We start from the raw sequence: 54,717 nt of genomic DNA on the forward strand, positions 1-54,717 counted from the left end.
TGCCGCCGCCACCACACCGCCAAACACCACACCGCCTGGCAGGTCCGACACCTCGGCCACGGAACCCTCCAATGGACATCACCCACCGGACGCCACTACGAAGACCACCCACCCAGCCTGGTGAGATTCGTCCCCGAACCCACCACGCCGGCCGACCCGCCACCCTTCTGAGGCGAGGGCCTTCCCGACGTGCACGACCGCGATCGACATCACGCACCCGGGCGCGCGGGCGGGCGGCGGCGTCACCGCGCATCCCGACTCTCCGTCCGGCGTCAGCGCGGACGCGAGACCGTGCGAAAGCCCGCGTTGCCCATCGACGAGTCCGGCGTGTTCTGCGAGCGCGCCGAGTTCCGGTAGCGGTTGCAGTACGAGACGTGGCACAGATAGCTCCCGCCGCGCAGGACGCGGGAGGTGCCGGTCGCAGGCCCCCGCGGGTCGACCCGCGGAGAGCGCGCGTAGTAGTCGGGGTCGAACCAGTCCGCGCACCACTCCCAGACGTTGCCCACGGGCTGCCACAGGCCGTAGCCGTTGGGGGCGAACGAGCGCACCGGGGCGGTCGTGAGATAGCCGTCGTCCATCGTGTTCACGCGGGGGAACTCGCCCTGCCAGATGTTCACGGGCCAACCGTCGGTCCCGGGTTCGCGCTCCCCCCAGGGGTACTTCTCGGACTCCCGCCCGCCGCGAGCGGCGTACTCCCACTGCGCCTCGGTGGGCAGCGCGCGTCCGGCCCAGTCGCAGTAGGCGATCGCGTCGTTGAAGCTCACGTGGACGACCGGGTGCTCGGGCAGGTCGTCGACGGTCGACGCGCGCCCTCCGGGATGCCGCCAGTCGGCCCCGCGCACGCCGATCCACCAGGGCGTTCCCGGCGCCCTGCCCAGCACGTCCTCCGCGGGGGCGGCGACCGCGAGGTGGAACACGGCGGAGAAGCCGAACGCCTCCGCGTCGGTGACGTAGCCGGTCGCCTCCACGAAGGCCGCGAAGGACGCATTGGTCACGGTGGTCGCGTCGATGTCGAACGCGGCGAGCTCGACGGCATGCACCGGAGTCTCGCCGTCGCCGACGTTCGCATCGCCCGACGAGTCGCCCATCAGGAACGCTCCCGCCGGCACGTGGATCTGTTCGATGTCGTGAGCGGCGCCCCTCGCCGAACCGTCGTCCGCACGGCGCACGGGGCCGAGCGCGACGAACGCGTCGCGTCGCGGTCCTCCGCACGAGCAGTTCGGGCCGCACGACCCGCCGTCCTGTCCCGTCGTCATGGTGCCCCCGGTGTGTGCTGTGCGGCCAGGACGAGGACGGCGACGATCGCGGTGACGCCACCGCCGGCGACGAGCCCGGCCAGGACGAGCGTCAGCATCCCGACCGTGGGCACGACGCGATTGGCGGTCAGCTCGCGATACGTGTGCCGGAACCGTCGTTCGCTCAGGAGGTGGAGGGCGACGGCGGTGGCGATGATCGCGAGCGGGACCGGCAGCGCCCAGGGGCCGAGCGCGGACGGCAGCAGCCGCAGCGCGATGAGCCCCCCTCCGCCGATCGTGAGGAGGGTGCGCCGCCACGCCAGCAGCGTCCGCTCCGGCTGGAGCCCAGGGTCGAAGATCTCGGTCATGGCGATTCAGGCGATGAGGAGCCCGAGCACGATCAGCACGGTCACCACGGCGAGGACCACCGCGAGGGGGAGGGCGACGACGGGTACGGGCAGGGGCGTCTGCTGCCGCATCGCCCTCTCGGCCCGGCCCCAGCCCACCCACGCCAGCAGCGGCAGCGCGGCTCCGGCGGTGAGGAGGATGAGGGAGGCCGTCAGGCGCAGAACGGGATGCAGCGGAAGCCCGAGCGCTTCCAGTGCCACCCCGCCCGCGATGAGAGCGAGCGACGTGCGGATCCAGGCGAGGAACGTCCGCTCGTTCGCGAGGGTGAACCGGGGGTCGGGCTCCGTACCGTGCCGGTAGATCCACCGGAGGGTCCGGCCTGCGCGCGGGTTCACCTGGTCTCGCCTTCTGCCGGATGCCGCGTGGTCTGTCTCTCCGAGAGGACGTAGGGCAGCGTCGCGTGCGGGGGATTGCGGCCCGCGATCAGCTGGGACAGGTGTTCGACCAGCGCCTCGCCGCTGGCTTCGGCCGTGACGCCGATGGTCGACACCGCGGGCGTGACGAGCTCGGCCAGTCCGACCTGCTCGCACGCGATGATGGCCAGGTCGTCGGGCACGAGGCGACCGCAGTGGTGCGCCGCGCGCACCGCACTGAGCGCGAGCGGTACGGTGCCCGCGATGATCCCGTCCGCCGGCGTGCTCGCTGACAGTTCGCGCAGCACGAGCTGGGTGGAGGTCGCGTCGGAGTACTGCGTCTGGAGGACGACGGCATCGAGGCCCGCTCGTTCGACCGCGGCGCGGTAGCCGGCTGCCCACCGCGCACCCACGTAGGTGTCGGCGTCGCCGATGAGCAGGATCGGCCGCCGCGACCCGTTCTCGATGAGCCGGGTCGTGGCCGCGTCGGCGATGGACGTGAAGTCCACCCCCACGCCGAACAGGTCGTCTTCGGGGAGGCGGCCGGAGATGACGATCGGCGTTCCGCCGGCGCGGGTCTCCGCGATGACAGCGCCCGCGCGGGAGCGCGACACGTCGTCGCCCGTGGAGATCACGATCCCGTCGACGCCCTGACGAGGAAGCTGACGCAGGAACGTGATGAGCCGCTCCTCGCTGTGATCGAGATCGCAGAGCAGCACGTTGAGGCCGCGTGCCTCCGCGGCGCGCGCGACCGCTTTCGCGACGGCGCTCTGGAACGGCTGCGACGCATCGCCGACCAGCAGTGCGATGGTGTCGAAACGTCCCGTGCGCAGGCCGCGGGCGCGGCTGCTCGGCCGGAAGCCGAGCTCGTCGATCGCGCCCTCGACGCGGGCGATCGTGTCGGCGGGGACGAGGTCGGGATGGTTGAGGACGCGTGAGACCGTGGTCCGCGAGACGCCCGCCAACGCGGCGACGTCCAGGATGGTGGCCGTCCCCGGGGAAGGGGCCGACGGAGAGGTGGCCGGTCGCGATGCAGCCATGCGAGTTCCTCCTCACGTCGTGGTCACACCACGGTATCCGGTGGACGTTCGCGTTCCCGACGGTGGGGCGGAATCGAACACCGCTTGCATGATGCCCTGTTGATCCCCTACCGTAGCGGAATCGATTCCCGGAATCGATTCCAGCGATATTTTTCCCGCCCCGCCTCACACTGGAGTGACCGATGAACCGACCGCACCACCCGCGAGTGCTCACGAAGCAGCAGATGTCGACCCGCGCCCTCGCCGGCGCCACGATCGGCTCCATCCTCGAGTACTACGACTTCTTCGTCTTCGGAACGCTGTCCGCCCTCGTCTTCGGGCGGGTGTTCTTCCCCCAGGACAACCCCGGCGTCGCGTCGCTCCTCGCGCTGGGGACCTTCGCCGTCGGCTTCATCGCCCGTCCGCTCGGCGGCATCATCCTCGGCAACTTCGGCGACCGCATCGGCCGCAAGCGGATCCTGCTCTTCAGCTTCATGCTCACCGGTGGCGTCACGCTCATCATCGGATTCCTGCCGACCTACGCCCAGGTCGGCGTCGTCGCCCCGATCCTCCTCGTCGTCCTGCGTGTCGCGCAGGGCGTCGGCATCGGAGCGGAGTGGAGCGGCGCCGCCCTCCTCGCCGTCGAGCACGCGCCCGACGGGAAGCGGGGCTTCTTCGGCAGTGTCGTGCAGGCCGGCGCGCCGATCGGCGTCATCCTGTCCAGCGGCTCCGTCGCGCTGCTGACGGCCACGATCGGCCTCGAACAGCTCGTCGAGTGGGGCTGGCGCGTGCCGTTCCTGGCGAGCGCGATCCTGCTGCTGGTCGGCATCTGGCTGCGCTTCAGCGTCGACGAGTCCCCCGAGTTCGAGAAGATCGAAGCCGCCGACGACAAGGTGAAGGTCCCCGTCTGGGAGGCCGTCCGTCGCTATCCCGCGCAGATCCTGGCCGCCGTCTTCATCCACGCCAGCGACGCCACCCTCGGACTCGTGGTCGGCGTGTTCGTGCTCGGCTACGGCTCCAACGTCCTCGGCATGGACCCGACGGTCGTCCTGCTCGCCAACATCCTCTCGTCGGTGACGAGCCTCATCATCACGCCCATCGCCGGTCGTCTCGGCGACCGTGTCGGCCAGCGTGCGGTCCTCGTCGTCGGACTGGTCGCCCTGGTGCTGTGGGCGTTCCCGATGTTCCTGCTGATCGGAACCGCCACCGTCGGGGGCCTGTTCCTCGCCACCGGCATCTCCGGTCTCATCATCGGCACGCTGTTCAGCCAGCAGGCCACCCTGTTCGCCCACTACTTCCCGCCGCGCGTGCGCTACTCGGGCATGTCCGTCGGCTTCCAGCTCGGAACGGTGCTCGGCGGCGGCTTCGGCCCGGTGATCGCTCAAGCGCTCACCGGCGCCGCGAACGGCGCGACCTGGACGGTGTCGATGTACATCGCCTTCATCGCGGTCATCGCCCTGGTGTTCACCATCACGGTGAAGCCGCGCCACACCGTCTCCATCGCCGCCGCGAGCGCGCCCGCGACGGCCCCGGCCACCCGGTGACCGTGCCGTCCCCCGCAGAAAGCAGTCACCGATGACGACCCTCGACCCTTCCTTCCGCGGATCCGTCGGCACCACCGTGGCGGATTCCGTCCCGTGGTGGCCCGAGCCGAACACGACGCCGCGACGGAACCTCGTCGTCGTGATCCTGGACGACACGGGGTGGTCCGATCTCGGATGCTTCGGCTCGGAGATCGCCACCCCCCACATCGACGCGCTCGCACACAACGGGGTGAGATACAGCAACTTCCACGTCACCCCCCTGTGCTCGCCGACGCGGGCCTCCTTCCTCACCGGGATGAACAACCACGCCGTCGGGATGCGGTTCCTCGCCGACACCGACACCGGCTTCCCGAACTCCCGCGGATCGGTGCGGGCGGGAACACCCGTGCTGCCGCAGGTGCTGCGCGAGCAGGGGTACGGCACCTATCTCGTCGGCAAGTGGCACCTCGCCCCGCTCCACGAGATCACTCCCGCGGGTCCGCACGGCAACTGGCCGCTGGCGCTCGGCTTCGACCGCTACTACGGCTTCCTCGACGGGTGCACCGACCAGTACGAGCCGGAGCTCTACGAGGACAACCACGCCGTCCCCACCCCCACGCGGGACGGGTACCACCTCAGCGAGGATCTCGTCGACAGGTCGATCTCGTACCTGCGCGACCACCTCTCGTTCCGGCCGAACGATCCGTTCTACCTGCAGGTGGCCTTCGGGGCGACCCACGCGCCGTTCCAGGCGCCGCGCGCGTTCATCGACAAGTACCTCGACGAGTTCGCGAAGGGGTGGGACCAGACGCGACGTGAGCGCCTCGCGCGGCAGATCCTCACCGGCGTCGTCCCGTCGGGCACGCCTCTGACCGAGCGCAACGAGGGAGTCAGCGCGTGGGAGGAGCTCACCGACGTCGAGCGCGAAGTGTTCACCCACCTGCAGTCCGCCTTCGCCGGGTTCCTCGAGCACACGGATGCGCAGATCGGACGGCTGCTGAACGCCCTGGAGGAGTTCGGTCAGACCGATGACACCGTGTTCGCGCTCTTCTCCGACAACGGCGCCTCGCGCGAGGGCGGCCCGACGGGCGACGTCGACACCAACGGACCGTACAGCGGCATCCGTCGCCCCGCGGCGGCGATGGTCGGCGAGCTCGACAGGGTCGGCTCGGTCACCGGCGGCGCGCACTATCCCGAGGGATGGGCGATGGCGGGGAACACGCCCTTCCGGCGCTACAAGCAGTTCGTCGACCTCGGCGGCGTGCGCTCGCCGCTCGTCATCTCCACGCCCGAGACGTCGCGGGCAGGGGTGCGGACCCAGTTCATGCACGTGGTCGACCTCGCACCGACGCTCTACGACCTCATCGGGGCGGCCGCTCCCGACGGGATGGACGGCGAGAGTCTCGCCGAGAGCATCGTGGATGCCACGGCCCCCGTCGGCCGCACCACGCAGTACTGGGAGACGCTCGGCCACCGCGCGATCTGGCACGACGGGTGGCGTGCGGTGACGGCGCACGAGGTCGGAGCGCCGTACGCCGACGACACCTGGCGCCTCTACGACACGCGCACCGACTTCGCCGAGGCGCGCGACGTCGCGGCGGAGCACCCCGACGTGCTCCGCCGGCTTCAGGACCTCTGGTGGCAGGAGGCGGGCCGTCACGACGTCCTGCCGCTCGATGACCGCCCGCTGCGCGTTCTCATCGAGCTCGCCGGACCGCATGGGCTGATCGCGCAGGACCGTCTCGAGCTGCGTCCGGGTCAGAGCCACGTCCCTGGCGCGACCGGGGTCACCGGCTCCCACCGCACCCTGACCGTCCGCGCCCGGCTCGCCGCCGATGTCAGCGCCCTCACGGGAACCATCCTGTCCTCCGGCAACGCGCAGGGCGGCTACTTCCTGTCGGTGCAGGGCGGCGTGCCGCGCTTCGAGCACAAGCTCCTCGACACGCACCTGGCGCTGGTCGGCGACCGGCCGATCCCGCCCGATGCGCAGACCGTCGGATTCACTCTGCACGCCGCGGAAGACCGTCGGGCCCGTGTCCGTCTGACGATCGACGACGTCCCGGCATCCGACGAGCTGGTGATACCGACGTCGTCCTCGCACCTCTCCTTCTGGGGCCTCGACGTCGGTGCCGGCGTCGTCTCCGGATTCAGCCCGCTGCAGACCATCGCCCTGCCGGCGCAGACGATCGCGCTCGTGACGATGGATGCCTCGCCGCAGGAGGACGACGCGCGCGAGCGCGCCGACGTCATCCTCGCCTCCGAATGACCGATCCGACCCAGAGAGGGCTCCCCGATGTCTGAACCGCCCCCCACCCACCAAGCCGCCGCCGCTGCCGCCGACATCGCACGTCTGACCGGCGTCGCCGAGCACGACATCGCCGTGACGCTCGGCAGCGGCTGGAAGACGGCCGTCGAGCACCTCGGCACCACCGTCGCCGACATCCCCGCCGCCGAGGTCACGGGCTTCCGTGCCTCCGCCGTCCAGGGGCACGCCGGAACGCTCCGCTCCCTCGTCACGGATGACGGGACCCGGGTGCTCGTGCTCGGCGCGCGCACCCACTTCTACGAAGGACACGGCGTCGCCGCGACCGTCCACGGCGTCCGCACGGCCGCCGCCGCGGGTGTGAAGACGATGATCCTCACCAACGGCGCGGGCGCCCTCGACCCCGACCGCATCCCCGGCACGGCGGCACTGATCACCGATCACATCAACCTCACCGCGCTGTCTCCCGTGACCGGCGCCCGCTTCATCGATCTGACCGACCTCTACTCGTCGCGGCTGCGCACCCTCGCGCACGCCGTCGCGCCGGAGCTCGGCGAGGCCGTGTACGTGCAGCTCACGGGTCCGCACTACGAGACCCCGGCCGAGGTCCGCATGCTCCGCGGCCTCGGCGGCGACCTCGTCGGGATGTCCACCGCGCTCGAAGCGATCGCCGCCCGCGAGGCGGGGCTCGAGGTCCTCGGGCTGTCGCTGATCACGAATCTCGGCGCCGGCCTCCAGTCCGGAGCGCTGAGCCACCAGGAGGTGCTGGAGGCCGGGAAGTCGGCCGAGGCGACCCTCGGTCCGCTGCTGGCGCGCGTCATCCGCGCGATCGCCGCCGGCTCCTGAGGGGGGTGGGCGCTCGTTCACACGGAGGACGACGCCCAGCCCGCCGTCCTGAGGGCGCTCGGAGCGCTGCTGCTCAGCGCGACCGAGGGTCGTCGACCGGGTCGGTCACGGGGTGGAAGTTGCCCGACAGGTTCGCGGGCTGCAGTACATCGCCGAGACCCCCGGTCTTGCCGGTCCACAGTGACGGACCGCGGACGCCGGGAAGCTGTGTGACGACGCTGCCGGTGAACCCGTGGGAAAGACCGCCGCAGCCGTCCCCGATGCTCAGGCGGTGAGGTGCTCGATGAGGATCTGCGTGCCGATGCCGATCAGCACGAGTCCGCCGAGGATCTCGGCGGGCCGGCGGAAGCGGGTGCCGATGCGGTAGCCGATGAACACCGCGATGAACGACAGGGCGAACGTCACGAGACCGATCGCGGTCACGGCGACCGCGACGTCGACGTTCAGGAAGGCGAACGACACCCCGACCGCGAGGGCGTCGATGCTGGTGGCGACCGACAGCAGCACGACCTCGCGGGTCGTGAACGCCTCGACGTCGTGGACGTGTTCGGCTTCCCCGGCCTCCGTCGGCGCGTCGGGGGTGAGCGCCTCCCACAGCATCTTTCCGCCGACCAGCGCGAGCAGGCCGAACGAGATCCAGTGGTCGAACGGGGCGATGGCGTCCGCGAAGGTCGAGCCGAGCAGCCAGCCCAGCAGCGGCATGACCGCCTGGGCGACACCGAAGGCGGTCGCGAAGACGAGGGCCGTGCGCAGCACGTGGGCCCGCAGCTGGAGGCCTTTGCCCAGGGCGACGGCGAAGGCATCCGCCGATACGCCGAGGGCGAGCAGCAGAAGAGTCCAGGGTGAGATGACGGCTCCTCGGAACGGAAAGGCGACGACCGGAGAGGTCACGGTCGGAAAGGGGTGATGGGCCGTCCGCGTGCGCCGTCGGCGCGGGGGCCGAACAACAGCCTGACGTCGCGCGGTGCGCTCGTTCAAGCCGAGAGCCCGGATTGACAGCATTTCGGGCCGCCCGGATTTGATAACGATTATCACTAGCCGTACTCTGGGGGACATGAAGCGTCCCGTCGCCCTCCTCGCCGCGCTGACCGCGGCATCCGCCCTCGCGCTCACCGGCTGCTCCAGCTCGACCGGTGCGTCCTCCACGCCCTCCGCCTCCGCCGACGGCACGATCGCCGTCGTCGCCTCCACCAACGTGTACGGCGACATCGCGAAGACGATCGGCGGCGAGCACGTCGAGGTCACCGCCCTGATCGCCGACGAGAGCAAGGACCCGCACGAGTTCGAGGCCACCGCGGCCGACCAGCTCGACATCCAGAACGCGCAGCTGCTCATCGAGAACGGCGGCGGCTACGACCCGTTCATGGCGACGCTGAAGGATGCCGCGAAGTCGGACGCGCCGCTCATCAGCGCCGTGACGTTCTCCCCCGAATGGACGGGCTCCGACCCGTCCGAGGCCGTCGACGGCTTCAACGAGCACGTCTTCTACGACCCGCAGACCATCGCGGCCGTCGCCGACGAGATCGCCGCCCAGCTGGGCGCCCTCGACCCCGCGGAGGCGAGCGTGTTCACCGCCAACGCGAAGGCGTTCCGGGCAGACATCGACGCGAAGGTCACGCCGATCCTCACCGAGGTGGCGGCGGCCCACACCGGCACCGAGATCTTCGTCACCGAGCCGGTGCCGCTGTACCTCGCCGAAGCCGCGGGTCTGACGAACGTCACGCCCGCCGCCTTCAGCGAGGCCGTCGAGGAGGGGCAGGACGCGCCTCCCGCGACCCTTCTGGACGCGCTCACCCTCGTCGGCGGCGGGTCGGTGAAGATCGTCTTCGTCAACGCGCAGGCGGCCGGCGCGGAGACCACGCAGGTCGAGACGAAGGCCGGCGAGGCGGGCGTTCCCGTCATCAAGGCGTCGGAACTGCTCCCCGAGGGCGAGAACTACGTATCGTGGATGACCGACATGGCCACGCAGATCAAGAGCGCCCTGGGTTCGTGACCCCGGCGACATCCTCACCCCTTCGCATCATGGCCGCCGCGCTCTCGCGCGGCGGCCATGAGCTGTGGCGCGGCCTCGACCTCGAGCTCCAGCCCGGCGAGCTCGTCGCCGTGCTCGGCCCGAGCGGGGCCGGCAAGACCACGCTCCTGCGTGCCGTGCTGGGCCTGGAGCGGCTGACCGGCGGCACCATCGAGGCCCTCGGCGAGCGCGTCCGTCGCGCCGGCAACCGCCGCATCGGCTACATCCCCCAGCAGCGCCCGCTGCCCCGGCACACGGCCATGCGCGGGCGCGACCTCGTGCGCCTCGGCGTCGACGGCCACCGCTTCGGTCCGCCCCTGCCGCGCCGCGGCGACCGTCGGCGCGTGCAGGAGCTCATCGACGCCGTCGGGGCGACCGCCTTCGCCGACCGCCCCGTGGGCCTGCTGTCCGGTGGCGAGCAGCAGCGGCTGCGCGTCGGGCAGGCGCTCGCCGACGAGCCGGGCCTGCTGCTGTGCGACGAGCCGCTGACGAGCCTCGACCTGGCCAACCAGCGCGACGTGATCGATCTGATCGATCGCTACCGCACCGCGAGCGGCGCCGGGGTGCTGCTGGTCACCCACGACATCAACCCCGTGCTCGAGAAGGTCGACCGCATCCTCTACCTGACGGGCGGCCGCTTCACGCTGGGCCGGCCCGACGAGGTGCTGACCTCGCAGACGCTGACCGCCCTCTACGACACGCCCGTGCACGTCGCGCGCGTCGGGGGACGACTGGTCGTCGTCGGCGCCCCCGACTCGGATGCCGACCACCATCACCACGGCGACGCCGCCGCACCGGGAGCTGTCGCGTGAACATGGACGACATCGCGAACGCGCTCTTCGGCGGGCTCTCGCGCTACGGCGACATCCTCGCGCTCGTGCAGAACTCGGTGTGGGCGGGAGCCGTGCTCGGCATCGTCGGCGGGCTCATCGGCGTGTTCGTCATGCAGCGCGACATGGCCTTCGCGGTGCACGGCATCAGCGAGCTCTCCTTCGCCGGAGCGGCCGCCGCGCTCCTGCTCGGCTTCGACGTCGTGACGGGCTCCATCTTCGGATCGCTCGTCGCGGCCGGCCTCATCGGATGGCTCGGAGCGCGGGCGCGCGATCGCAACTCGATCATCGGCGTGCTCATGCCCTTCGGGCTCGGCATCGGCATCCTGTGCATCTCGCTCTACAACGGGCGCAGCGCCAACCGCTTCAGCCTGCTCACCGGCCAGATCGTTTCGGTGCAGAGCGATCAGCTCACCGTGCTGATCGTGCTGAGCGCCATCGTGCTCGTCGCGCTCCTGCTGATCTGGCGCCCGCTGACCTTCGACTCCCTCGACCCGCAGTCGGCCGCCGCCCGCGGAGTGCCGACCACGGTCGTGTCGTTCGCCTTCATGCTCCTGCTCGGCATCGTCGTCGCCGTCGCCGTCCACATCATCGGCGCACTCCTCGTGCTCTCGCTGCTGGTCACCCCCGCCGCGGCGGCGATGCGCGTGTCCAACGGTCCCGTCGCGGTGCCGCTGCTCGCCGCCGGCTTCGGCGTCACGGCGGCCGTCGGCGGCATCCTCCTCGCGATCGCCGGCACGCTGCCGGTGAGCCCGTACATCACGACGCTGTCCTTCCTCATCTACCTCGTCTGTCGTGCGATCGACGGGGTCCGTCGGCGGGGCAGTGTCGAGGCGTGAGGGCGGGCTGCGCCGTGTCCAGCCCGCTCCAAGACCCCGTGGGTAGACTCGCCGCATGGCCCAGCGCAACACCTGGCAGCGCGATCGCGTGCGCGAGGCGCTGAGCGACGCCACCGGTTTCGTCAGCGCTCAGACGCTGCATGCCACCCTGCGCGACGAGAACACCGGCATCGGTCTCGCGACCGTCTACCGCGCCCTGGCGACGCTGGCCGCGAGCGGCGAGGCCGACCAGCTGCAGAGCCCGGACGGCGAGGCGATCTACCGCGCCTGCACCAGCACGGGCCACCACCATCACCTGATCTGCCGTTCGTGCGGGCTCGCCGTGGAGATCGAGGCCAGCGAGGTCGAGGCGTGGGCGCAGCGCACCGCCGCAGCGCACGGGTTCACCGAGGCCGAGCACGTGGTCGACATCTTCGGCGTGTGCGCGGCCTGCGCGGCGCAACGGGCGGCGGCGAGCCCCGGAGACCGTGTCGACTGAGGTGCGCGCCGCGCCGGTCCGCACCGCGGTGGCCGTCGGCATCGGCGTGCTGGTCGTCGCGACGCTCGTCGTCATCGCTCTCCTCTCGCCCGGGCCGTCGCTTCCGACGCGGGCGCAGGACGGACTGACCCTCGCGATCAGCGTGCTGATCGAGTCGTTGCCCTTCGTCGTGCTGGGCGTGCTGCTGTCGATCGTCGTGCAGGTCTGGGTCCCCGCCGGCGTCATCGAACGGTGGATGCCGCGCGCGCCGTGGGCGCGCCGCGCCGTGCTGTCGTTGCTCGGCATGCTCATCCCGGTCTGCGAGTGCGGCAACGTGCCGTTCGCCCGCGGCCTCATGATGCGCGGACTGGGCGTCGCCGAGACCCTCACCTTCCTGATCGCGGCGCCGATCGTCAACCCGATCGTCATCATCACGACCCATCAGGCGTTCGGCTTCGACGACGGCATCCTCATCGCCCGCCTGCTCGGCGGGTACGCCGTCGCCAACCTCATCGGATGGCTGTACAGCCGGCATCCCGACCCGGACGGCCTCATCACCGACCGCTTCCGCGCCAGCTGCGAGCTCTCGCTCGACAACGCCGCCCACGGCGGCGGCCCCGGCAAGGCGCAGCGCAGCCTCGCCCAGTTCGTCGTGGAACTGCGCGCCGTGATGCCGGCTCTCGTCATCGGCTCCGCCATCGCCGGCGCCGTGCAGGTGCTCGTGCCGCGCTCGGCACTGCTGGCGATCGGCTCCAACCCCGCACTGTCGATCATCGCGATGATCGCGCTCGCGATGATCGTCTCCATCTGCTCCAACGTCGACGCCTTCTTCGCGCTCTCGTTCGCCTCGACGTTCACGCCCGGCTCGATCGTCGCGTTCCTGCTGGTCGGACCGCTCGTCGACGTCAAGATGCTGGCGCTGCTGCGCACGACCTTCCGCACGAAGGTCCTCGGCGGTCTGGTGATCGTCGTCGTGCTGTTCGCCATCGCCGTCGGATCGGTGGTGAACCTCGTTGCGTGATCTCCTCGGATCCCGGCTCCTCGGTGTCGGCCTCGCCGCCGGCCTCTCCGCCGTCACGGTCGTGCTGTGGCTCACCGGTCAGCTCGCGCTCTACATCAACCCCTCGTCGAACTGGTTCGCGGTGCCGATGGCGATCCTCGCGCTGGTCGGCGCCGTGCTCAGCTTCGCGCTGCCGCGCGGCGCGGAGGCCGATCACGGGCACGACCACGGCGACGGGCACGAGCATGAGCACGGCGACGGACACGACCACGGCGACGACCACGGGCACGAGGCGCGCTCGGTGTGGGGCACCGCCGCGACGGTGACCGGCGGCATCCTGGCCACGGGCGTGGTCGCCGCCATCGTGCTCACACCCCCGGCGACGCTGTCGGCTGAGCTCGCCATGCAGCGCGACACCGGAGCGCCGCCGCTGTTCCAGGGCTCCGACACCGTGGCCCTCGCGTCGACCGGCGACACGTCGACGTTCGGCGTCGGCGAGTGGGCGAGCGTGTTCGCGACCGCGACCAACCCCGAGGCGTTCGACGGGGACACCATCACCCTCACCGGTTTCGTCACGCCCACCGACGGCGGCTTCGGGCTCACCCGGCTCGTGATCACCCACTGCGTGATCGACGCGCAGCCGGCCAGCGTGCCGGTCGCGCTCGCCGACGGCATCCCGTCGACCGGCACCTGGGTCACGGTGACCGGGACGATCCGCGACGCCGACGGGCGCCTGCAGATCCAGCCGGCGTCGGTGCAGACCGTCGACCAGCCCAAGGACCCGTATGAGTACTGATCGCGCGACGCGCCGCGAGCGCACGCGCCGGCGACGCTCCCGCGCCTTCCTCGCGGGCTTCGCGCTCGTCGTCGGCGCCCTCGCCGTCGTCGGGCTCGCCGGCTCCGCCGTGACGGTCGCGCAGGGGCCGCGCGTCACCAACGTGAGCGTCGACCCGGATGCCGCGGTGAGCGCCTCCGGCTCGCGCCTGATCATCACCACGACGCAGTCGCTGGCGACGGTCGAACCCGCACAGGTCACGGTCTCCCCCGCGGCGCCGTTCACGGTCGACACGTCGGGGCGTAGCGTCGGCATCCGCTTCACCCAGCCGCTGTGGGACGACACCTCCTACACCGTCACCATCGCGGGGCTCGTCGGCGTGGGCGGCGGGCCGACGGCCGCCGTCGAGCACAGCTTCACGACGCCGCCCCTTCACGCGTACGTGCTCCAGCGCGGCACCGGCGGCGACACGATCCTGCGCACCGACCTCGCCGGAGAAGACCCCGAGCCGGTCTACACGAACGCCCACATCGAGGACTTCCGTGCGACGTCCGGCCACCTGGTGATGTCGACCCTCAGCGACGACGACACCTCCCACCTCGTCGTCACCGACCTCGACGGCGGCAACGTCCGCGAGCTCGCACTGCCCGGCGACGGCACCGTGACCGATCTGCAGAGCGCCGATCGCGGCGATCTCATCGGCTACACGTTCACCGACGCCACGGTCGGCACTCCCGGCGCCCGCGAGGCCCGCCTCTTCACGGCGTCGCTGACCGCCGCGCAGTCCGATGCCGCACCCACGATGATCGAACGCACGGGGGGAGAGTCGCGGGTCGACGACTGGCGTTTCGTGCCCGGCACCGACAGCATCCTGATGCTCACCTACGACGGCGCCCTCACCCTCATCTCCCCGTCGGGCGGCGACCCGGTCACGCTGGGGACGGCCGTCTCCATCGACGGCATCGCCCGCGGCACGACGACCGCGATCATCGAGCGTGTGGAGGGACCGGCGGCCATCGATCTGGCGACCGCCACCCAGGTGCCGCTGCCGCCCACCGACAAGGCGCTGGGCCAGACGAACAAGATGACGCCGATGACCGACGGGAGCACCCTGCGCGTGCTCGCCGTGGTCGACGGGTTCACCGTGCGGTCGACGACCGTGAACGTCGTCGACGCGTCGGGGGCGGCGACCCCCGTGTTCTCGGTCGACCCGAAGGACATCCTCATCCAGTCGTGCGTCTCGCCCAGCGGGCGCTACGCCGCCTTCCTCGTGGCGCCGGACGCCGTGTCGAACCCGTACGACGGCTACCGCCTCCCCCTCCCGACCCACGTGCGGACGCACGTCGTCGCGCTGACGGGGGCCGACGCGGGCACCGAGGTCGGCGCGCTCGCCGGCTTCGACATCTCGTGGTGCCAGACCCCTCCGCGCGGATGACGCCATGACGACGACGGGTCTCGTCCCGGCCACGCGCGCGGCGCTCGCGGGGCTGCCGGTCGACGTCGCGCCGCGGCTGCTCGACGGCGTGCTGGAGGTCGCGAGCGACGGCGCGGTGGTCGCGGTGCGCCTCACCGAGGTCGAGGCCTACCACGGCGCCGGCACGGGCCCCGAGCCCGACCCCGGCTCGCATGCGCGCGGCGGACGGACCGCCCGCAACGCCACGATGTGGGGACCGCCCGGGCACCTCTACGTCTACCTGAGTCACGGCATCCACTCGTGCGTCAACGTCGTGTGCGGTCCCGAGGGTCAGGCGGGCGGCGTGCTGCTGCGGGCCGGTGAGATCGTCGCGGGAGAGGACGTCGCGTTCTCGCGGCGCCCCGCGGCCCGCGCCGGCCGCGACCTCGCGCGGGGTCCCGGCCGGCTCGGGGATGCCGTGGGGCTCCGGCATCCGCTGCACGACGGCATCGACGCGGTCACGGGAGCGCCGTGGGCCGGCGCGGTCGCCCGGCTGTGGCTGCCGACCCGTCCGTGCACCGACGTCGCCGCGGGTCCGCGGGTCGGGGTGGCCGGCGTCGGCGGCACCGCCGCGTTCCCGTGGCGGTTCTGGATCGAGGGAGATCCCACGGTGTCGCCGTTCCGGTGGGGACGGGGAGCCGGGCCGCTCGCGTGAGTCAAGGCGACACGCCCGGCCGTGCTAGACTGACTCTTTGTCTGCGCGCACTCCAGCACGCAGTTCGTATCCCTGTGTTCAGAGGGATGCAGACAAGGGATCTTGGGTGGCACCGTCCGGTGTCACGGTACTAAGGAGAATCACTATGGCAGCAGTGTGCCAGGTGACCGGAGCAGTTCCCGGCTTCGGTCACAACATCTCGCACTCGCACCGCCGGACGAAGCGTCGCTTCGACCCGAACGTGCAGAAGAAGACCTACTACGTTCCTTCGCTCGGTCGCAAGATCACGCTGAACGTCTCGGCCAAGGGCATCAAGGTCATTGACGCCCGCGGCATCGAGTCGGTCGTGAAGGACCTCCTCGCGAAGGGTGTGAAGCTCTAATGGCGAAGAAGGCTCAGGACGTCCGTCCGATCATCAAGCTCCGGTCGACTGCCGGCACGGGGTACACCTACGTGACGCGTAAGAACCGTCGCAACAACCCCGACCGCATCGTGCTGAAGAAGTACGACCCGGTGATCCGCAAGCACGTCGAATTCCGAGAGGAGCGCTGATCTCATGGCCAAGAAGAGCAAGATCGCGCGCAACAACCAGCGCGAGGAGGTCGTCGCCCGTTACGCCGAGAAGCGTGCCGAGCTGAAGAAGACCCTCGTCGACCCGAACGCGACCGACGAGGCCCGCGAGGCCGCCCGCGTCGGCCTGCAGAAGCTTCCCCGCAACGCGTCGCCCGTGCGCCTGCGTGGCCGCGACGCCATCGACGGTCGCCCCCGCGGCTACCTGTCGAAGTTCGGCATCTCGCGCGTCCGCTTCCGCGACATGGCGCACAAGGGCGAGCTGCCCGGCGTGACCAAGTCGAGCTGGTAAGCACCGCACCCGTCAGAAGGCCCGGTTCTCCTCGCGGAGGCCGGGCCTTCTGCTGTGCCCGCCGCGGTCACATCAGCCACATCCGTCACCGATCCGGGCCGACACGCCGGTGAAGATGACGTCTGAGGGCCGGAAATCCGCGGATTTCCGCGGATCGTAGGTATATTCGGGGACGGTCCAACCGACCAAACCGGTCGCCTCGCGTCCGGTCCGATCTCACTGAAGGCGGCATCTGCTGCCGTCTGGAGGACAACCCCAATGGCTATCACCAAGACTGAGCTCGTCGCGAGCATCGCCAGCGCCACCGGCGAGAGCCAGGCCACCGTCGGCCGCGTCGTCGACGGCCTGTTCTCGGCTGTCTCCGAGGCCGTCGCCAAGGGCGAGAAGGTCACGATCCCCGGCTTCCTCTCGTTCGAGCAGGTCGCCACGGCCGCCCGCACGGGCCGCAACCCGCAGACGGGTGAGGAGATCAAGATCGCCGCGGGCAAGCGCGTCAAGGTCACCGCGGGCTCGAAGCTCAAGGCCGCCGTCAAGTAAGCACGGTCCTGCGAAGGGGGGATGCCGCTCGGCATCCCCCCTTTCGTGTGTCCGGCGCCGCGTAGGCTGGACGGGTGATCTCGACCCGTGCGCTGCGCCTCGCGGGCCCCGCGATCCTCGTCGCGTCCGCCCTCGCCGCTCTGGTGCTCGGGCTGCTGTACGGGGGCGGGGCCGCGCCCCTGCTCATCGGCGACGCCGGTCCCGTCGTGCGCTGGGGGCTTCCCCTCGTGACGCTCGCCGTCAACCTGTCGGCGGCGGGGATGCTCGGTGCCCTGGTGCTCGCGCTCTTCGCGCTGCGGGCCGGGGAGAGCACGTTCGACGCGGCGCTGGACACGGCATCCATCTCGGCCGCCCTCTTCACCGTGGCCAGCGGGCTCACCGCGTTCTTCACCTTCCTCAGCATCTTCAACGCGACCCCCGACGTCGGTGCGGAGTTCGGCGGACAGCTCGGACGCTTCCTCGTCGAGACCGACGTGGGCCGCGCGTGGTCGCTCACGACGATCGCCGGGGCGGGCCTGACGGTGCTCACCTTCGCCGTCCGCGGGTGGACGTCGACGCTCGTCGTGGCGGTGCTGGCGGCGGCGAGCCTCGTGCCCATGGCGACGCAGGGGCACTCGGGCGACGAGGCCGGTCACAACATCGCCGTCTCGGCGCTCGTGCTGCACATCGTCGCCGCGGCCGTCTGGCTCGGCGGCCTGCTGCTTCTCATCGTGCTGCGGCCGCAGCTGCGCGTCGCGGAGCTCGGCGCGGTGCTGACCCGGTACTCGAGCCTCGCGCTCGTCGCCTTCGTGGTCGTGTCGCTGTCGGGCGTCGCCCGCGCGGCCGTCGGCGTCGTCGAGCCCCGCTATCTGCTGTCGCCGTACGGCGCCCTGCTGGGTGTGAAAGTGGTCGCGCTGCTGCTGCTGGGCGCGCTGGGCGCGCGGTACCGCACGGGAGTGATCGCCCGTATCGCCCGCGCCGATCGGGCGGGCCAGGATGCCGCGGCGCGCCGCTTCTGGGGCCTCGTGACGCTCGAGCTCGTCTTCATGGGCATCGCCAGCGGTGCGGCGGTGGCGCTCTCGCGCACCCCGCCGCCCGTGGACACGACCCTGCCCGAGGTGAAGACGCCGGCCGAGATCCTGACCGGAACGCCGCTGCCGCCCGAGTTGACCATCACGCAGTGGTTCACGCAGTGGGACATCGACATCCTGTGGGTCTTCGCCGTCGGCTTCGGGCTGTTCTTCTACCTCGCCGGGGTGTGGCGCCTGCACCGCCGCGGCGACCGCTGGCCGATCTACCGCACCGTGCTCTGGGTGCTCGGCCTGCTGTCGCTGTTCTGGGTCACGAGCGGACCGATCAACGCGTATCAGGACTACCTGTTCAGCATGCACATGATCGGGCACATGCTGCTGTCGATGGCGATCCCGATGATGCTCGTGTTCGGGGCTCCCGTGACCCTGGCCTCCCGGGCCATCGCCAAGCGCGACGACGGCACGCGGGGCGGTCGCGAGTGGATCCTGTGGGCGGTGCACACGCCGTTCTCCCGGGTGATCACGCATCCGCTATTCGCCGCGGCGATGTTCATCGGGTCGCTCTGGGCGTTCTACTACACCGACCTGTTCCGCTGGACCCTCTACGACCACATCGGCCACGAGTGGATGGTCGCGCACTTCCTGATCTCGGGGTACCTGTTCGTGCAGTCGCTCGTCGGCATCGATCCGGTGCCGCTGCGCTACCCCTATCCGTTCCGGCTGCTGACCCTCATCGGCGTCATGGCCATGCACGCGTTCTTCGGCATCGCGATCATGATGTCCACCGGCCTGTTCGTCGCGGAGTGGTTCGGCTCGATGGGACGCACCTGGGGCGAGGCGCCGCTGGTCGATCAGTACACGGGCGGCGGGGTCGCCTGGTCGATCGGCGAGATCCCGACCCTCATCCTCGCCATCACCGTCGCGATCCAGTGGAGCCGTTCCGACGAGCGGACGCAGCGGCGCAGCGACCGTCACGCCGACCGCACCGGCGACGCCGAGCTGGAGGCGTACAACGCCCGGCTCGCCGAGCTCGCCGAACGCGACGCCCGCGCGGCGCGCTGAGGCGACCGCGTCCTCAGCTCGCGGGTTCCACCTGGATGGAGGCGGTGCCGTCGGGAAGCATCGTGATCGTCCCGCCGACCCGGAACGGCACGTCCTCGTCGACGTGACGGACGGTGCCGTCGAAGATCGATCGGATGTCGACGACGACGTGCGCCACGGCATCCGCCGCAGCGATCGCCCACCCGGCGCCGTCGGGCTCGAGCGTGATCGTGGGCTGCGTGACCATCGACCACACCGGCGGCTCGACGATGCGGTTGCGCACCTGGAGTCCGAACGGGCACCCCGTCGGCTGCAGCACCTGCTGGGTCGTGCACGCCGTCAGGAACGACTCGACGCGGTCCTGCACGACCGCCACGAACTGCGTCGTCGGCTGCGTCTGGATGTCGACGGGCACCTGGGCCTGCGGCGTGTCGGACAGGACCGCGACCCCGGCACTGGTGGAGACGGGGGTGTCGACCGAGATGGAGTAGAGGCCGGGCGAGAAGACGAGGAGCGCGACCGGCGCGAGCGGATCGGCCTGCGCACCGGCCGGCGAGACCTGCCGCGTGTCGACCGCGAACCCGTTGACCGAGAACGCGGTGGCGCCGCGGAGCGTCAGGTCGATCACCGCGAGAGGACTCTGCGCGAACCGCCACGTGGGCGCCAGCCCGACCCAGCCGGAGCGCTCGACGCGGAAGGTCGACGTGCCGCGGTGCGGCCCCGCCTGGTACGACATCGTCACGACCTCGACGCCGTCGCTCTCCTGCTCGCTCACGACCTGGATGTCGCTGAGCGGGGCGAGCGCCGCGCGGCGCAGCAGCGCCTCGCTCGCGTCGGCGGGCAGGCCCGCGGAGGTCAGATCGGTGGAGTCGATCGTGACGCCCGGCAGCGCCAGCGCCTCCGGCGCGCGGCCCTGGCTCAGCATCTCCAGGTACCGGGTGACGAAAGCGCCGGGGCTGTAGAGATCGCGGTAGATCGTGACGGTCGCCGCGCCGACCGCCGCCAGCAGCAGCACGCCGACCACGGCGAGGGCGGTCAGGTCCAGAGCCAGCCGGCGGCTTCCGCGACGGGCGGAGGAGCGGCGCGACGCGGCATCGCCTCGCGTCTGCGCCGCGCGCGCATCGACACCCACCACCCCGTCCACAGGTCCAGTCTAGGAAACGGATGCTGATGGCTAGCATGGATCCGGTGAGCATCCCCGCCCTGTCCGCCGAGCAGGAGGAGCTGTTCCGCCTCATCGAGGACACTCGCGAGCACGTGTTCGTGACGGGACGGGCCGGTACCGGCAAGTCGACCCTCCTGCAGCATCTCGCGTGGAACACGCAGAAGCAGATCGCCGTGTGCGCGCCCACGGGCGTGGCGGCGCTGAACGTCGAGGGGCAGACGATCCATTCGCTCTTCCGGCTGCCGATCGGGCTCATCGCCGACAGCGAGCTCGACCAGTCCGAGCCGGCCCGCCGTGTGCTGAAGGCGATCGACACACTCGTGATCGACGAGGTCTCCATGGTCAACGCCGACCTCATGGATGCCATCGACCGCTCCCTCCGCCAGGCCCGGGGCCGCCGGTCGGAGCCGTTCGGCGGGGTGCAGGTGATCATGTTCGGCGATCCCTACCAGTTGTCACCGGTGCCCCCGCGCGGTGATGAGCTGCGCTACATCAACGACCACTACCGGTCGTTCTGGTTCTTCGACGCGCAGGTGTGGGCGGGGCCGTCGGCCGACGGCTCCGCGATCCGCTCGGACGGACTGCTCGACCTCGGCCGGGTGGGCGCGCCCCTGCACATCCGCGAGCTGCGCGAGATCCACCGGCAGGCCGACAACGGCTTCAAGGCCATGCTGAACGCGGTGCGCCACGGGGTCGTGACCGCGGAGATCGCCGGCATGCTCAACGCCGCCGGAGCTCGTCCCGTCCCGGAGCCGGTCGACGGCGAGCCTCCGATCATCACCCTCGCCACGCGCAACGGCATCGTCTCCCGCATCAACCAGCGTCACCTCGACGCGCTGCCCGGGCCGGTGCAGACGGCGCGCGCCGACATCAGCGGCGACTTCGGCCGGGGCGAGGCGTCGTATCCGGCCGACACGGAGCTGCAGCTCAAGGTCGGCGCCCAGGTGATGTTCCTGCGCAACGACGTGGGCACGCGGGGCGACGGACCGCGCTGGGTGAACGGGTCGATCGGCACCGTGACCCGGATCGCGGGTGGCACGGTGCGCGTCGAGATCGACGGCGAGGAGGTCGACGTCGAGCCGGCCGTGTGGGAGAGGTTCCGCTACGCGTACGACCCGGCGTCTCGAAAGCTCACGCGTGACATCGTCGCCGAGTTCACGCAGTTCCCGCTGCGCCTGGCCTGGGCCGTGACGATCCACAAGTCGCAGGGGAAGACCTACGACCGCGCCGTCATCGACCTCGGCTCGGGCGCCTTCGCCCCCGGACAGACGTACGTCGCGCTGTCGCGGCTCACCTCGCTCGACGGCCTGTACCTCTCACGGCCGCTGCGCCCGAGCGACATCCTCGTGGATGCCGACGTCCGCCGCTTCATGGCCGGGGTCCGCGCCGCCGGCTTCTGACCCTCGGGCGTTTCGACTCGCTGCGCTCGCTCAACGACCGGGGGTCGCACCCGGTCGTTGAGCGAGCGCAGCGAGGAGTCGAAACGCGCGGTCAGGCGGATGCCGCGGTCGCGGCCTTCGCGGCGGCGAGGTCGAGGAAGAGGTCGGTGTTGAACTGGTATGCCGTCAGGACCTCGTCGATGACGCGCTCGCGTTCGGCGGCATCCCAGGCGACCGCGTCGAGCTGCTCGCGGTAGACGTCCTTGAACGCGGCGGGATCGGCGATCTCGTCGAAGAGGTAGAAGCCGATGCCGTTGGTCTCGAAGCCGAACTGCCGCGCCATCAGCTTGCCGATGAACAGGCCGCCCGAGAGGTCGCCGAGATACCGGGTGTAGTGGTGGGCGACGAAGCCGCCGGGCCAGCTGGTGCCGACCTCCCGGATCCGCTCGACGTAGCGCCGCGTCGTGGGCAGGGGCTCGATGCGCGCGCGCCAGTCGTCGCCGATGAGGAACGCCAGGTCGGCCTCGATCGCGGGCAGCCGCGTCAGCTTGTCGCTGATGAACGGGGCGGCGACGGGGTCGTGCCGCATCGTCTCGGCGGCGGTCTCGAGGGCGTCGTAGATGAACCAGTGCTGTGCGACGAGGGCGACGTAGTCGTCGCGCGTGCCGCGACCGCGCATCAGGTCGTCCATGAAGCCGGCGTGCTCGCTGCCGGAGTGGGCGGAGCGCGAACGCTCGCGCAGGGCGGTGGAGAACGGGATCGGCTCGGTCACAGCCGTCAGTGTATCTGAAACTAAGGCTCACCTAAACTGAAGGTTGCCTCCGAGAATGCTCAGGAGTGCGGGCGCGGCGTGATCCCCAGTCGGGCGCAGGCCTCGTCGTACAGCGCGACGATCTCGCGGCGCACCTCACGGCGCTCCGTGATGGCACCTCCCGGCCACGGGACCACGATGACGTCCTCGGTGCCGTCGGCGAGGCGGACGCGCCACCGGCCCGCCTCCCCGTCGAATCCGATCATCTCGGAGCCGACGACCTCGGTGAGCGGAGCGAAGGCGCGGGCGATGAGGAGGTTGTCGTCGGAGTGGTCGTCGTTCATGTGACCGAGCACGCCGGCGAGGGCGTCGTCGTCGAAGGTGTGCGCCATGGCACCCACCTTAGAGCCGGCGCCGCCGCGCCCCGCGACCGGCCGCCGGCGAAATCCGTTCACAGAAACGTCACAGGAGTGTCACGGCGTCCGGTCCGGTGCGCATCGTGTTCTACGCTGAAAGAACTGATCAGGGGGTGAGGATGCGGGGTCTTCGTCGATCGCGACGTCTCGCGGCTGTAGCCGGCACGCTCGCGTTGGCGATCGCGCTGGCCGCGTGCTCGTCGGACGATTCCGTCTCGCTGCCGCTGCCCGATCAGGTGGATGCCGCCATCCCCGCGGACGTGCAGGGACAGCTGCAGACGGCCGTCGAGCGCGCCCTCGCCGCATCCGGTGCGTCGGGCGCCGTCGTGGGCGTCCGGGTGCCGTGGTCGGGCGTGTGGGAGGCGGGCGTCGGCACGACCGCGCCCGAGGGCGCCGCCGTCAGCGACACGATGACCTTCCACGCGGGAGCGACCACGCGGTCGATGACCTGCGATGTGCTCTACGGGCTGGTGCACGACGGCGTCGTCAGCCTCGACGACACGGCCGACGAGTACGTGGCGGGCCTCGGCGACCAGGGGGGCGTGACCCTCGGCCAGCTCTGCGACTCGACGGCGGGACTCGCGTCGTACGGGCCGTCGATCGAGACGCGCACCCGCGCGACGCCGGCCCGGCAGTGGAACCCCCGCGAGCTTCTCGGCTACGGCATGTCGCGAGGCTCGACGGCCCAGCCCGGCACGGTCTTCGCCGACTCCGACACCGGCTACGTGCTGCTCGGTCTCGCGCTCGAGCGCGCGTCGGGCAAGAGCTCCGCGCAGCTCTACCAGCACTACGTCTTCGGCCCGAACGGCATGTCGGACAGCTCTTTCCCGAGCACCGGCTCCGCGCAGCTGCCCGGGCTGTGGACGGGCAACGCCGAAGACGGCAGCGCGGCCTGCAGTGCTCCGACGCCGATCGAGGACCTCTCGCCGGCGGCGGGGTTCACGGCATCCGGTGTCATCACGGATCTCGCGGATCTGAGCCGCTACGTCCAGGCGCTGGCCCTCGGGCTGCGCCCCTACGATGCCGCCGGCCGCTTCGACAACGCACTGCCGGCGGTCGCCGACGGGCCGTCGTGGTTCACGGCGCGCGGCGGCGTCTACCAGGCGGGCAGTCTCGTCGGGCAGTACGGAGCGGTTCCCGGCGCGCTCACGGCGGCCTTCGCCGACCGCAACACCGGGATGAGCGTCGTCGTGACGCTGAACAACTCCCGCGCCTCCGCCGACCTCGTGCGGAGCCTCGCCTGGGAGCTCGCCGCGATCGCCTCCAAGGCGCCCGCCGCCTCGGGGCGCACGGCCCCGCAGGCGGGGCTCCCGTGGACCGCCGAGGACATGGCCGCCCAGGTCGCGGCGGTCGCCGTCTGCCCGATCCCGTGATCCGCCGCCGGTGACCAGCGGTCGCGCGGGGGCGTCCGCGGCTCCGGCGGCCGTCGCGCTCGTCGTCGCCGGGCTCGCCTTCCAGGAGGGCGGCGCGGCCATCGCGGTCACCCTCTTCCCGCACGTCGGCCCGCTCGGCATGGTGATGCTGCGGCTGGTCTTCTCGGCCCTGATCCTCCTGATCGTCGCCCGTCCCCGGCTGCGGGGTCGCGGCGGTGCCGCGTGGCGCGACGTGGTGGTGTTCGGCGTCGTGCTCGTGATGATGAACGGGCTGTTCTATCTCGCTCTCGAGCGGCTCCCCCTGGGGGTCACCGTGACGATCGAGGTGCTCGGCCCGCTCGCCCTCTCGATCATCGCCGGACGCGGGAGGGCGGCCTGGATCTGGGCGCTGCTCGCGTTCGCCGGCGTCGTCGCCCTCGCCGGCGGCGGATGGGATCGGTTCCGCCTCGATGGTGTGCTGTTCGCGCTCGGGGCGGCGGCGAGCTGGGCGCTCTACATCCTCGCGTCGTCGCGGGTGGGCGCCGCGTTCCCTCGTCTCGACGGGCTGGCGATCGCGATGACCGTCGGTGCCGTCCTCTCCCTCCCGTTCGGGCTCGTGGATGCCGGTGCTGCGCTCCTCCGGCCCGAGATCCTCGGGCTGGGCGCCGCCGTCGCGCTCTTGTCGTCGACGCTGCCCTACGCCTTCGAGCTCATCGCCCTGCGCCGTCTTCCGGCCGCGGCCTTCGCCGTGCTCATGAGTCTCGCCCCCGCCGTCGCCGCACTCGCCGGATGGGTGCTTCTCGGTCAGCATCTCGCGTGGTTGGAGGCCGTCGGCATCGCTCTGGTGATCGCCGCCTCGATCGGCGCGGTGCGCTCGGCCGGACGGCGCGCGGACGAGGCCGTCGAACCGGTCGGGTGACAGCGGTGACGGGGGGGCGATCTCAGCCCCCGCTCGGCTGGCGGATAGCCGGGCGTGGCAGGATGCCGCAGGTGAGCAGCCGCCCGTCGACGTCGCGCCGATCCGCGGGCCGCCGCCGCCCGGCGGTCAGCGCCCGACGCCGCCGTCAGCTGCGCCGCCGGCGCGCGATCGCGCTCGCCGTGGCCGCCGTGCTCGCCGTGGGTCTGGGGATCGCGGGCGTGGCGATCGGGCGGTCGATCCATCACGCGGCCGTCTGCGCCGAGGCGGACGGCTTCGGTCGGGAGCAGCTCGACAACGCGCGCACCATCGTGGCCGCCGGGCGCGATGCGGGCCTGTCCGCGCGGGATCAGACCATCGCCGTGATGACCGCGCTGGGGGAGTCGAGTCTGCAGAACATCGACTACGGCGACTGGGAGACGGACGGCGTCACCAATCCGGACGGCTCCCGGACGACCTCGATCGGACTGTTCCAGCAGCAGGACGGCTGGGGGAGCCGGGAGCAACGGCTGGACCCGTACACCGCCGCCACGCTCTTCTACCGGGCGATGGTCGAGGACGTGCCCGAGCCGGAGCGATCGGAGACCGCACCCACCGAGGTCGCGCATCGCGTGCAGATCAACCGCGATCCGCAGCACTACGCGCCCTACTGGCCGCTCGCGGAGCGCATCGTGGCGGTGCTGGACGATCAGACCGTCGTCGACACCTGCCTCTGAGTCGCGCCGCGAGGGGCCGGGCCGATCTCGACGGCGACGACCGCGGTGACCGTGCCGACGGCGGCGGTGAGCAGCATCCCGATCGTCGAGGGGACGAACGTCGCGGCGGCGACGGCGGCCGTCCCGAGCAGCAGGAGCGTGTTGCCGGCCGCTGTCAACCGGGTCCGCAGCGTGAGTGCCCAGATCCCGAGGATGAACAGCGCCACGGGCACGGTGAGGGTGGCGTGCGCGGCGATGTCGGACAGGTGGGCCTCGCCGCCGATGGCGTCGACCGCGATCTCGATGCCCGCCGAGAAAGCACCCGCCGCGGCGAAGATGACGTAGTGGAAGTACCCGTAGCGGAGGGAGGAGGCGAGGGTGCGGATGTGTCCGGTGTGCTCGCGGGAGAAGTACACCCACCACATGCCCGCCGCGATGACCAGCGCCGCCGCAGACACGACGATCAGCTCGGCGAGGTGGTCCTGCTTCTGCACGGCCTCGATGATCGCGCCCGCCGAAGCGAGGATCGACTCGCCGAGCAGGATCAGGGTGAACAGGCTGTAGCGCTCGGTGATGTGATGCGCGTTCCACGGGGCGTGGTCGCGGTGCTCGGCCCAGATGGGCACGAGCGCCTCGGCGAGCACGAGCGCGAAGAAAGCGATCGTGCCGGCGCCCGGGGGCAGCAGCAGGCGCAGCACCCACGCGACCTGCACGAGGGCGATTCCGCCCGCGTACCTCAGGCACACGCGGCGGTACGCGGGTACGGATGCCGCCGCGCGCAGCCACTGCCCGACCATCGCGAGGCGCATGATCACATAGCCGAGCGTCACGATCGTGAAGTCCTGGTGCTCCATCGCGGCGGCGCTGCCACTGGCCAGCACCAGGACGCCGGCCATCTGGACGATCGTCATCACGCGGTACAGCCAGTCGTCGACGGCGAACGACGTGCCGAACCAGGTGAAGTTCATCCACGCCCACCAGACGGTGAAGAACACCATGATGTAGCTCAGGACGGCGACGCCCAGCGCGCCCTCCGACTCCATGTGGTGCAGCTGCTGCGACGACAGTGACACGGCGACCACGAAGACGAGGTCGAAGAACAGCTCCAGGGGGCTCGCGGCGCGGTGCCGTTCACCGGGATCGCGGGCCGTCATCCGGCGGAGGCCGAAACGAAGGGATGGTGCGGCGTCCTGCGTCATGCTCCCGCGCTCCTCGCTCGCGCACGGTGCGCGACCCGCGGGAAAGATACCAAGAGGCGCTGCGCGCAAGAAAGTGGAGGGGCTGACGGGAATCGAACCCGCGCTGTCTGCTTGGGAAGCAGAAGTTCTGCCATTGAACTACAGCCCCATGCACCGGGAGGTGCGCGGCCAGCTTAGCAAACCGACCGGAGGCCGCCGCCCGCCCCGTCACTCCGACAGGTGCTGCACCGTGTTGGTGTAGGTGATGGAGTCCGCCGTCGACCCGACGAGACCGAGGGTCACGCCGAACATCGACTCGAGGCCCTCGGCGGGCGGCGGGGTGTCGGCGCCCAGGGTGAGCAGCCGGCCCCCGGGCAGCGTCGCGCTCAGCGAGTTGAGGTAGACGGCCACGTGGCCCTCGAGCGTCATCGTGTCGGCGGTCGTCGTCAGGATCGGGCCGGTCTCGTGGCGGACGGTCAGGCTGAAGCCCGAGATCGAGATGCGGTCGGCTTCGAGCTTGAGCGCGGTCGTCCGCGAACCGTCCGCAAGGGGGACCGTCACGACCGAGATCCCCCGCAGCCCGCTGAACGACAGCGACGTCGACCCGAGCTGTGCGGACGGCTGCGTGAACACCGGCCCGTCTTCGTCGGCGACGGGCGCGACCGCCGGGGGCGTGCTCCCCTCCGACGGAGCGGGAGACGGGGCGGGAGGCGGTGCGGGCGCAGGAGTCCCGGGATCCGGGACAGCGGGGGCTGTCTCCGTGGGCGACGACGACGGCGACGGACTCGGTGACGGCGAGGAGGCGCCGTGGCACGGCAGGATGATCGGGATGCACCACTCCGCCGGATGCGGGGTCGACGCCGCGACCGACGTCGCCGGCACGATCGCGGCCCCCATGACGGCGGGCGTGAGCGCGAGCAGCGCCGCCGCGACCGCCGCCGCGCGGGCGCGCGGACGACCGGTCATCGCGCGACCGCCTCGTCGGGGACGATCGCCCCCTCGGGCTCCCTGTCCGCGTCCGCGTCTGCCTCCGCGGCGGGGGCGGTGCCGGGGCGCGGCATCCACGAGACGGCCAGGATGCCGCCGACGGCCGACAGCAGGAAACCGACGAGGAAGCCGCCGAGGTTGACGCCGACGATCGAGTAGACGCTCGTCGCCAGCGCGATGACGCCGTAGAGGATGCGGTGCGCCGGTGTCGCGATGACCAGGGCGCCGAGCACGATCAGCAGCAGGGGGATCACGACGGCCTGCAACCCCTCGATGCCGAGGTGGATGTGCAGCCGGCCGAAGTCGAGCTGGCTCGATCCGAACATCACGAGGCCGCCGAGGATGAGCAGGATGCCGCCGACCAGCGGCCGTTCGCGCCGCCAGCTCCGACCGCGGCCGGGGGAGCGCGGCGCCCGGGCCGCCCGACGTGTCAGAAGCATCCGGTCGATCCGTCCGTCAGTGTCAGCGACATGCCGGTCAGCGTGAACACGGAGGCCTGCGTGCTCCAGGAGATCTGCTGGAGGTTGTCGATGGTGACGCTGTCGGCATCCTGAGCGAAGTCGCCGACGGAACCCTTCGCCGCCGTGTTGACGGTGGACGCGTCCACGCCGATGCGGATGTTCGAGAACGACGAGTCGCCCTTGAGGTCGGTCATGCCGATCTGCAGATCGGTCGCCGAGGCGGGATTCCCGCCGCCGCCCGCGGTGATCCGCACGCCGACCTTGCCGAGCGGGGTGTCGGAGATCACCGACTGACAGAGGTCGTAGAGCTGGGCCGACGCGATGTTCGCGATCGCGACGTTGTGCGAGCCGCCCGCGGTGTCCTGCGTGACCCCCGCGTACTGCGAGAAGCCGGTGCCCTCGAGCTTGGAGGCGCTGATCTGGAACTGGCTGCCGGAGACGGCGAACGAGACGGGGACGGCGCCCTGCGCGACCCCGCCCAGCAGGAACGTCGAGGCCAGGACGACGGGGACGGTGGCGAGGGTGATGCGCCCTGCGCGGGAGCGGGTCGGGTTCGAGAGTCTCATCGATCCTCCGGATGCCGTGGGCGCCGGCTCCGCTGCCGACGCGCTCGATCATCGACTGTGCGCCGGAATTGACAATCAGTCAATAAGGCCGACCGAGTGTGAGAGAACTCTCACCGACCCCTGCGACGTGGCCCGGCCCCTCGGTGTCGGGGAGCGGCTCGGTAGGGTCGGGACATGTCCTCCGACCAGCGTCGACGCCTGTCGCGGGAGGATCGTCGTGCCCAGCTGATCGCCTCGGGGGTCGCCTTCCTCGTCTCCCAGCCGCTCGACGACCTCACGATCGAGGCCCTCGCCGCGCGGGAGGACGTCTCCCGGGCGCTGGTGTTCCACTACTTCGGCTCGCGTCAGGGACTCCACACCGCGGTGGTGACGACGGCGCGGGACGCGCTGATCGCGGCATCCGCGCCGCGCGAGGAGCTGCCGCCGCGCGAGCGCCTCGACGACACCGTCGCACGCATCGTCGCGTTCGTGCGCGCCCACACCGGGACCTTCTACTCGCTCGTGCGGGGCGTCGCCAGCGGCGACCCCGTCGTGCGCGAGCTCGTCGACGAGGCACGCGACGAGAACGCCCGCCGCATCCTCGACGTCTTCCGGGAACTGGGCCACGCCGACTCGGCGACGCTGCGGGTGGCGGCCCGCGCCTGGGTCGCGTTCGCGGAGGACGTGCTCATCGAGCTCGCCATCGCCTCCGATCGCCCCGCGGAGGAGATCACCGGGCTTCTGACCCGGTCCGCTCTGGCCGTCGCGGCATCCGTCGACGGCTGACCCGGAGGCGGTCGCCGGACACGGCCAGTAGGCTGGCGGCGTGCTGCTCAGCGATCGTGACATCCGCACCGAGATCTCCACCGGACGGGTCGGGCTCGCGCCCTGGGACCCCGCGATGGTGCAGCCGTCGAGCGTCGACGTGCGGCTCGACCGGTACTTCCGGCTGTTCGACAACCACAAGTACCCGTTCATCGACCCGGCCGAGGACCAGCCCGATCTGACACACCTCATCGAGGTGCGGCCCGACGAGCCGTTCATCCTGCACCCCGGCGAGTTCGTGCTCGGGTCGACGTTCGAGCAGGTGACGCTGCCCGACGACATCGCCGCGCGGCTGGAGGGCAAGTCCTCGCTCGGCCGCCTCGGGCTGCTGACCCACTCGACGGCGGGGTTCATCGATCCCGGCTTCTCGGGCCACGTCACCCTGGAGCTGTCGAACGTCGCGACGCTGCCCATCAAGCTGTGGCCCGGCATGAAGATCGGCCAGCTCTGCTTCTTCCGCCTGTCGTCCGCGGCGGAGAACCCTTACGGCACCGGCCCGTACCTCAACCGCTACCACGGCCAGCGCGGTCCGACGGCGTCGCGGTCGTTCCAGAACTTCCACCGCACGGATGTCGGGTCGACCGACGCCGGAGCGCGGGGCGCATGAGCGGGGCGAGCCCGGCGGCGCCGGCGGCCGACCCGCTGGCCTCACGCCCGCTCGCCCGCTGGGTGTTCTGGCCGGCGGCGGCGATCATCGTCCTGGTCACCGCCTTCGCGGTGCTGTTCCCGGCGACCGCCGAGAGCGCGTTCGCCGCGGTGCAGGCCACGATCGTGCGCACATTCAGCTGGTACTACGTGCTGATCTCGGCCTTCTTCGTCGCCTTCGCCCTGGTGCTGGGCTTCAGCCGCTTCGGCGACATCAAGCTCGGCAAGGACGACGACGAGCCGGAGTTCTCGGTCGGCGCCTGGTTCTCCCTGCTGTTCGCGGCGGGCATGGGGATCGGGCTCGTGTTCTACGGCGTGAGCGAGCCGCTCAGCCACTTCGTCTCGCCCCGGCCGGGCGTCACCGGAACCGACGCACAGCTCGCGCAGAGCGCACTCATCCAGACCTACCTGCACTGGGGCGTGCAGGCGTGGGCCATCTACGTCGTCGTCGGGGTCGCGCTGGCCTACGCCATCCACCGCCGCCGGCGGCCGATCTCGATCCGCTGGGCGCTGGAGCCGCTGCTGGGACGGCACGTGCGCGGCACCTGGGGCAACGTGATCGACACGATCGCCCTGGTCGGCACCGTGTTCGGCGTCGCCACCTCGCTCGGCCTGGGCGTCATGCAGATCGGCGCCGGCCTCTCCAGCGCCGGGTTCGGCACCCCCGACACCCTCATGCAGGTGGTCATCATCGGCGTCATCACCGTCTTCGTGCTGTTCTCGGTGCTGTCGGGCGTCGCCAAGGGCATGAAGTGGCTGTCGACCTTCAACCTCGTGCTGGCGGCGCTTCTGCTGGTGTTCGTGCTCGTCGTCGGGCAGACCGAATACCTGCTGCGGGAATGGGTGCAGTCGATCGGGGCGTACCTGCAGAATTTCGTCGGGCTGAGCTTCACCGTCAGCGCGTTCCACGGCGAGGCGGGGGAGCAGTGGCAGGCGGCCTGGACCTCGTTCTACTGGGGCTGGTGGATCTCGTGGGCCCGTTCGTCGGCATCTTCATCGCCCGCGTGAGCAAGGGGCGCACCGTTCGGGAGTTCGTGCTGGGTGTCTTGATCGTGCCGACGCTCGTGGGCATCATCTGGTTCGCGGTGCTCGGAGGCTCCGCGCTCTACCAGGAGCTGAACGCCCCCGGGTCGATGCTGCTCCCGGACGGCAGCGTCGATCTGCAGGGCGCGCTGTTCCAGCTGTTCGCGCATCTGCCCGCCGGGCAGGTGCTGACGATCGGCGCGATCGTGCTGATCGGCATCTTCTTCGTCACCTCCGCCGATTCCGGCGCGCTCGTGATGGGGATGCTGGCGACCGGCGGCGACGCGGAGCCGAAGCGGTGGGTGCGGGTGTTCTTCACGCTCGCCACGGCGGCGCTCGCGATCGCGCTGCTCCTCGCCGGCGGGCTGTCGGCGCTGCAGACCGCGGCGATCACGATCGCGCTGCCGTTCAGCGTGGTCATGCTGCTCATGTGCTGGTCGACCGTCATCGCCTTCCGCCGGGAGCGGCGCGTCTACGACCGTGCGGAGCGTGCCCAGCTCGTCGACTATGTCGGCGAGCACTACGGGCTCGACGTCGAGAGCGGCAACGAGCAGGGCGTCCGGATGCCGTCCTGGTGGCGGCGCACGCCGCGCTGACGCGCGGGGCGCGTCCGGCGCGGTCCCGGACTCCTCCAATGGCGTCCCGTGCCGCCGCAGGAACCGCGTAGACGCGGGGCTGCGGCGACGGTGAGGGCGTCGATCGGAGGAGTTCGGGACGGGCGCGCGCCGGTTCGGGACGAGCTCACGCGCCGGCGGCGGTGCGGCCCTCGCTGAAACCGGCGGCGAAGCCGCGCTCGTACGCGCTCTCCGCGTCGCGCTGACGCGGTGCGTGGTCGCGGCAGCCCTCGCCGTGATGAGCCCGGCCCCGGCCGTGCGCGCCCGGTCCGAAGCCGTGCGCGCCGGGTCCGAAGCCGTGCGTGCCGGGTCCGAAGCCGTGCGTGCCGGGTCCGAAGCCGTGGCGGCGGTGTCGGGGATGGCCCTCCGGGCCGTCCCCGTCCGGAGCGTCGAGCGCACGGGCGACGGCCTCGAGGGTCGTCGTGGCGGACGCGAGCTCGTCGGCCGACACGGCCTCGGCGAGGCGGGTTCCGATCTCCTCCCTGCGGTGGGTGAGGTGCTGGGTGAGTCGCTGGGCGGCGGCGCGGCCGGCCTCGGTCAGCGTCCAGGTGCCGTCGGTCTCGGTCGCCCAGCCGCGCTCGGCCAGCCGGCGAAGGCGCTTGCCGCCGTGCGGCAGGTGCTCCGGCAGGTCGGCGGCGCGATCGGAGGCGAGCAGGTGCAGCAGTCGCGCCTCGCGCGGGCCGATGTCGTCGGCCGTGAACGCGGCGGCGCGCTCCTGCGAGAGGGCACGAGCGACCCTGCGCACCTCGCGGGTGAAGGCGCGCTGGTCGGGGACGGCGGGGGTGGTTTCGGGGGTGTCTGTGAGGTTCTCCATGGGAGGTCCTTTCGTGAGGGATCGCGGGTGCGATCCAGGTCCATGTCAATGTGCATGTACATGCAGTGTGACATGCAATGCCGGAACATGTCAAGAGACATGTAAATTCGAGGTATGCCGGATGCCGACTCCTCACCCTCCGACGCCGTCCTCGATGCCATCGATGCCGCCCTCGGTCGCCTGCGCGGGCGGGGTCCGGGCCCCGGCGGCGGTGACCGCCACGGGCGTCCCCCGGGCGCGGAGGAGGGAGCGGGCGGCCCGCCCTGGATGAGGGGCGGACGCGGTCGCCACGGCGGTCATCACGACGTCGGGACGCCGCCGTCCTGGCCCGGCGCCCGAGAGGGCGGCCCCGCGATCCGCATGGGCGGCCCGGCGCGGCTGCGGTTGATCGAAGCGCTGCACGCGGCATCCCACCCGCTCAGCGTGAGCGAGCTCGGCGAGGCGATCGGAGTGGATCAGCCGCGGGCGTCGCGGCTGGTGCAGCAGAGCGTCGAGATGGGTCTGGTGCGGCGCGAGGCCGACCCCGACGACGCCCGTCGCACGCGCATCGCGCTCACGCCGACGGGGGAGCGGGTCGCGACGGGGTTCCGCGGACGGCGCCGGGAGCACCTCGCCGCCGCCCTCGCGGACTTCAGCGAGACCGAACGCGCCGACCTCGCCCGACTGCTCACGAAGCTCGCCGGCGCCTGGCCGCGAGGCTGAGCGCCGCCGTCAGTCGTCGGCGGGCCAGATCTCGTCGACCTCGAGCGTCAGATCGATGATCTGCTGCAGCAGGCCGCCCATCGTCGTCGCCCGCAGGAGTCGCTGCTGGTCGTACTCCACCAGCGGGGCGATCGCGGCGATCTGCCACACCGCGGCCACCGGGTCGGACGACAGCTCGATGTGCGCTCCCCACGGCGCGTCGGGGAACCGGCCGAGCACCCGCCGCACGATCGCCTCGGCCTCGGTGCGCAGCGGTGTCAGCGCGTCGTTCCACACCAGCGGATCCCGCCGGGACACCTCCGCCCGCGGGTAGGGGGCGTCGTCGAGCCACCCGTCGACGGTGAACCGGTCGGTGCCGACGGCGACCACCTGCAGAGCGTCCGCCCCGGCCGCGACGTTGACGAGGCGCGCCAGCGTGCCGATGTCGGACCGCTGATCGCCGCCGCCGGTCTCGTGTCCGCGCTCGATCAGCACGACACCGAATTGCGGGTCGTCGCTGTCGAGCAGCTCGCCCATCAGCTGCAGATACCGCGGCTCGAACACCCGCAGCGGCAGGGGCGTGTGGGGGAAGAGCACCGCCCCGAGAGGGAACATCGGCATCACGGTCATGCGTCCAGTCAACACCGACGCACGTACAGTGGGCGCATGCCCCGCCCTCTCCCCGAAACGCCGGCTCCCGGGCAGGAGTCGGTGTGGGACTACCCCCGCCCGCCCCGCGTCGAGCCGGTCGCGGCACGGGTGACGATCCGCCTCGGCGGTGAGCTGATCGCCGACACGCGTGACGCGGTGCGCGTGCTCGAGACCAGTCATCCGCCGGTCTACTACCTGCCGATCGCCGACTTCGCCCCGGGTGCGCTGGTGGATGCCGAAGGCTCCTCGTTCTGCGAGTTCAAGGGTGCCGCCCGCTACCTCGACGTGGTGGGCGGCGGCCTCACCCGTCCGGGGGCGGCGTGGAACTATCCGCAGCCCTCGGCGGGCTACGGCATCCTGCGCGATCGGGTGGCCGTCTACGCCGCCCCGATGGACGCGTGCACCGTCGACGGGGAGGTCGTCACCCCGCAGCCGGGAGGGTTCTACGGCGGGTGGGTGACGGCGAACGTCGTCGGGCCGTTCAAGGGAGTGCCCGGCTCGATGGGGTGGTGACGGCGCCGGGCGACTACCGTGGTCACATGGCCTCTGACAGCTCCACCGATCCCGTCGAGGCCGCTCCCGCGCCCGACACCCGCACCGCCGACTCCGCCGAGGCTCCGGCGGCGCCCGGATTCGCCGACCTCGGCCTCGACGCCGCGGTGCTCAAGGCGCTGAAGGACGTCGGCTACGAGACGCCGTCGGCCATCCAGGCCGCGACGATCCCGCCGCTGCTCGCGGGCCGCGACGTGCTCGGCACCGCGCAGACCGGCACCGGCAAGACGGCCGCGTTCGCGCTGCCGATCCTCTCGCAGCTCGACCTGTCGCAGAAGACGCCGCAGGCGCTCGTGCTCGCGCCGACCCGCGAGCTCGCCCTGCAGGTGTGCGAGGCGTTCGAGTCCTACGCCGGTCACCTCCGCGGCGTGCACGTGCTGCCCGTCTATGGCGGCCAGGGCTACGGGCAGCAGCTGTCGGCGCTCCGCCGCGGCGTGCACATCGTCGTCGGCACCCCCGGTCGCATCATGGACCACCTCGACAAGGGCACCCTCGACCTCTCCGAGCTGCGGTTCCTCGTGCTCGACGAGGCCGACGAGATGCTGAAGATGGGCTTCGCCGAGGACGTCGAGACGATCCTCGCCGACACCCCCGCGGGCAAGCAGGTCGCGCTCTTCTCCGCGACGATGCCCGCGCAGATCCGTCGCCTCGCCGGCACGTATCTGAAGGATGCCGAGGAGATCAACGTCAAGGCGAAGACCTCGACCGCGACCAACATCACCCAGCGCTACCTGATCGTGTCGTACCCGCAGAAGGTCGACGCGCTCACCCGCATCCTCGAGGTCGAGAACTTCGAGGGCATGATCGTCTTCACCCGCACGAAGAACGAGACCGAGACCCTCGCCGAGAAGCTGCGGGCGCGCGGATACGCCGCGGCCGCCATCAACGGCGACGTCGCGCAGGTGCAGCGCGAGCGCACCGTCAACCAGCTCAAGGACGGCAAGCTCGACATCCTCGTCGCCACCGACGTCGCCGCCCGCGGTCTCGACGTCGAGCGGATCAGCCACGTCGTCAACTTCGATCTGCCCATCGACACCGAGTCGTACGTCCACCGCATCGGCCGCACCGGCCGCGCCGGCCGCTCGGGCGACGCGATCAGCTTCGTCACGCCGCGCGAGCGCCGGATGCTCGCCTCCATCGAGAAGGCGACGCGCCAGCCCCTCACCGAGATGTCGCTGCCGAGCGCCGAGGACGTCAACGCGACGCGCCTCACCCGCTTCGACGACGCGATCACGGCGGCGCTGGCCGAGACCGAGCGCATCGACCGCTTCCGCGACATCATCAACCACTACGTCACGCACCACGACGTGCCCGAGGCGGATGTCGCCGCCGCGCTCGCCGTCGTCGCGCAGGGTGAGACCCCGCTGCTGCTGGATGCGGACGCCCCCGAGCCGCGCCGCGAGCGCGCGGACCGCGGCGACCGCGGCGACCGTCCCGTCCGTGACGGTGACCGCGGTGACCGCGGCGACCGGCCCCGGCGTGAGCGCAGCGGCGGACCCACCGCCACGTACCGCATCGAGGTCGGGCGCCGTCACAAGGTCGAGCCGCGCCAGATCGTCGGTGCGCTCGCGAACGAGGGCGGCCTGCGTCGCGAGGACTTCGGCGCGATTCAGATCCGGCCCGACTTCTCCCTCGTGGAGCTGCCCGCCGACCTCCCCCGCGACACGTTCCAGCGGCTCGAGGGCACGCGGATCAGCGGCCGCCTCATCGAGATCAAGCCCGACCGCTTCCAGCGCTCCGCCAAGCGTCCGGACCGCGGCGAGCGTCCCGACCGCGGCGAGCGGCGCCCGCGCCGCGACTGAGCGCGGCTCGGCATCTATCGGCGCGGGCGCCGCGTTTCGACTCGCTGCGCTCGCTCAACGACCGGGCGGCGTGATCAGCGGGCGGGCGGACGCACGGGGATCAGCAGTGCCAGCCCCACGAGCAGCACGGCGACGAGCCCGAGCACGCCCCAGTACTGATCGCCTCCGAGCGTGACGAAGACGCCGAACATCATCGGGGCGAGGAAGACGGCGGCGCGGCCGGTCGTCGCATAGAGGCCGAACACCTCTCCCTCGCGACCGGTGGGGATGCTGCGGGCCAGGAACGTACGCGACGCGGACTGGGCGGGGCCGACGAACATCGCCATCGCGAGACCGAGGCCCCAGAACACGGCAGGCCCTCCGTCGTGGAGCACGAAGATCAGGATGCCGCCGACCACGAGCGCGACGAGCGAGACGATCATGACCGGTTTCGGTCCGAACCGGTCGTCGAAGAAGCCCGACGCCATGGTCACGATGCCCGCCACGACGTTGGCGGCGATGGCGAAGATGAGCACGTCCGCGGCGGTGAGCCCGAATGTGCCGGTCGCCAGCACTCCGACGAAGGTGAAGACGCCCGTGAGTCCGTCGCGGAAGATCGCGCTGGCGAGGAGGAACCAGACGGTCGGACGGCTCTCGCGCCACAGCGAGGCGACCGTTCCGAAGAGCACCCGGTAGGAGGCGAAGAAGCCGATGCGCGCCGCACCGGGCGTGGACGGCGTGTTCTCCGGCACCGCGAACAGCAGGGGGAGGGCCGACAGAGCGAACCAGATCGCGGCGAGGAGCATCGACACGCGCACGGCCATGCCGTCGGCCCCCGTGACGCCGAACAGTCCTACGTCGGGCTTGATGAGCCCGAAGTAGAGCACGAGCAGCAGCACGATGCCCCCCAGGTAGCCCATCCCCCAGCCGAAGCCGGAGACCTTGCCCACCGTGCGCGGCGTGGAGATCTGGGAGAGCATCGCGTTGTAGTTCACGCTCGCCAGCTCGTAGAAGATGGTGCCGACCGCGAGCAGCGTGAGCCCGAACCACAGGTAGGCGGTGTCTTCGCGGACGAAGATCATCAGCGCCAGCATGAGCACGACCACACCGGTGTTGATGGCGAGCCACCGCTTGCGATGCGCCGAGGCGTCCGAGCGCTGTCCTGTGATCGGCGCCGTGATGAGCACCACCAGGCCGGCGAGGGTGAGGGCCAGCGACAGGGCTTGCGACGTGCTCGCCGCGTCACCGAAGGCGCTGCCGGTGAGGTACACGGTGAACACGAACGAGGTGGCGACGGCGTTGATCGAGGCCGATCCCCAGTCCCACAGCCCCCACGCGAGCACGGCGCCACGACCGGTCGAGCGGGCGAGGGGTGCCGGCGGGGCGGGCTGGTCGGGCAGTGACATGTTCGTCACGGTATGTCCCTTCGGTGAACACCGGGTGGCGCGTCATCGCGCGTGCAGGTCACGTTACTCCCGGCATCCGTCGCGAAAGTTGAGCCGATTCATATCAACTTGGGTTTGACAGTCGTGGATGCCGGGGCTATCGTGGAACACATCGAAGTTGAGCCGGTAGGACTCAACCCCGCAGACTTCCTCAGATCCGTTTCACGAAAGGGAACACAATGGCACGTGCAGTGGGTATCGACCTCGGGACGACGAACTCCGTCGTCTCCGTCCTCGAGGGCGGCGAGCCGAAGGTCATCGCCAACGCCGAGGGCTTCCGCACGACCCCGTCGGTCGTGGCCTTCACCAAGGACGGCGAGGTGCTCGTCGGCGAGACCGCCAAGCGCCAGGCCGTCACCAACGTCGACCGCACGCTCTCGTCGGTCAAGCGGCACATGGGCACCGACTGGAAGACCCAGTCGATCGACGGCAAGCAGTACACCCCGCAGGAGATCTCCGCGCGCATCCTCCAGAAGCTCAAGCGCGACGCCGAGGAGTACCTGGGCGACAGCGTCACCGACGCCGTCATCACCGTCCCCGCGTACTTCAACGACGCCGAGCGTCAGGCGACGAAGGATGCCGGTGAGATCGCGGGCCTCAACGTCCTGCGCATCATCAACGAGCCCACCGCCGCCGCTCTCGCCTACGGCCTGGACAAGGGCAAGGAGGACGAGCTCATCCTCGTCTTCGACCTCGGTGGTGGCACGTTCGACGTGTCCCTGCTCGAGGTGGGCAAGGACGACGACTTCTCCACGATCCAGGTGCGCGCCACCGCCGGTGACAACCGCCTCGGCGGCGACGACTGGGACCAGCGCGTCGTCGACTACCTCATCAAGCAGTTCAAGGACACCACCGGCGTCGACGTCTCGGGCGACAAGATCGCGCTGCAGCGTCTGAAGGAGGCGGCCGAGCAGGCCAAGAAGGAGCTGTCGAGCTCGACGAGCACCTCCATCAACCTGCCCTACCTGTCGCTGACGGAGTCGGGCCCCGTCTCGCTGTCGGAGACCCTCACCCGCGCCAAGTTCGAGGACCTCACCAAGGACCTCCTCGACCGCACGAAGAAGCCGTTCAACGACGTCATCGCCGAGGCCGGCATCAAGGTCGGCGACATCGACCACGTCGTGCTCGTCGGCGGATCGACCCGCATGCCGCAGGTCACCGAGCTGGTCAAGCAGCTCACCGGCGGCAAGGAGCCCAACAAGGGCGTCAACCCGGACGAGGTCGTCGCCGTCGGCGCCGCCCTGCAGGCCGGTGTCCTCAAGGGTGAGCGCAAGGACGTGCTGCTCATCGACGTCACCCCCCTGAGCCTCGGCATCGAGACCAAGGGCGGCATCATGACCAAGCTCATCGAGCGCAACACGGCCATCCCGACCAAGCGCAGCGAGACCTTCACGACCGCCGACGACAACCAGCCGTCGGTCGCGATCCAGGTCTTCCAGGGCGAGCGCGACTTCACCCGCGACAACAAGCCGCTGGGCACGTTCGAGCTGACCGGCATCGCGCCGGCTCCCCGCGGCATCCCGCAGATCGAGGTCACCTTCGACATCGACGCCAACGGCATCGTCCACGTGTCCGCGAAGGACAAGGGCACCGGCAAGGAGCAGTCGATGACGATCACCGGCGGCTCGTCGCTGCCCAAGGACGACATCGAGCGCATGGTGCGCGAGGCCGAGGAGCACGCCGCCGAGGACAAGAAGCGCCGCGAGGCCGCCGAGGTCCGCAACCAGGCCGAGACCCTCTCGTACTCGATCGAGAAGCTCATCAAGGACAACGAGGACAAGCTCCCCGCCGAGGTGAAGACCTCCGTCCAGGCCGACGTCGACGCGCTGAAGACCGCGCTCGCCGGTGACGACGAGGATGCCGTGAAGAACGCGTTCGACAAGCTCAACGCGTCGCAGCAGCAGCTCGGCGAGGCCATCTACGCCTCGGCGCAGGCGGCGGGCGAGCAGGGCGACCCCACGGTGGCCGACCCGGGCAACGGCAGCGTGCCGAACCCCGAGGAGGACGTGATCGACGCCGAGGTCGTCGACGACGAGGACGAGAAGAAGTAAGAGAATCGAGCCATGACGAACAAGGACTTCGAAGAGCCGATCGACGAAGTCCCCGGTGACGAGGGGTCGGAGGCGCACGCCTCCGGCCCCGACTCGCAGGGGGCCGCGGATGACGGCGACGCGCTGACCGTCGACGACATCCTCGACACGGCGCAGACGGACGAGGCCGCGGTCGCGGAGGCATCCCCCGAGGACCGCGACCTGCTGCTGGATCTCAAGCGGGTGCAGGCCGAGTACGCCAACTACCGGCGGCGCACCGAGGAGCAGCGCGAGGTGGAGATCGCCCGCGCGAAGGGCTCGGTCGCCAAGGGACTGCTGCCGGTGCTCGACGACCTCGACCGTGCCGAGAAGCACGGCGATCTGGTCGGGGGCTCGCCGCTGCTGGCGATCGCCGAGAAGCTGCGCGCCGTCGTCGCCCGCCTCGGGGTGGAGACCTACGGCGTCGCCGGCGAGGCCTTCGACCCGCAGCAGCACGAGGCGATCTTCCACGCCCCGAACCCCGGCGGGGTCGAGGACGGCACCATCCTCGATGTCGTCGAGGTCGGCTACCGCCTGGGCACGATCGAACTGCGACCGGCCAAGGTCGTCGTCGCCGGTTCCGCCGACTGACGGGAGGAGGTGTCCATGGCCAGTCAGGATTGGTTCGACAAGGACTTCTACAAGGTCTTGGGCGTCTCCAAGGACGTGTCCGAGGCCGACCTGAAGAAGGCGTACCGCAAGCTCGCGCGCACCTACCACCCGGACTCCACGCAGGGAGACCCGGCGAAAGAGGCGAAGTTCAAGGAGATGAGCGAGGCGTACGCCGTGCTCTCCGACAAAGCCCAGCGCGAGGAGTACGACCAGATCCGCGCGATGGGCGCCGGAGGCGCACGCTTCCAGGCGCCCGGCGCGGGTGCGGGCGGATTCGAGGACGTCTTCAGCCGTTTCGGCCAGTCGCGCGGGTCGGCGCAGTCGGCCGACTTCGACGACCTGTTCTCGATGTTCGGCCAGGGCGGCGGCTTCGGCTCGGGACGCTTCGGTCAGTCGACCGGCGGATTCCGCGGCTACGGCGGTCCGCAGCGCGGTGCCGACGTCACCGCGCGCACCACGCTGGACTTCCAGACCGCCGTCAAGGGCGAGACCATCACGCTGGCCGGCGAGGACGGCAAGCCGTTCAAGGTGAAGATCCCGGCCGGCGTCTCCGACGGCCAGAAGATCCGGCTGCGCGGACGCGGACGGCCGTCGCCCGACGGCGGCGAGGCGGGCGATGTCGTCGTGAGCGTCACCGTGCGGCCGCATCCGGTGTTCACGCGCGACGGGCTCAACCTGCGCGTGACCGTCCCGGTGACCTTCACGGAGGCGGCGCTGGGGGCGACGATCGAGGTGCCGACGCTCGGCGGCGATCCCGTGAAGCTCCGCGTCGCGCCCGGCACCCCGTCGGGTCGCGTGCTGCGGGTCAAGGGCCGAGGGGTCCACACCGCGAAGGGCACGGGCGATCTGCTCGCCGAGGTCCAGGTCGCCGTCCCGGCGCACCTGGACGACCAGGCGAAGGAGGCGCTGGAGCGCTTCCACGAGCTGGAGCCGAAGGAGAATCCGCGCGCCGACCTCATGGCCAAGGCCCGGGAGTGACGATGAGCGACGAGCAGCCCGACGAGGAGGCCCCGATCTTCGCGATCGCCGTCGCCGCCGAGCTCGCCGGCATGCACCCGCAGACCCTCCGCCAGTACGACCGGCTGGGCCTGGTGGTCCCCGGCCGCACCCAGGGCGGGTCGCGGCGCTACTCGCTGCGTCACGTCAAGCAGCTGCGCGAGGTGGCCGCGCTCTCGGCCGAGGGCATGAGCCTGCCGGCCATCTCTCGGCTGATCGAGCTCGAGAACGAGGCGCGCGGCCTGCGCCGTCGCGTCGCCGAGCTGGAGCAGCGGCTGCAGGAGGAGCTCGTCCGTCGCTCCCGCGTCTTCGCGGCGGGGGCGACGGGGTCGGTCGTGACCCTCCGCCACGGCACGCGCGTGCGCCGGGCGACGGAAGTCGTCCTGTGGCGACCGCTGCCCGCGGCGGACGCCGCCCCCGAGCAGTAGGCGACTAGACGGTGCGGGTGCCGACGGCGTCGACGAAGGCGTCGTAGTCGGTGCGGGAGAGCGCCGCGTATCCGTACGCCCACTCCACGATGGACTCCGCGGCGGCCCGCCCCGAGCCGAGGTACCCGACCACGCGCGCCGCGTTCGGGGATTGGCCGTGGGCACGCGCCAGCACCGTGGCGCACGCCTGGGCGTAGAGCCGGAAGGGCGCGTCCTCGAGCGTCTCCGCGTCGATCCCGCCCTTCATGTCGCGGAACTGGCGCACGTAGTAGTCGGTGCTCGCGCCGCGGAAGTGGCCGAGGAACGGGTCGGACGAGCCCTGCAGGATCCGCTGCAGGGCGACGACCCGGCCGCCCTGCCCGTGGCTCGCCACGAACGAGGCGAGCTCGGCGGGCTGCGCGGCGCCCCCGTACTCCTCGAGCACGCTGCGGCCGGCCTCCTTCACCTGCATGAGCAGGGCGGCCCCGTCGCCGTCGACGAACACGGCCACGTAGCAGCGCGTGCCCACGCTGCCCACGCCGACGACGCGACGCACGACGTCCGACAGCGAGTAGTGCGACAGGACCAGCTGCACATCGGCGCGGGTGGTCGCGATGTACTGGGCCAGGGAGGCATCCACCGCGGCGACGATCTCGTCGGTGACGTGGGTCATCGTCGGCGGCTGTTCCACGAAGCGCAGCCGGCCGTCGGGATCGAGGGCGGTCATCTTGCGCACGGCCTTGTCGCCGGTGCGCTTCTCGGCGTCCGCGATCGCCGCACGCAGCACCTTCCGCGACGCCTTGTCGCCGCCGATCAGGCCGCCCGCGGCGTCGAAGTGCTGGTAGAACCGCGCGAGCGGTGTCGTGGTGTCACCGACGGCGAGGGCCCGCGCGTAGCGCACGACCGCGGCGCGCGCGGCATCCGCGGTGACGGCGTCGTCGCGTCCGGTCGCCTGACCGGCGACGACGATGCTGGCGACCAGGCGCTTGAGGTCCCACTCCCAGCTGGCCCATGCCGACTCGTCGAAGTCGTTGAGATCGAACACCAGCGTGCGCTGGGGCGAGGCGTAGAAGCCGAAGTTGGCGACGTGGGCGTCGCCGCACGACGCGACGAGGATGCCGCTGGTCGGCCCCGCCGCGAGGTCGTCCGCCATGAGCGCCGCGGTGCCGCGATAGAACGCGAACGGGCTGGCCGACATGCGCTCGTCGCGCAGCGGCACGAGCTCCGGGACGCGGGCGGCGTTCTGGGCGGAGAGGATGCCGAGGGGGTCGCGTCGGCGCGTCGGCAGTTCGGCCAGCATCCTCCGGGGGAAGCGTCGGCGCTCGCGGCGGCCTTCCTCGTGCGCGCTCTGCCGGCTCGTGGGCGCTGTCCAGGAAGCGAGGGTCATGCGCTCATGATGGCATCGAATCGTCGGCGTCCCCCGGCGTCGAGCCGCGGGCGGCGTCGAGCGCGCGTTCGTGCTGGAGACGCTGGCCCACCCGGTGCATCTGGTCGGTGAGCGCGGAGATCACCGTGGCGCTGGTGACCCCCAACACGATGAGCCCTCCCATCATGAGCCCCACGGCGATCGTCCGACCGAGCGGTGTCACCGGGACGAAGTCGCCGTAGCCGACCGTCGCCAGGGTCGAGAAGCCCCACCAGATCGCATCGCCCAGGTTGACGATGTTCGCGTGGGCGTCCTGCCGCTCGGCGAGCCACACGAGCGTCGACGCCGTGAACACGAACAGCAGCGTGAAGATCGAGACGAGGATCACCAGGCGCAGCCGCTGCCGCGAGGCGCTGGCACGGAACCACGGCAGCCGCCACAGGTAGGCGAGGATCACGAACGGACGCAGGTAGACGATCACCAGCGCGACCGCTTCGAACCATCGTGTGCGCAGGAACTCCCGCGGCGACCCGCAGATCGCGAGGCGCACCACGATGTCGGCGATGAACACGATCCACAGGACGCCGATCAGCCCCACCAGGAGGTTCTGTTGGTGCACGGTCAGCTTCGTGTCCGCCAGGCTCCAGACCCACGCCGCGAAGAACACCAGCGACAGGGCGAACATCGGCCAGGCCGTCCGGTCCTCCCACCGCAGCACACGCGGCGACAGCGGTCGCCGGCGGCGCTCCCTCTCGCTCATGCGGCCACCCTAGCGGCCGTCTGCAGGCGCGTCAGCGCGCGTCGCCGAGGTCGAAGAGCTCGATCTGCCGCAGCCGCACCGACTGGCGGGCGCGCACCCGGAGGAAGCGGGCGCGCACCGGCTCGGCGAAGCGGAACGGGGTGGTCCGGTCGGGGGCCAGGGCCGTCGGGGCGGTCTCCGCGACGGGCCGCCACGACACGGCATCCTCGCTCGCCTCCCACTGCAGAGCGTCGGCCTCGACCGCGCCGACCGCGGTCACCGTCGCATCGGTCACGACGGTCGTCGCCGGGAACGCCCACCCGGCCCACGCCCCGGTGCGCAGACGCACGCCGCGGTCGCCGCGCGCCGCGCCGTCGTCGAAGAGTCGTCCGGCGAACCAGACCCCGCGGGAGCGGAGGGCGCGCCCGGCGGTGCCCGTGAGATCACGGTGCCAGGGCGCGGCCGGCGGCGTCGGCGCCGTCCAGAGCGCTCCCTCCGGGGCCTCGCCGACATCCAGCTCCAGCTCGACGTCGCCCGCGAGCACCTCGACCGGCAGCGTCGGCGCGCCGAGCGGCATCCCGTTCACCCTCGCCGAGCGCAGCACGTGGGCGCCCGGACCGCTCCGCCGCGTGCGGATGCGCAGGCGCGAGCCGTCGGAGCGCGCCACGGAGATGTCGTCGAAGAGCGGCGAGCCAATGACGAGCGCGCCCGAGGCGGGGTCGAGCGGGTAGAGGCCGAGCGCCGCCCAGAGCCACCACGCGCTCATCTCGCCGTTGTCCTCGTCGCCCGGGAAGCCCTGGCCGATGTGGCCGCCGGTGAACAGCCGCCGCGCGAGTCCGTGCGCCACCCCGCCCGCCCGCCAGGGCTCGTCGCTCGCGGTGTACATGTACGGGATGTGGTGCGCGGGCTGGTTCGAGACGGCGCACATCCCGCTGCGCAGCGCCCGGGCCTCGCGCTGCTCGTGGATGACCTGGTGGTAGGAGCCGGCGTAGGCGCGGTCGGCCGTCTCCGGCTCCGCGAACAGCCGATCGAGGTGGGTGCGCAGTCCCCGCGGTCCGCCGTACAGCTGCGCCAGCCCCGCCGGATCGTGCACCGCGCTGACCGACATGCCCCATGCGTTCGTCTCGACGTAGTCCCCGCCCCAGACGCGCGGATCGAATCGCCCGCCCGGGAACGCGCCGTCGGCGTCCCGCCCCCGGAAGAAGCCCACGGCGGGGTCGAAGAGCTGCCGGTAGGAGAGCGAGTGGTTGGCGAGCCAGCGGGCGAGGGCGTCGTAGCGGGATGCCGACGGCTCCGGGGTCCGCGCCGCGAGCCGCCGGGCGAGCCGGGCGAGCGCGGCATCGCTGATCGCGTTCTCCACGCTCCAGCTCATGCCCTCGTGCGTGTCGCGGGGGATGTAGCCGAGGAAGCGGCCGCGGCCGATGCCCTTGCGTCCGCGGCGGGCATCCGGTGCGCGCTCCCCGGCGTTGCGCCACCCCGAGGCGAACGCCGCCTCCGCATCGTCCAGCAGCCCCCAGCGCTCGCCGTCCGCGAGGATCTGATCGCTGGAGGTGCCGACCATCGCGTCGACGTATCCGGGCGCCGACCACCGCGGCATCCACCCGGTGCGCCGCTGCTGCTCGAGGATGCCGTCCAGCAGTCGTCGCGCCCCGTCCGGGTCGACGAGCGAGAACAGCGGCCAGGCGGTGCGGTAGGTGTCCCAGTAGCCGTTGTTGACGGCGAGGCGTCCCGCCACGACCGGCGCGCCGGTCGCCTCGGCCGAGTGCGGGCCGGACGGGACGAACGGGTCGGCGTACACCGGTGCGGGCTGCTCCGCCGTGCCCGCGTTCTCGTGGGCCGCGTTCGGATACAGGTGCAGCCGGTACAGCGCCGAGGCCAGCTGCGCGCGGGAGTCGTCGTGCGCGAGCCCGCGGAACGGGCGCTCGGATGCCGGCAGGTCGGGGATCCGCACGCGATCGACGACGGTGTTCCAGGCGGCGTGGGTGCGCTCGCGCAGCTGATCGAAGGAGAGGTGCTCCGGCGCCTCCAGCGCGAGGGAGCGGCGAGCCTGCTCCAGCGAGACGAACGAGATCGCGATGCGCAGCTCCAGCTCGCCGCGGCCCGCGACGAAGCCGGCCCGGTCGCCGCGTCCGTCGTCGTCGAGGCGGCCCGCCCGCCCGGATGTCGTCCGCACGACGCCCACGAAGAACGTCCGGCCGCCGTTGCCCCACTCGGCATCGCCCTCGCCGACCCAGCCGTGCACGGCGTCCGCCGTCGCGGTCAGGGCGCCGTGGCGACCCGGCTGGTCGATCACGAGTCCGACGTCCCCATCGGTGCGCGGCGCGCGCACCCGGAAGAGCCCCACGTGGTCGGTCGCCGTCGCCTCCACGCGCAGGCCGCCGTCGAGGCTCGCCATCCACACATGCGGGTGCGCGCGCTCCGAGCCCGGCGCGATCCATCGGCGCCGGCGGGCCGGGGCGGAGGCGGGGGAGTCGTCGAACGGCATCACCTGGAGCACCCCGCGGTCGCCGATCCACGGACTCGGCTGGTGGGAGAACTGCACCGCCTCCAGGCGCCGTCCCGCATCGTCGTCGTGCACGAAGGGGCGGTAGGGCCAGCGCTGGTCGCGGGCATCGGTGGCCGGGACGAGGAAGGTGAACCCGTGCGGGACGGCGACGGCCGGGATCGTGTTCCCCCGCGAGAACCGGTCGCCCGCGTGCGAACCACGACGCGTGTCGACGCGTTCGGCGGGGGAACGGTCCCCGTGCGGCATCCGCTCGACGCGCACCTCGACGTAGCCGCTGACCTCGTCGACGCCGGTCAGGCCCGACGCGCCCAGAATCACCTCGACCGCCGCCGTGCGGCCGGCGAACGGCGCCAGGCCGACACTGTCGGCATTCCACTGCTCGGGCAGGCTCCACCGGGCCGCGAACTGCGCCTCCGCGGCGATCGGGAAGTCGTATCGATCACGCACACGGGGGTCAACGCTCAGCCGGTCCTCGCCGCTGCGGGCGTCGACGGCCACCGCCAGTGCGGCCCACGGGGCGTGCACGGCGGCATCCCCGTCGGCGTAGAAGGCCCAGTGCAGCACGGTGTCGTCCGTGCACGCGACCTCGTGGAGTCCCGGCACCACCACGGTGACGACGCCGTCGGCCGGACGGAACCGGTAGCGGAACACCGTGCCGCCCAGCACCCCCGTGTGCGGGCGCGAGGACGGCGGGTCGGCCGGCCCGTCCGCCGGCTCCAGCGCGATCATGCCGGGTCGATGCGGAGCACCGTGGCGCTCTCGCCGACCGACAGGTCGTCCACGACCCGCAGCGACCGCGCGAGGTCGTCGACGGCGGGAACCACCGTGCCGAACCGCTCGCGGTCTCCGCCGGTCGCCGTGACGGTGATCAGGTGCGTGCCCGTGTCCCACGTGTAGGTCGCGAACGGCGGCGGCGTCGTGCCCCCCTCGCGCGTCGGGGGCGTCGGCATGACGAGTCGCTCGCCGACGCCGAGGTAGGTGCCGCGGAAGCTCTCGGTGTCGTCGTACTCGATCGGCATCATCGCCCGTGCGGTGCGCAGTTGGGGCGTCAGCTGCTGGATCTGCGCCATGACGACCACGAGCTCGGGATCGGACTTCCACACCCAGACGAGCACGCGTCCGGCCGCCTTGCGCATCAGGGCGGGAGCGGCCTGGCTCATCGCCCAGGCCGCGAACCCGCCGCCGGGCCGGGGCTGCGCGCCGACGGCCGCGTTCGCCTGGCCGAGCAGCATGCGGATCGCCTTCTTGCGGGCGCGACGCCCGGAGAAGCCGAAGGAGTCGGTCACGGCGACCCAGCGAGCAGGGTCCGCATCCGCGGTGAGTCGAGCCATGGCACCACGTTACGCGGCGCGGCTCCTCCCGGGCCAGAGAAGGCCCTCGGGTAGACTCGACGGCGGTGGCTCCGCGATCCGCGGTCTCGCCGCCGCCGCACAGATAGGCCCCGCACCCCGTGACCGAATCCGCGACACCCGACGACCCGACCCCCCTGCATCGGCCGCTCACGATCGTCATCGCCGCCGACACCTTCAGCCCTGACGTCAACGGCGCCGCCCGCTTCGCCGAGCGCCTCGCCGCCGGACTCGCCGGGCGCGGCCACGACGTCCACATCATGACGCCGAGTGTGAAGCACTCCGTGCACGGCACGTTCCGGGAGACGATCGAGGGTCAGGAGATCACCGTGCACCGCCCTCCGGGGTGGCGCTGGCCTCCGCACGACTGGCTGCGCTTCGTGCTGCCGTGGATGGCGAAGCACTATTCCCGCAAGCTCCTCGACGAGGTGCCGGCCGACGTCGTGCACAGTCAGTCGCACATCGTGCTCGGCCGCGCGCTGACCCGCATCGCCCGTCAACGCGGCATCCCCGTGGTCGCCACCAACCACGTCATGGCCGAGAACATCCTCGACTTCACGACCCTGCCGCCGCTGCTGGACAAGGTGGTCGTCAAGCTCGCGTGGGACGACGCGAAGCGCACCTTCGACATGTCGCGTGCGGTCACCACCCCCACGCGCAAGGCGGCGGAGTTCCTCGAGAGCACCATCGACATCCAGGGCGTCATCCCGATCAGCTGCGGGATCGACAAGCGCAACTACACGCCCGACCTGACCCCGCGCACCCACCGCCGCGTGCTGTTCGTCGGACGGCTCACCACCGAGAAGCACGTCGAGGTGACGCTCGCCGCGGTCGCGAAGCTCGCGCCGGAGCTGCCCGAGATCACGTTCGACATCGTCGGCGGCGGCGACCAGCGCCGCGCCCTCGAGCAGGCCGTGCAGCGCCTCGGCATCCAGGACCGGGTCACGTTCTACGGACGTGTCGAAGAGGACGACCTGCGCGCCGCCTACACGCGTGCGGACGTCTTCGCGATCGCCTCGATCGCCGAGCTCCAGTCGATCGCGACGATGGAGGCGATGGCCTCGGGCCTGCCCGTCGTCGCCGCCGATGCCGTCGCCCTCCCGCACCTCGTGCGCGACGGCGAGAACGGCTACCTGTTCGAGCCGGGCGACGTCGACGACCTCGCCGACAAGCTCCGGCGCGTGCTCACGGCCTCGCCGGAGGAGTACCTGCGCATGCAGCAGGCATCGCTCGACGGCGTGGAGATCCACGACATCGAGAAGACGCTCGACACCTTCGAGAAGCTGTATCGCGGTGAACCGATCGGCGGCTGAGATGCGCCTGCTGTTCGACGCCCGCTACATCCGCACCGACTTCCACGACGGCATCAGCCGCTACTCCGCGGAGCTCGCGGCCGCCGTCGCCGCCCTCGCGCCCGAGCGCGATGTCGAGGTCGCGTACCTCATCCACGACGAGGCGCAGCGCGCGTTCCTCCCCGACGGCGCACGTGCACTGCGCATCCACGCCCCGACCGCCGTGCGGGAGCCGCTCACGGCGCTCGTGCTCAACCGGTACCGTCCGGATGCCGTCTTCTCGCCGATGCAGACGATCGGCACGCTCGGCCGGCGTTTCGGGCTGATCCTGACGCTGCACGACACGATCTACTACCGCCACCGCACCCCGCCGCGAAACCTCCCCTGGTACGTTCGTGTCGGCTGGCGGTTGTTCCACCTGTCCTACGTGCCGCAGCGCCTCACGCTGAACGCCGCGGACACCGTCGCGACGGTGAGCGAGACCAGCGCCGCCGAGTTCGCCCGGGTGCGGCTGACGACGCGGCCCGTCGTCGTGATCCCGAACGCCCCGCAGCGTCTCGCGGCGCTGCTGCCGGATGGCGTCGGCGTCGAGCCGGGCGCGGAGAACCTCGTCTACATGGGCTCCTTCATGGGCTACAAGAACGTCGAGACGCTCATCCGCGCGATGGCGGAGCTGCCCGGGCGCACGCTGCACCTGCTGTCGCGCATCTCCGACGAGCGGCGCGCCGAGCTCGAGCGCCTCGCCGACGGTCGCGGGGGGACGGTGCGCTTCCACAACGGCGTCACGGATGCCGAGTACGCCGCCCTGCTGGCCGACCGGGCGGTGCTGGTGTCGGCATCCCTCGATGAGGGCTACGGACTGCCGGTCGCCGAGGCGCTCGCGCTCGGGGTGCCGGCCGTCGTGACCGACATGCCGATCTTCCGCGAGGTGGCGGGCGGCGGCGCGCAGTACGCCCCCGGCACGGATGCCGCGGCCTTCGCCGCCGCGGTGCGCGAGCTGGACGATCCCGTGCGCCGCGACGCCGTGATCGCGGCGGGCGCGGACCACATCGCGCGGTTTTCCTGGGAGCGGTCGGCGAACGTGCTGCTCGACGCGGTCACCCGGGTCTCCGGCGTCGCCCGCGGTCGCTGAGCGCGGCGCGTCCCGAACTCCTCCACTCCGACCCTCCGCGGGTCGGATCGGCGCGGATCAGGGGCGTCACGGCCGGCGGTGGAGGAGTTGCGGCCGGCCAGTCACGGCAGTCGGTTCGGGTCCGTCGGCACCTGCCGGTGGCCGTCGGTGAGAAGCGCGCGGACGGTGGCGCCGATGGCGATGAGCGAGAGGGTCGCGAGGGGGATGATCACAGCAAGCATGGCAGAAAAGCTACGCTGGGTTCAGTTCTGCCACGAGTGGCAGGACTGCTCAAGAGAGTAGGATTCCTGCCATGAAGACCATCGCCTGCGTCGTTCAGCCCGGTTTCGCCCCGTTCGAGTTCGGGCTCGCGTGCGAGGCGTTCGGCCTCGACCGGTCGGACGACGGCATCCCCAGCTTCGACTTCCGCGTCGTCGCGCCCGATCCGGGCGCCGTGCCCAGCAACCTGCGCTTCTCGATCAACGTCGACGACGACCTCACGTTCGCCGACGAGGCCGACCTCGTCGTCATCACGCCCATCCCGCGCGAGCAGTGGGCCCACGTGGACGAGCGGGTCGCGGCCGTCGTGCGCCGCGCCGTGGAGCGCGGCGCCTGGGTGCTGACGGTGTGCAGCGGCTCGTTCGTCGTGGCCGCCGCGGGCGTGCTCGACGGCCGCCGGGCCACGACCCACTGGCGCTACGCCGACACGATGGCCGCGATGTACCCCGAGATCGACGTGGACGCGAACGTGCTCTACGTGCAGGACGGCCGCATCATCACGAGCGCGGGAACCGCCGCGGGCCTCGACGCATGCCTCCACCTGCTGCGCATCGAGCTGGGCGCCGAGATGACCAACACGATCGCGCGCCGCATGGTCGTGCCTCCCCAGCGCGACGGCGGGCAGGCGCAGTTCATCGCCAAGCCGCTGCCCGAGTCGACGTCGCTGTCGCTGACGCCGGTCACCGAATGGATGCTGGAGAACCTCACCCTCGACCTGTCGGTGGACCAGCTCGCCGCCCGCGCGCACATGTCGCCGCGGACGTTCGCCCGGCGGTTCAAAGCCGACTACGGCACGACCCCGGCCGCGTGGCTGGGGCGCCAGCGCATCATCCACGCGCAGCGACTGCTCGAGCAGACCGATCTCGGCCTCGACGCCATCGCCGCCGCCTGCGGCTTCGGCTCGGCGGCGGTCCTGCGGCAGAACTTCGCCCGCACCCTCGGGCTCACCCCGACCGCCTACCGCGCGCGCTTCACGTGCGCGACGCCGGCGCAGGAGTCGATGGCGGCGATGGCGTCCTGACCGTCGGCGTCAGGCCAGGCGGATGCTGCGTGCCAGCTCGTCGACCACGGGGTCGAGCGCTTCGGCCAGCGGCAGATCCGAGCCGGCCGTCAGCACAACGATGTCGCGCTCGGGAGTGCGCCACACCCAGTTGGTCGCCCGGACGATCGTGTCACCCGCAGTGCGGATCCACCGCGTCGACTTCGTGCCCGTCCCCAGCGTCTCGGAGGCGAACGGGACGACCTCGGGCTCGCGCACGGCGGGCCCCTGGTTCTCATGGGTGAGGTCGGTCAGAGCCACGTCCTCGCGGCGTGGCAGGTCGTAGACGTCGACGATCGCGTGCGGTGCGGTGATGTTCGGCAGGTGCACGAAGCGGATGGTGCCCGACCGGTTGTTGCGCACCGCGCCCACGAGGTACGCGCGCAGCCAGTCGACGAGCTCGGCCGGCGCGGCCGTGGGTCCGTCTCCGCCGAAGGCGCGCGCGACGGCATCCGCCCACTGCTCCTCGTCGGCGAACGACTCCCAGGGGAACACGTTCGGAACGTAGACCCACCGGTCCAGGTCGTAGTCCATGTCGATGGCCATGAGGGTCCTCTCAGTCCCAGCGGAGCGTGCGCAGCAGAAGGTCGCCGAGCTCCGCCAGGGCGTCGACGATCGGGGCGAGCTGCGGGTCGGCTGTGCCGCTGACCGTGCACACCGCGCGCAACCGGCGGTCGGTGCCGGGGATCGGCCAGGCGAAACGCAGGCGCAGGAGCGGTGCCATCTCCGCGGTGTCGGCGGGCGCCGCGAACCGTGCCGTCGCACGTTCGGCCTGCCCGGCGGAGGTGGTCACGCTCTCGCGGACCTCGGATGCCGACGCCTCCTCGTCTTCGGGGGTCGTCGGTGCCGGGCCGGTGCTGATCGCGATCGCGAGAGACACGGGCGCGCGCCACGGCACGCCCATCGGGACGATGAGGTCGAGCACGCCCGCGTTGCGCGCGCTGCGGGCCGAGGCGACGAGCTGGGCGGCGGTCCTGTCGATCTGCGGGCCGTAGCTGTCGCGCGGCAGGTCGCGGTAGTGCCGACGGACGAGGTCGGCGATCTCGGCGTCGGTCGAGCGCGCCACGGGGATGAGCAGGAACCCCGGCGGCAGCACGAGCCGGTAGCGCGGGGGAGCGATCTCGGTCACGGTGCCCGTCGCGGTCTCGGTGTCCTTCGCGGTCACGGTGTCCTCCGCGATCTCGGGGGGCGGCGCTGTACCCGGTCCCGATTCCAGTCCCACGGGCGGCGCGGGGTGCGACGCACGATCTCCTTCGGCGCCACCACGGTGCCGTCCTCGTCGATGTACTCCCGCCACGGTCGCGGCAGCAGGCGCATCGCGCTCAGGAGCATGCGCGCGACGGTGAGGAGGATGAGGAAGAACTGGATGAAGACGAGCGTGTCGACGCCGAAGAAGTTCACGCGGCCCTGGTGGGCTTCGGCCGCGGCGGTCGCGGCGGCGATGACCAGCGTGGTGCTGACGCTGAGCACGAGCACCGTCAGAAGCGTGCTGCGTGTGGTCGCCCGGGGTCCCCGCAACGGCAGCGGCAGAGATCCGAGCGCCAGCACGACCAGGAGCAGTGTCAGGGGGTACGCCGCCCACCACGGCGGCATGAACGCAGGAAAGCCGTCGGGCACGCTCCCGTTCTCGACGACGGCACCGGTGACGAGCTGCCCGATGAGCAGCCCGATCGTCGGCAGGGCTCCGAACACGATCCACAGGATCGTCGCGACGAAGAGGCCGTCGCCGAAGCGGGCCTCCCACGCCACCTGGCGCTGCAGCCTCACGGGGCGGAGGGGGTGCGCCAGTCCGCCCCCATCGGCGCTTCGAAGAGGCCGGGAACGAATCCGTACACCTCGTTGAGGCCCGTCGTGAGGGTGCCCAGTGGGGTCTGCACCCCCGTCTGATCCTCGACGCCGTGCACGATCTGGTCGCCCAGCTTGATGCCGATGCCGAGCACGTTGTAGCCGTCCAGTGCCGAGCCGATCTTGCCCGTGGTCCCGACCACGGCCTTCAGGCCGTCGACGCTGCTCGTCACGAGGTCGTCGACGGCTCCCCCGGCGCCGAGTCGGGCCTGCGCGGCGATCTGGTCGAACTCGGAGATGATGATGCTGTCCGACTCGCGGATGCCCTTGATGGCGTCGTCGCCCCAGCGCGTCACCACCTGTGCCAGGTTCGGCCGCGCGGACAGCACGCTCGCGCTCTCCTCGGCCACCATGCGCAGCGGCTGGCGGATCGAGCCCACCAGGCCGCGGTCGAGCAGATTGCCGACGACCTGGCGAGCGCCGTTGCCCCACACCATTCCGGGGCTGCGGACGGCGAGCGTCGCGGCGCGGCCGCCGCGCAGGGCGACGGTGCCGAGCTTGATGCCGGCCAGGGCGGCCGTGCCGACGCCGAAGGTCAGCACGCCGATCGCGTCGAGTGCGAAGTCGAACCACGACCCGTCGCCCGACGACGCCAAGAGGAAGCTCAGTCCCATCGACACGACGGCCAGGCCGAGGGCGATGGGGGCCAGGACGGGGAAGAAGATCGACAGCACGCCGACGATCGCGGTCACGATGGTCAGCACGTCCTTGACGACCTTCAGCCACTCGGCGTTCTGGTTCACCCAATCCAGCACGTTGTCCCAGGCCGAGTCGTTGAGCTCGTCGCTCGACACCGTCTGCGAGATCGTCGAGGCCGCCGTGTCGCCGGCGCGCTGCACGCGCTCGACGGCGGCGTCGTACGCGGCCTGCGCCTGCGACAGGTCGGTCGCGGCCGTCGTGCTCAGCGACGAGTACCGCCGCGCGGCATCCGTGGCCTCGGCGAGCTCGCCGGGATCGACCGTCTGCCGGGTCGCTTCGCGGGCCTCCGAGAGGTTGCGCTGCGCGTAGCTGTGTCGGCGCTGCGCGTCGTCGTGCGCGGAGATCGCGGATGCCGCCTGCTGCTGCGCCTGCTCGAGCTCGTCCGCGAAGGTGGCCAGCGCGGAGCCGGCGACTT

At 71.4% G+C, this 54,717-nt stretch carries 55 protein-coding genes, 1 tRNA gene and 1 pseudogene (1 of these 57 only partly in view); 33 read left to right on the forward strand and 24 right to left on the reverse strand.

From position 1 onward, the window contains the following. Window positions 1-272 precede the first annotated feature (272 nt). Genes MHO01S_RS09095 through MHO01S_RS09110 form a run of 4 tightly spaced genes read right to left on the reverse strand, consistent with a single transcriptional unit; the run spans window position 273 to window position 3,036 of the window. Window positions 273-1,256, reverse strand: a complete 984-nt coding sequence (locus MHO01S_RS09095; protein WP_157553769.1) for a formylglycine-generating enzyme family protein — start codon at window positions 1,254-1,256, stop codon at window positions 273-275. Then, window positions 1,253-1,603, reverse strand: coding sequence for a DUF202 domain-containing protein (locus MHO01S_RS09100; protein WP_060959762.1), 351 nt, complete (start codon window positions 1,601-1,603; stop codon window positions 1,253-1,255). Before MHO01S_RS09100 ends, MHO01S_RS09095 begins: the two co-directional genes overlap by 4 nt. Before the next feature lie 6 nt (window positions 1,604-1,609). Then, a complete protein-coding gene (locus MHO01S_RS09105) occupies window positions 1,610-1,978 on the reverse strand; it encodes a YidH family protein (protein ID WP_060959761.1) in 369 nt (122 codons plus the stop codon). Continuing rightward, entirely contained in the window at window positions 1,975-3,036 is a 1,062-nt protein-coding gene (locus tag MHO01S_RS09110) for a LacI family DNA-binding transcriptional regulator (protein WP_061782191.1), read from the reverse strand. Before MHO01S_RS09110 ends, MHO01S_RS09105 begins: the two co-directional genes overlap by 4 nt. A 182-nt stretch (window positions 3,037-3,218) precedes the next feature. Between MHO01S_RS09110 and MHO01S_RS09115 the strand changes: the two genes are divergently transcribed. The 3 genes from MHO01S_RS09115 to MHO01S_RS09125 are packed head-to-tail and all read left to right on the forward strand — an operon-like array spanning window position 3,219 to window position 7,647. Next, the gene (locus MHO01S_RS09115) at window positions 3,219-4,559 is read left to right on the forward strand and encodes an MFS transporter (protein WP_082734162.1); all 1,341 of its coding nucleotides are present in this window, start codon (window positions 3,219-3,221) and stop codon (window positions 4,557-4,559) included. Window positions 4,560-4,590: 31 nt separating this feature from the next. Further along, window positions 4,591-6,804 (forward strand): arylsulfatase, encoded by a 2,214-nt coding sequence (locus MHO01S_RS09120; RefSeq protein ID WP_060959758.1) that lies wholly within the window; start codon window positions 4,591-4,593, stop codon window positions 6,802-6,804. 27 nt (window positions 6,805-6,831) lie between these two features. After that, window positions 6,832-7,647, forward strand: a complete 816-nt coding sequence (locus MHO01S_RS09125) for a purine-nucleoside phosphorylase (protein ID WP_060959757.1) — start codon at window positions 6,832-6,834, stop codon at window positions 7,645-7,647. Window positions 7,648-7,911: 264 nt separating this feature from the next. Here MHO01S_RS09125 and MHO01S_RS09130 read toward each other — a convergent pair whose 3' ends face one another. After that, entirely contained in the window at window positions 7,912-8,538 is a 627-nt protein-coding gene (locus MHO01S_RS09130; RefSeq protein WP_060959756.1) for a manganese efflux pump MntP, read from the reverse strand. A 163-nt stretch (window positions 8,539-8,701) separates the two neighbouring features. Here MHO01S_RS09130 and MHO01S_RS09135 point away from each other — a divergent pair, with 163 nt between their 5' ends. The 13 genes from MHO01S_RS09135 (at window position 8,702) to MHO01S_RS09195 (ending at window position 19,138) form a co-directional block, all read left to right on the forward strand. After that, window positions 8,702-9,640 carry a metal ABC transporter solute-binding protein, Zn/Mn family gene (locus MHO01S_RS09135; RefSeq protein WP_060959755.1) on the forward strand — a complete coding sequence of 313 codons (939 nt, stop codon included), beginning with the start codon at window positions 8,702-8,704 and terminating at the stop codon, window positions 9,638-9,640. A 29-nt stretch (window positions 9,641-9,669) separates the two neighbouring features. Beyond that, window positions 9,670-10,470, forward strand: a complete 801-nt coding sequence (locus MHO01S_RS09140) for a metal ABC transporter ATP-binding protein (protein ID WP_223848787.1) — start codon at window positions 9,670-9,672, stop codon at window positions 10,468-10,470. A 2-nt stretch (window positions 10,471-10,472) separates the two neighbouring features. Continuing rightward, complete coding sequence (locus MHO01S_RS09145; RefSeq protein WP_267956415.1) at window positions 10,473-11,327, forward strand: metal ABC transporter permease; 855 nt, start codon at window positions 10,473-10,475, stop codon at window positions 11,325-11,327. Window positions 11,328-11,382: 55 nt separating this feature from the next. After that, window positions 11,383-11,805 (forward strand): Fur family transcriptional regulator, encoded by a 423-nt coding sequence (locus MHO01S_RS09150; RefSeq protein ID WP_060959752.1) that lies wholly within the window; start codon window positions 11,383-11,385, stop codon window positions 11,803-11,805. Then, complete coding sequence (locus MHO01S_RS09155; RefSeq protein ID WP_061782192.1) at window positions 11,795-12,805, forward strand: permease; 1,011 nt, start codon at window positions 11,795-11,797, stop codon at window positions 12,803-12,805. Before MHO01S_RS09150 ends, MHO01S_RS09155 begins: the two co-directional genes overlap by 11 nt. Then, on the forward strand, window positions 12,798-13,580 hold the full coding sequence (locus MHO01S_RS09160) for a TIGR03943 family putative permease subunit (protein ID WP_060959750.1): 783 nt from the start codon (window positions 12,798-12,800) through the stop codon (window positions 13,578-13,580). The genes MHO01S_RS09155 and MHO01S_RS09160 overlap by 8 nt, the downstream gene beginning before the upstream one ends. Continuing rightward, window positions 13,570-14,994, forward strand: coding sequence for a hypothetical protein (locus MHO01S_RS09165; RefSeq protein WP_061782193.1), 1,425 nt, complete (start codon window positions 13,570-13,572; stop codon window positions 14,992-14,994). The genes MHO01S_RS09160 and MHO01S_RS09165 overlap by 11 nt, the downstream gene beginning before the upstream one ends. Before the next feature lie 4 nt (window positions 14,995-14,998). After that, window positions 14,999-15,667 carry a DNA-3-methyladenine glycosylase gene (locus MHO01S_RS09170; protein WP_061782194.1) on the forward strand — a complete coding sequence of 223 codons (669 nt, stop codon included), beginning with the start codon at window positions 14,999-15,001 and terminating at the stop codon, window positions 15,665-15,667. Between the two features lie 145 nt (window positions 15,668-15,812). Next, a complete protein-coding gene (rpmB, locus tag MHO01S_RS09175) occupies window positions 15,813-16,049 on the forward strand; it encodes a 50S ribosomal protein L28 (RefSeq protein WP_060959747.1) in 237 nt (78 codons plus the stop codon). After that, on the forward strand, window positions 16,049-16,219 hold the full coding sequence (gene rpmG, locus MHO01S_RS09180) for a 50S ribosomal protein L33 (RefSeq protein WP_005051772.1): 171 nt from the start codon (window positions 16,049-16,051) through the stop codon (window positions 16,217-16,219). Before rpmB ends, rpmG begins: the two co-directional genes overlap by 1 nt. Before the next feature lie 4 nt (window positions 16,220-16,223). Further along, window positions 16,224-16,529: a 30S ribosomal protein S14 gene (rpsN, locus tag MHO01S_RS09185; RefSeq protein ID WP_005051773.1), complete on the forward strand. Its 306-nt coding sequence runs from the start codon at window positions 16,224-16,226 to the stop codon at window positions 16,527-16,529. Window positions 16,530-16,787: 258 nt separating this feature from the next. Beyond that, window positions 16,788-17,066: an HU family DNA-binding protein gene (locus MHO01S_RS09190; RefSeq protein WP_005051774.1), complete on the forward strand. Its 279-nt coding sequence runs from the start codon at window positions 16,788-16,790 to the stop codon at window positions 17,064-17,066. Window positions 17,067-17,143: 77 nt separating this feature from the next. Further along, window positions 17,144-19,138 carry a bifunctional copper resistance protein CopD/cytochrome c oxidase assembly protein gene (locus MHO01S_RS09195; RefSeq protein WP_060959779.1) on the forward strand — a complete coding sequence of 665 codons (1,995 nt, stop codon included), beginning with the start codon at window positions 17,144-17,146 and terminating at the stop codon, window positions 19,136-19,138. Between the two features lie 13 nt (window positions 19,139-19,151). Here the strand turns inward: MHO01S_RS09195 and MHO01S_RS09200 are convergent, their stop codons facing one another. Then, the gene (locus tag MHO01S_RS09200) at window positions 19,152-20,249 is read right to left on the reverse strand and encodes a hypothetical protein (RefSeq protein WP_060959746.1); all 1,098 of its coding nucleotides are present in this window, start codon (window positions 20,247-20,249) and stop codon (window positions 19,152-19,154) included. Between the two features lie 47 nt (window positions 20,250-20,296). Between MHO01S_RS09200 and MHO01S_RS09205 the strand changes: the two genes are divergently transcribed. After that, window positions 20,297-21,682, forward strand: coding sequence for an ATP-dependent DNA helicase (locus MHO01S_RS09205; RefSeq protein WP_060959745.1), 1,386 nt, complete (start codon window positions 20,297-20,299; stop codon window positions 21,680-21,682). A 91-nt stretch (window positions 21,683-21,773) separates the two neighbouring features. On the opposite strand, the gene MHO01S_RS09210 is transcribed toward MHO01S_RS09205, so the two are convergent. Together MHO01S_RS09210 and MHO01S_RS09215 are read right to left on the reverse strand one after the other, a co-directional pair. After that, window positions 21,774-22,433: a biliverdin-producing heme oxygenase gene (locus tag MHO01S_RS09210; RefSeq protein ID WP_060959744.1), complete on the reverse strand. Its 660-nt coding sequence runs from the start codon at window positions 22,431-22,433 to the stop codon at window positions 21,774-21,776. Between the two features lie 59 nt (window positions 22,434-22,492). Then, window positions 22,493-22,804 (reverse strand): DUF2470 domain-containing protein, encoded by a 312-nt coding sequence (locus MHO01S_RS09215; protein WP_060959743.1) that lies wholly within the window; start codon window positions 22,802-22,804, stop codon window positions 22,493-22,495. Between the two features lie 143 nt (window positions 22,805-22,947). On the opposite strand from MHO01S_RS09215, the gene MHO01S_RS09220 reads away from it, so the two are divergent. From MHO01S_RS09220 to MHO01S_RS09230, 3 genes are all read left to right on the forward strand, one after another. Then, complete coding sequence (locus tag MHO01S_RS09220; protein WP_061782195.1) at window positions 22,948-24,201, forward strand: serine hydrolase domain-containing protein; 1,254 nt, start codon at window positions 22,948-22,950, stop codon at window positions 24,199-24,201. Window positions 24,202-24,211: 10 nt separating this feature from the next. Beyond that, a complete protein-coding gene (locus tag MHO01S_RS09225) occupies window positions 24,212-25,099 on the forward strand; it encodes an EamA family transporter (protein ID WP_060959741.1) in 888 nt (295 codons plus the stop codon). 71 nt (window positions 25,100-25,170) lie between these two features. Next, window positions 25,171-25,812 carry a peptidase M23 gene (locus MHO01S_RS09230; RefSeq protein ID WP_223848789.1) on the forward strand — a complete coding sequence of 214 codons (642 nt, stop codon included), beginning with the start codon at window positions 25,171-25,173 and terminating at the stop codon, window positions 25,810-25,812. Here MHO01S_RS09230 and MHO01S_RS09235 read toward each other — a convergent pair. The 5 genes from MHO01S_RS09235 to MHO01S_RS09255 form a co-directional block, all read right to left on the reverse strand. Beyond that, window positions 25,785-26,945 carry a low temperature requirement protein A gene (locus MHO01S_RS09235; RefSeq protein ID WP_060959740.1) on the reverse strand — a complete coding sequence of 387 codons (1,161 nt, stop codon included), beginning with the start codon at window positions 26,943-26,945 and terminating at the stop codon, window positions 25,785-25,787. The two genes, MHO01S_RS09230 and MHO01S_RS09235, sit on opposite strands and share 28 nt — an antisense overlap. A gap of 119 nt (window positions 26,946-27,064) precedes the next feature. Next, window positions 27,065-27,138: transfer RNA gene (locus MHO01S_RS09240), tRNA-Gly, on the reverse strand. Between the two features lie 59 nt (window positions 27,139-27,197). Continuing rightward, window positions 27,198-27,935 carry a hypothetical protein gene (locus MHO01S_RS16740; protein ID WP_061782196.1) on the reverse strand — a complete coding sequence of 246 codons (738 nt, stop codon included), beginning with the start codon at window positions 27,933-27,935 and terminating at the stop codon, window positions 27,198-27,200. Further along, the gene (locus MHO01S_RS09250) at window positions 27,932-28,396 is read right to left on the reverse strand and encodes a DUF6114 domain-containing protein (protein ID WP_060959738.1); all 465 of its coding nucleotides are present in this window, start codon (window positions 28,394-28,396) and stop codon (window positions 27,932-27,934) included. The genes MHO01S_RS16740 and MHO01S_RS09250 overlap by 4 nt, the downstream gene beginning before the upstream one ends. Further along, on the reverse strand, window positions 28,387-28,983 hold the full coding sequence (locus MHO01S_RS09255) for a DUF6230 family protein (protein ID WP_060959737.1): 597 nt from the start codon (window positions 28,981-28,983) through the stop codon (window positions 28,387-28,389). The genes MHO01S_RS09250 and MHO01S_RS09255 overlap by 10 nt, the downstream gene beginning before the upstream one ends. 174 nt (window positions 28,984-29,157) lie before the next feature. Here MHO01S_RS09255 and MHO01S_RS09260 point away from each other — a divergent pair, with 174 nt between their 5' ends. From MHO01S_RS09260 to MHO01S_RS09270, 3 genes and pseudogenes are all read left to right on the forward strand, one after another. After that, window positions 29,158-29,748: a TetR/AcrR family transcriptional regulator gene (locus tag MHO01S_RS09260; protein ID WP_060959736.1), complete on the forward strand. Its 591-nt coding sequence runs from the start codon at window positions 29,158-29,160 to the stop codon at window positions 29,746-29,748. Between the two features lie 40 nt (window positions 29,749-29,788). Beyond that, on the forward strand, window positions 29,789-30,394 hold the full coding sequence (gene dcd, locus MHO01S_RS09265) for a dCTP deaminase (RefSeq protein ID WP_061782197.1): 606 nt from the start codon (window positions 29,789-29,791) through the stop codon (window positions 30,392-30,394). Then, window positions 30,391-32,051: pseudogene (locus MHO01S_RS09270) on the forward strand (BCCT family transporter). The gene dcd and the pseudogene MHO01S_RS09270 overlap by 4 nt, the downstream one beginning before the upstream one ends. A 145-nt stretch (window positions 32,052-32,196) precedes the next feature. Here MHO01S_RS09270 and MHO01S_RS16745 read toward each other — a convergent pair. Continuing rightward, window positions 32,197-32,883, reverse strand: coding sequence for a winged helix DNA-binding protein (locus MHO01S_RS16745; protein ID WP_061782198.1), 687 nt, complete (start codon window positions 32,881-32,883; stop codon window positions 32,197-32,199). A 114-nt stretch (window positions 32,884-32,997) separates the two neighbouring features. Between MHO01S_RS16745 and MHO01S_RS16890 the strand changes: the two genes are divergently transcribed. After that, window positions 32,998-33,585, forward strand: a complete 588-nt coding sequence (locus MHO01S_RS16890; protein WP_255266079.1) for a MarR family winged helix-turn-helix transcriptional regulator — start codon at window positions 32,998-33,000, stop codon at window positions 33,583-33,585. Window positions 33,586-33,594: 9 nt separating this feature from the next. Here MHO01S_RS16890 and MHO01S_RS09285 read toward each other — a convergent pair whose 3' ends face one another. Continuing rightward, window positions 33,595-34,194 (reverse strand): LON peptidase substrate-binding domain-containing protein, encoded by a 600-nt coding sequence (locus MHO01S_RS09285; protein WP_060959733.1) that lies wholly within the window; start codon window positions 34,192-34,194, stop codon window positions 33,595-33,597. A 36-nt stretch (window positions 34,195-34,230) separates the two neighbouring features. Between MHO01S_RS09285 and MHO01S_RS09290 the strand changes: the two genes are divergently transcribed. Together MHO01S_RS09290 and MHO01S_RS09295 are read left to right on the forward strand one after the other, a co-directional pair. Then, window positions 34,231-34,728 carry a DUF427 domain-containing protein gene (locus tag MHO01S_RS09290; RefSeq protein ID WP_060959732.1) on the forward strand — a complete coding sequence of 166 codons (498 nt, stop codon included), beginning with the start codon at window positions 34,231-34,233 and terminating at the stop codon, window positions 34,726-34,728. A 26-nt stretch (window positions 34,729-34,754) separates the two neighbouring features. Further along, complete coding sequence (locus MHO01S_RS09295; RefSeq protein ID WP_061782220.1) at window positions 34,755-36,569, forward strand: DEAD/DEAH box helicase; 1,815 nt, start codon at window positions 34,755-34,757, stop codon at window positions 36,567-36,569. 74 nt (window positions 36,570-36,643) lie between these two features. On the opposite strand, the gene MHO01S_RS09300 is transcribed toward MHO01S_RS09295, so the two are convergent. Then, complete coding sequence (locus MHO01S_RS09300) at window positions 36,644-37,954, reverse strand: MFS transporter (RefSeq protein ID WP_060959775.1); 1,311 nt, start codon at window positions 37,952-37,954, stop codon at window positions 36,644-36,646. A 218-nt stretch (window positions 37,955-38,172) separates the two neighbouring features. On the opposite strand from MHO01S_RS09300, the gene dnaK reads away from it, so the two are divergent. From dnaK to MHO01S_RS09320, 4 genes are read left to right on the forward strand one after another with little or no spacing between them, the layout of a single operon-like run. Continuing rightward, window positions 38,173-40,044 carry a molecular chaperone DnaK gene (dnaK, locus tag MHO01S_RS09305; protein ID WP_060959731.1) on the forward strand — a complete coding sequence of 624 codons (1,872 nt, stop codon included), beginning with the start codon at window positions 38,173-38,175 and terminating at the stop codon, window positions 40,042-40,044. A 12-nt stretch (window positions 40,045-40,056) separates the two neighbouring features. Further along, on the forward strand, window positions 40,057-40,653 hold the full coding sequence (locus MHO01S_RS09310) for a nucleotide exchange factor GrpE (protein ID WP_060959730.1): 597 nt from the start codon (window positions 40,057-40,059) through the stop codon (window positions 40,651-40,653). A 15-nt stretch (window positions 40,654-40,668) separates the two neighbouring features. After that, entirely contained in the window at window positions 40,669-41,652 is a 984-nt protein-coding gene (locus tag MHO01S_RS09315; RefSeq protein WP_060959729.1) for a DnaJ C-terminal domain-containing protein, read from the forward strand. A gap of 2 nt (window positions 41,653-41,654) precedes the next feature. Next, window positions 41,655-42,098 carry a heat shock protein transcriptional repressor HspR gene (locus MHO01S_RS09320; protein ID WP_060959774.1) on the forward strand — a complete coding sequence of 148 codons (444 nt, stop codon included), beginning with the start codon at window positions 41,655-41,657 and terminating at the stop codon, window positions 42,096-42,098. A gap of 4 nt (window positions 42,099-42,102) precedes the next feature. Here MHO01S_RS09320 and MHO01S_RS09325 read toward each other — a convergent pair whose 3' ends face one another. Genes MHO01S_RS09325 through MHO01S_RS09340 form a run of 4 tightly spaced genes read right to left on the reverse strand, consistent with a single transcriptional unit; the run spans window position 42,103 to window position 48,019 of the window. After that, complete coding sequence (locus MHO01S_RS09325; protein ID WP_060959728.1) at window positions 42,103-43,464, reverse strand: DUF2252 domain-containing protein; 1,362 nt, start codon at window positions 43,462-43,464, stop codon at window positions 42,103-42,105. A gap of 4 nt (window positions 43,465-43,468) precedes the next feature. Beyond that, window positions 43,469-44,203, reverse strand: coding sequence for a potassium channel family protein (locus tag MHO01S_RS09330; RefSeq protein ID WP_060959727.1), 735 nt, complete (start codon window positions 44,201-44,203; stop codon window positions 43,469-43,471). A gap of 31 nt (window positions 44,204-44,234) precedes the next feature. Continuing rightward, a complete protein-coding gene (locus MHO01S_RS09335) occupies window positions 44,235-47,417 on the reverse strand; it encodes a GH92 family glycosyl hydrolase (RefSeq protein WP_061782199.1) in 3,183 nt (1,060 codons plus the stop codon). Next, window positions 47,414-48,019: a hypothetical protein gene (locus MHO01S_RS09340; RefSeq protein WP_061782200.1), complete on the reverse strand. Its 606-nt coding sequence runs from the start codon at window positions 48,017-48,019 to the stop codon at window positions 47,414-47,416. The genes MHO01S_RS09335 and MHO01S_RS09340 overlap by 4 nt, the downstream gene beginning before the upstream one ends. 119 nt (window positions 48,020-48,138) lie before the next feature. Between MHO01S_RS09340 and MHO01S_RS09345 the strand changes: the two genes are divergently transcribed. The 3 genes from MHO01S_RS09345 (at window position 48,139) to MHO01S_RS09355 (ending at window position 51,740) form a co-directional block, all read left to right on the forward strand. Beyond that, window positions 48,139-49,350 (forward strand): glycosyltransferase, encoded by a 1,212-nt coding sequence (locus MHO01S_RS09345; RefSeq protein WP_060959724.1) that lies wholly within the window; start codon window positions 48,139-48,141, stop codon window positions 49,348-49,350. Window position 49,351: 1 nt separating this feature from the next. Continuing rightward, window positions 49,352-50,461: a glycosyltransferase gene (locus MHO01S_RS09350; protein WP_061782201.1), complete on the forward strand. Its 1,110-nt coding sequence runs from the start codon at window positions 49,352-49,354 to the stop codon at window positions 50,459-50,461. Between the two features lie 292 nt (window positions 50,462-50,753). Then, entirely contained in the window at window positions 50,754-51,740 is a 987-nt protein-coding gene (locus MHO01S_RS09355; RefSeq protein WP_060959722.1) for a GlxA family transcriptional regulator, read from the forward strand. Window positions 51,741-51,749: 9 nt separating this feature from the next. Here the strand turns inward: MHO01S_RS09355 and MHO01S_RS09360 are convergent, their stop codons facing one another. The 4 genes in view from MHO01S_RS09360 to MHO01S_RS09375 are tightly spaced (at most 10 nt apart) and all read right to left on the reverse strand, a layout consistent with a single transcriptional unit that may run on beyond the window. Then, window positions 51,750-52,304: a hypothetical protein gene (locus MHO01S_RS09360; protein WP_060959721.1), complete on the reverse strand. Its 555-nt coding sequence runs from the start codon at window positions 52,302-52,304 to the stop codon at window positions 51,750-51,752. 10 nt (window positions 52,305-52,314) lie between these two features. Next, window positions 52,315-52,923 (reverse strand): hypothetical protein, encoded by a 609-nt coding sequence (locus tag MHO01S_RS09365; RefSeq protein WP_231735093.1) that lies wholly within the window; start codon window positions 52,921-52,923, stop codon window positions 52,315-52,317. Then, entirely contained in the window at window positions 52,920-53,525 is a 606-nt protein-coding gene (locus tag MHO01S_RS09370; protein WP_060959720.1) for a hypothetical protein, read from the reverse strand. Before MHO01S_RS09370 ends, MHO01S_RS09365 begins: the two co-directional genes overlap by 4 nt. Next, window positions 53,522-54,717, reverse strand: partial view of a hypothetical protein gene (locus MHO01S_RS09375; RefSeq protein ID WP_060959719.1) — the 3' portion only. It continues 211 nt past the right edge of the window; only the last 1,196 of its 1,407 coding nucleotides appear in the window; the start codon falls outside the window, past its right edge; its stop codon occupies window positions 53,522-53,524. The genes MHO01S_RS09370 and MHO01S_RS09375 overlap by 4 nt, the downstream gene beginning before the upstream one ends.

It is taken from the genome of Microbacterium hominis NBRC 15708 (assembly GCF_001592125.1).
GTDB lineage: Bacteria > Actinomycetota > Actinomycetes > Actinomycetales > Microbacteriaceae > Microbacterium > Microbacterium hominis.

What these genes read in the sequence shown, in the direction of transcription:
- rpmG (WP_005051772.1), top strand. Translation starts at nt 16,049, where the DNA reads ATGGCGAAGAAGGCTCAGGACGTCCGTCCGATCATCAAGCTCCGGTCG.
- rpmB (WP_060959747.1), top strand. Translation starts at nt 15,813, where the DNA reads ATGGCAGCAGTGTGCCAGGTGACCGGAGCAGTTCCCGGCTTCGGTCAC.
- MHO01S_RS16740 (WP_061782196.1), bottom strand. Translation starts at nt 27,935, where the DNA reads ATGACCGGTCGTCCGCGCGCCCGCGCGGCGGCGGTCGCGGCGGCGCTG.
- MHO01S_RS09235 (WP_060959740.1), bottom strand. Translation starts at nt 26,945, where the DNA reads ATGACGGCCCGCGATCCCGGTGAACGGCACCGCGCCGCGAGCCCCCTG.
- MHO01S_RS09205 (WP_060959745.1), top strand. Translation starts at nt 20,297, where the DNA reads ATGGATCCGGTGAGCATCCCCGCCCTGTCCGCCGAGCAGGAGGAGCTG.
- MHO01S_RS09255 (WP_060959737.1), bottom strand. Translation starts at nt 28,983, where the DNA reads ATGAGACTCTCGAACCCGACCCGCTCCCGCGCAGGGCGCATCACCCTC.
- MHO01S_RS09165 (WP_061782193.1), top strand. Translation starts at nt 13,570, where the DNA reads ATGAGTACTGATCGCGCGACGCGCCGCGAGCGCACGCGCCGGCGACGC.
- MHO01S_RS09325 (WP_060959728.1), bottom strand. Translation starts at nt 43,464, where the DNA reads ATGACCCTCGCTTCCTGGACAGCGCCCACGAGCCGGCAGAGCGCGCAC.
- MHO01S_RS09215 (WP_060959743.1), bottom strand. Translation starts at nt 22,804, where the DNA reads ATGGCGCACACCTTCGACGACGACGCCCTCGCCGGCGTGCTCGGTCAC.
- MHO01S_RS09355 (WP_060959722.1), top strand. Translation starts at nt 50,754, where the DNA reads ATGAAGACCATCGCCTGCGTCGTTCAGCCCGGTTTCGCCCCGTTCGAG.
- MHO01S_RS09310 (WP_060959730.1), top strand. Translation starts at nt 40,057, where the DNA reads ATGACGAACAAGGACTTCGAAGAGCCGATCGACGAAGTCCCCGGTGAC.
- MHO01S_RS09100 (WP_060959762.1), bottom strand. Translation starts at nt 1,603, where the DNA reads ATGACCGAGATCTTCGACCCTGGGCTCCAGCCGGAGCGGACGCTGCTG.
- MHO01S_RS09250 (WP_060959738.1), bottom strand. Translation starts at nt 28,396, where the DNA reads ATGCTTCTGACACGTCGGGCGGCCCGGGCGCCGCGCTCCCCCGGCCGC.
- MHO01S_RS09290 (WP_060959732.1), top strand. Translation starts at nt 34,231, where the DNA reads ATGCCCCGCCCTCTCCCCGAAACGCCGGCTCCCGGGCAGGAGTCGGTG.
- MHO01S_RS09135 (WP_060959755.1), top strand. Translation starts at nt 8,702, where the DNA reads ATGAAGCGTCCCGTCGCCCTCCTCGCCGCGCTGACCGCGGCATCCGCC.
- MHO01S_RS09320 (WP_060959774.1), top strand. Translation starts at nt 41,655, where the DNA reads ATGAGCGACGAGCAGCCCGACGAGGAGGCCCCGATCTTCGCGATCGCC.
- MHO01S_RS09120 (WP_060959758.1), top strand. Translation starts at nt 4,591, where the DNA reads ATGACGACCCTCGACCCTTCCTTCCGCGGATCCGTCGGCACCACCGTG.
- MHO01S_RS09145 (WP_267956415.1), top strand. Translation starts at nt 10,473, where the DNA reads ATGGACGACATCGCGAACGCGCTCTTCGGCGGGCTCTCGCGCTACGGC.
- MHO01S_RS09190 (WP_005051774.1), top strand. Translation starts at nt 16,788, where the DNA reads ATGGCTATCACCAAGACTGAGCTCGTCGCGAGCATCGCCAGCGCCACC.
- MHO01S_RS09300 (WP_060959775.1), bottom strand. Translation starts at nt 37,954, where the DNA reads ATGTCACTGCCCGACCAGCCCGCCCCGCCGGCACCCCTCGCCCGCTCG.
- dnaK (WP_060959731.1), top strand. Translation starts at nt 38,173, where the DNA reads ATGGCACGTGCAGTGGGTATCGACCTCGGGACGACGAACTCCGTCGTC.
- MHO01S_RS09340 (WP_061782200.1), bottom strand. Translation starts at nt 48,019, where the DNA reads ATGGCTCGACTCACCGCGGATGCGGACCCTGCTCGCTGGGTCGCCGTG.
- MHO01S_RS09360 (WP_060959721.1), bottom strand. Translation starts at nt 52,304, where the DNA reads ATGGCCATCGACATGGACTACGACCTGGACCGGTGGGTCTACGTTCCG.
- rpsN (WP_005051773.1), top strand. Translation starts at nt 16,224, where the DNA reads ATGGCCAAGAAGAGCAAGATCGCGCGCAACAACCAGCGCGAGGAGGTC.
- MHO01S_RS09220 (WP_061782195.1), top strand. Translation starts at nt 22,948, where the DNA reads ATGCGGGGTCTTCGTCGATCGCGACGTCTCGCGGCTGTAGCCGGCACG.
- MHO01S_RS09315 (WP_060959729.1), top strand. Translation starts at nt 40,669, where the DNA reads ATGGCCAGTCAGGATTGGTTCGACAAGGACTTCTACAAGGTCTTGGGC.
- MHO01S_RS09140 (WP_223848787.1), top strand. Translation starts at nt 9,670, where the DNA reads ATGGCCGCCGCGCTCTCGCGCGGCGGCCATGAGCTGTGGCGCGGCCTC.
- MHO01S_RS09125 (WP_060959757.1), top strand. Translation starts at nt 6,832, where the DNA reads ATGTCTGAACCGCCCCCCACCCACCAAGCCGCCGCCGCTGCCGCCGAC.
- MHO01S_RS09260 (WP_060959736.1), top strand. Translation starts at nt 29,158, where the DNA reads ATGTCCTCCGACCAGCGTCGACGCCTGTCGCGGGAGGATCGTCGTGCC.
- MHO01S_RS09295 (WP_061782220.1), top strand. Translation starts at nt 34,755, where the DNA reads ATGGCCTCTGACAGCTCCACCGATCCCGTCGAGGCCGCTCCCGCGCCC.
- MHO01S_RS16890 (WP_255266079.1), top strand. Translation starts at nt 32,998, where the DNA reads ATGCCGGATGCCGACTCCTCACCCTCCGACGCCGTCCTCGATGCCATC.
- MHO01S_RS09330 (WP_060959727.1), bottom strand. Translation starts at nt 44,203, where the DNA reads ATGAGCGAGAGGGAGCGCCGCCGGCGACCGCTGTCGCCGCGTGTGCTG.
- MHO01S_RS09170 (WP_061782194.1), top strand. Translation starts at nt 14,999, where the DNA reads ATGACGACGACGGGTCTCGTCCCGGCCACGCGCGCGGCGCTCGCGGGG.
- MHO01S_RS09335 (WP_061782199.1), bottom strand. Translation starts at nt 47,417, where the DNA reads ATGATCGCGCTGGAGCCGGCGGACGGGCCGGCCGACCCGCCGTCCTCG.
- MHO01S_RS09095 (WP_157553769.1), bottom strand. Translation starts at nt 1,256, where the DNA reads ATGACGACGGGACAGGACGGCGGGTCGTGCGGCCCGAACTGCTCGTGC.
- MHO01S_RS09285 (WP_060959733.1), bottom strand. Translation starts at nt 34,194, where the DNA reads ATGACCGTGATGCCGATGTTCCCTCTCGGGGCGGTGCTCTTCCCCCAC.
- MHO01S_RS09150 (WP_060959752.1), top strand. Translation starts at nt 11,383, where the DNA reads ATGGCCCAGCGCAACACCTGGCAGCGCGATCGCGTGCGCGAGGCGCTG.
- MHO01S_RS16745 (WP_061782198.1), bottom strand. Translation starts at nt 32,883, where the DNA reads ATGGAGAACCTCACAGACACCCCCGAAACCACCCCCGCCGTCCCCGAC.
- MHO01S_RS09110 (WP_061782191.1), bottom strand. Translation starts at nt 3,036, where the DNA reads ATGGCTGCATCGCGACCGGCCACCTCTCCGTCGGCCCCTTCCCCGGGG.
- MHO01S_RS09115 (WP_082734162.1), top strand. Translation starts at nt 3,219, where the DNA reads ATGAACCGACCGCACCACCCGCGAGTGCTCACGAAGCAGCAGATGTCG.
- MHO01S_RS09350 (WP_061782201.1), top strand. Translation starts at nt 49,352, where the DNA reads ATGCGCCTGCTGTTCGACGCCCGCTACATCCGCACCGACTTCCACGAC.